Annotated in this window: 39 protein-coding genes and 3 pseudogenes; 20 read left to right on the top strand and 22 right to left on the bottom strand. The window is 61.9% G+C overall.

The genetic code is table 11. The annotated features are described in order from the left end of the window. Window positions 1-264 precede the first annotated feature (264 nt). The gene (gene dnaA, locus B7Y49_RS09975) at window positions 265-1,656 is read left to right on the top strand and encodes a chromosomal replication initiator protein DnaA (RefSeq protein WP_374127436.1); all 1,392 of its coding nucleotides are present in this window, start codon (window positions 265-267) and stop codon (window positions 1,654-1,656) included. Between the two features lie 80 nt (window positions 1,657-1,736). Here dnaA and B7Y49_RS09970 read toward each other — a convergent pair whose 3' ends face one another. From B7Y49_RS09970 to secB, 4 genes are all read right to left on the bottom strand, one after another. Then, on the bottom strand, window positions 1,737-2,399 hold the full coding sequence (locus tag B7Y49_RS09970) for a DUF4136 domain-containing protein (RefSeq protein WP_374127435.1): 663 nt from the start codon (window positions 2,397-2,399) through the stop codon (window positions 1,737-1,739). A 108-nt stretch (window positions 2,400-2,507) separates the two neighbouring features. Next, the gene (gene trpS, locus B7Y49_RS09965) at window positions 2,508-3,515 is read right to left on the bottom strand and encodes a tryptophan--tRNA ligase (protein ID WP_374127434.1); all 1,008 of its coding nucleotides are present in this window, start codon (window positions 3,513-3,515) and stop codon (window positions 2,508-2,510) included. After that, entirely contained in the window at window positions 3,515-5,110 is a 1,596-nt protein-coding gene (gene murJ / locus B7Y49_RS09960) for a murein biosynthesis integral membrane protein MurJ (RefSeq protein WP_374127433.1), read from the bottom strand. Before murJ ends, trpS begins: the two co-directional genes overlap by 1 nt. A gap of 48 nt (window positions 5,111-5,158) precedes the next feature. Next, window positions 5,159-5,662: a protein-export chaperone SecB gene (gene secB / locus B7Y49_RS09955; RefSeq protein ID WP_374127432.1), complete on the bottom strand. Its 504-nt coding sequence runs from the start codon at window positions 5,660-5,662 to the stop codon at window positions 5,159-5,161. Window positions 5,663-5,868: 206 nt separating this feature from the next. Between secB and B7Y49_RS09950 the strand changes: the two genes are divergently transcribed. From B7Y49_RS09950 to B7Y49_RS09935, 4 genes are all read left to right on the top strand, one after another. Beyond that, window positions 5,869-6,492 carry a Tim44/TimA family putative adaptor protein gene (locus B7Y49_RS09950; RefSeq protein ID WP_374127439.1) on the top strand — a complete coding sequence of 208 codons (624 nt, stop codon included), beginning with the start codon at window positions 5,869-5,871 and terminating at the stop codon, window positions 6,490-6,492. Window positions 6,493-6,499: 7 nt separating this feature from the next. Then, window positions 6,500-7,762 carry a murein transglycosylase A gene (locus tag B7Y49_RS09945; protein ID WP_374127431.1) on the top strand — a complete coding sequence of 421 codons (1,263 nt, stop codon included), beginning with the start codon at window positions 6,500-6,502 and terminating at the stop codon, window positions 7,760-7,762. Window positions 7,763-7,931: 169 nt separating this feature from the next. Further along, the gene (locus B7Y49_RS09940; protein WP_374127430.1) at window positions 7,932-8,315 is read left to right on the top strand and encodes a Smr/MutS family protein; all 384 of its coding nucleotides are present in this window, start codon (window positions 7,932-7,934) and stop codon (window positions 8,313-8,315) included. 69 nt (window positions 8,316-8,384) lie between these two features. Then, a complete protein-coding gene (locus B7Y49_RS09935) occupies window positions 8,385-10,073 on the top strand; it encodes a bifunctional diguanylate cyclase/phosphodiesterase (protein ID WP_374127429.1) in 1,689 nt (562 codons plus the stop codon). Here the strand turns inward: B7Y49_RS09935 and dapE are convergent. Genes dapE through B7Y49_RS09920 form a run of 3 tightly spaced genes read right to left on the bottom strand, consistent with a single transcriptional unit; the run spans window position 10,055 to window position 12,464 of the window. Next, a complete protein-coding gene (gene dapE, locus B7Y49_RS09930; RefSeq protein ID WP_374127428.1) occupies window positions 10,055-11,197 on the bottom strand; it encodes a succinyl-diaminopimelate desuccinylase in 1,143 nt (380 codons plus the stop codon). The genes B7Y49_RS09935 and dapE overlap by 19 nt on opposite strands. A gap of 9 nt (window positions 11,198-11,206) precedes the next feature. Next, window positions 11,207-11,875, bottom strand: a complete 669-nt coding sequence (locus B7Y49_RS09925) for a glutathione S-transferase family protein (protein WP_374127427.1) — start codon at window positions 11,873-11,875, stop codon at window positions 11,207-11,209. Between the two features lie 55 nt (window positions 11,876-11,930). Next, entirely contained in the window at window positions 11,931-12,464 is a 534-nt protein-coding gene (locus B7Y49_RS09920; RefSeq protein WP_374127426.1) for a TetR/AcrR family transcriptional regulator, read from the bottom strand. A gap of 382 nt (window positions 12,465-12,846) precedes the next feature. On the opposite strand from B7Y49_RS09920, the gene B7Y49_RS09915 reads away from it, so the two are divergent. Then, a complete protein-coding gene (locus B7Y49_RS09915; protein ID WP_374127425.1) occupies window positions 12,847-15,078 on the top strand; it encodes a TonB-dependent receptor in 2,232 nt (743 codons plus the stop codon). Between the two features lie 51 nt (window positions 15,079-15,129). Here B7Y49_RS09915 and B7Y49_RS09910 read toward each other — a convergent pair whose 3' ends face one another. The 7 genes from B7Y49_RS09910 to B7Y49_RS09880 form a co-directional block, all read right to left on the bottom strand. Next, a complete protein-coding gene (locus B7Y49_RS09910) occupies window positions 15,130-16,647 on the bottom strand; it encodes a phosphoesterase (protein WP_374127424.1) in 1,518 nt (505 codons plus the stop codon). A 94-nt stretch (window positions 16,648-16,741) separates the two neighbouring features. Next, window positions 16,742-17,380: a GTP-binding protein gene (yihA, locus tag B7Y49_RS09905; protein ID WP_374127423.1), complete on the bottom strand. Its 639-nt coding sequence runs from the start codon at window positions 17,378-17,380 to the stop codon at window positions 16,742-16,744. 6 nt (window positions 17,381-17,386) lie between these two features. Then, window positions 17,387-19,162 (bottom strand): membrane protein insertase YidC, encoded by a 1,776-nt coding sequence (gene yidC / locus B7Y49_RS09900; protein WP_374127422.1) that lies wholly within the window; start codon window positions 19,160-19,162, stop codon window positions 17,387-17,389. A gap of 33 nt (window positions 19,163-19,195) precedes the next feature. Further along, the gene (yidD, locus tag B7Y49_RS09895) at window positions 19,196-19,408 is read right to left on the bottom strand and encodes a membrane protein insertion efficiency factor (RefSeq protein WP_374127421.1); all 213 of its coding nucleotides are present in this window, start codon (window positions 19,406-19,408) and stop codon (window positions 19,196-19,198) included. After that, window positions 19,405-19,731, bottom strand: a complete 327-nt coding sequence (rnpA, locus tag B7Y49_RS09890; protein WP_374127438.1) for a ribonuclease P protein component — start codon at window positions 19,729-19,731, stop codon at window positions 19,405-19,407. Before rnpA ends, yidD begins: the two co-directional genes overlap by 4 nt. Beyond that, on the bottom strand, window positions 19,728-19,862 hold the full coding sequence (rpmH, locus tag B7Y49_RS09885) for a 50S ribosomal protein L34 (RefSeq protein ID WP_294101983.1): 135 nt from the start codon (window positions 19,860-19,862) through the stop codon (window positions 19,728-19,730). Before rpmH ends, rnpA begins: the two co-directional genes overlap by 4 nt. Window positions 19,863-19,966: 104 nt before the next feature. Continuing rightward, the gene (locus tag B7Y49_RS09880; protein ID WP_374127420.1) at window positions 19,967-20,332 is read right to left on the bottom strand and encodes a hypothetical protein; all 366 of its coding nucleotides are present in this window, start codon (window positions 20,330-20,332) and stop codon (window positions 19,967-19,969) included. 134 nt (window positions 20,333-20,466) lie between these two features. On the opposite strand from B7Y49_RS09880, the pseudogene B7Y49_RS09875 reads away from it, so the two are divergent. The 3 genes and pseudogenes from B7Y49_RS09875 to B7Y49_RS09865 form a co-directional block, all read left to right on the top strand. Further along, window positions 20,467-21,105, top strand: a pseudogene (locus B7Y49_RS09875) (magnesium chelatase domain-containing protein); the annotation flags it as partial. Window positions 21,106-21,444: 339 nt separating this feature from the next. Beyond that, a complete protein-coding gene (locus B7Y49_RS09870; protein ID WP_374127419.1) occupies window positions 21,445-22,350 on the top strand; it encodes a tyrosine-type recombinase/integrase in 906 nt (301 codons plus the stop codon). A gap of 6 nt (window positions 22,351-22,356) precedes the next feature. Further along, the gene (locus B7Y49_RS09865) at window positions 22,357-23,550 is read left to right on the top strand and encodes an IS91 family transposase (RefSeq protein WP_374127418.1); all 1,194 of its coding nucleotides are present in this window, start codon (window positions 22,357-22,359) and stop codon (window positions 23,548-23,550) included. A 355-nt stretch (window positions 23,551-23,905) separates the two neighbouring features. On the opposite strand, the gene B7Y49_RS09860 is transcribed toward B7Y49_RS09865, so the two are convergent. Next, window positions 23,906-26,263 carry a heavy metal translocating P-type ATPase gene (locus B7Y49_RS09860; protein ID WP_374127417.1) on the bottom strand — a complete coding sequence of 786 codons (2,358 nt, stop codon included), beginning with the start codon at window positions 26,261-26,263 and terminating at the stop codon, window positions 23,906-23,908. 167 nt (window positions 26,264-26,430) lie between these two features. On the opposite strand from B7Y49_RS09860, the gene B7Y49_RS09855 reads away from it, so the two are divergent. Then, entirely contained in the window at window positions 26,431-26,994 is a 564-nt protein-coding gene (locus B7Y49_RS09855) for a metal-sensitive transcriptional regulator (RefSeq protein WP_374127416.1), read from the top strand. Between the two features lie 151 nt (window positions 26,995-27,145). Here the strand turns inward: B7Y49_RS09855 and B7Y49_RS09850 are convergent, their stop codons facing one another. From B7Y49_RS09850 to B7Y49_RS09820, 7 genes are read right to left on the bottom strand one after another with little or no spacing between them, the layout of a single operon-like run. After that, complete coding sequence (locus B7Y49_RS09850) at window positions 27,146-27,724, bottom strand: RNA polymerase sigma factor (protein WP_374127415.1); 579 nt, start codon at window positions 27,722-27,724, stop codon at window positions 27,146-27,148. Continuing rightward, entirely contained in the window at window positions 27,721-28,167 is a 447-nt protein-coding gene (locus tag B7Y49_RS09845; RefSeq protein ID WP_374127414.1) for a periplasmic heavy metal sensor, read from the bottom strand. The genes B7Y49_RS09850 and B7Y49_RS09845 overlap by 4 nt, the downstream gene beginning before the upstream one ends. Beyond that, window positions 28,164-28,439, bottom strand: a complete 276-nt coding sequence (locus tag B7Y49_RS09840; protein WP_374127413.1) for a hypothetical protein — start codon at window positions 28,437-28,439, stop codon at window positions 28,164-28,166. The genes B7Y49_RS09845 and B7Y49_RS09840 overlap by 4 nt, the downstream gene beginning before the upstream one ends. A gap of 28 nt (window positions 28,440-28,467) precedes the next feature. Beyond that, window positions 28,468-29,340, bottom strand: a complete 873-nt coding sequence (locus tag B7Y49_RS09835; protein ID WP_374127412.1) for a hypothetical protein — start codon at window positions 29,338-29,340, stop codon at window positions 28,468-28,470. A gap of 25 nt (window positions 29,341-29,365) precedes the next feature. Further along, complete coding sequence (locus B7Y49_RS09830) at window positions 29,366-32,485, bottom strand: efflux RND transporter permease subunit (protein WP_374127411.1); 3,120 nt, start codon at window positions 32,483-32,485, stop codon at window positions 29,366-29,368. A gap of 3 nt (window positions 32,486-32,488) precedes the next feature. After that, complete coding sequence (locus tag B7Y49_RS09825; RefSeq protein ID WP_374127410.1) at window positions 32,489-34,126, bottom strand: efflux RND transporter periplasmic adaptor subunit; 1,638 nt, start codon at window positions 34,124-34,126, stop codon at window positions 32,489-32,491. Then, window positions 34,123-35,298 (bottom strand): TolC family protein, encoded by a 1,176-nt coding sequence (locus tag B7Y49_RS09820; RefSeq protein ID WP_374127409.1) that lies wholly within the window; start codon window positions 35,296-35,298, stop codon window positions 34,123-34,125. The genes B7Y49_RS09825 and B7Y49_RS09820 overlap by 4 nt, the downstream gene beginning before the upstream one ends. A gap of 148 nt (window positions 35,299-35,446) precedes the next feature. On the opposite strand from B7Y49_RS09820, the gene B7Y49_RS09815 reads away from it, so the two are divergent. The 10 genes and pseudogenes from B7Y49_RS09815 (at window position 35,447) to B7Y49_RS09770 (ending at window position 40,829) form a co-directional block, all read left to right on the top strand. After that, complete coding sequence (locus B7Y49_RS09815) at window positions 35,447-35,908, top strand: copper resistance protein CopC (RefSeq protein WP_374127408.1); 462 nt, start codon at window positions 35,447-35,449, stop codon at window positions 35,906-35,908. Between the two features lie 100 nt (window positions 35,909-36,008). Continuing rightward, on the top strand, window positions 36,009-36,392 hold the full coding sequence (locus B7Y49_RS09810; protein ID WP_374127407.1) for a DUF305 domain-containing protein: 384 nt from the start codon (window positions 36,009-36,011) through the stop codon (window positions 36,390-36,392). 69 nt (window positions 36,393-36,461) lie between these two features. Further along, window positions 36,462-36,902, top strand: a complete 441-nt coding sequence (locus B7Y49_RS09805; RefSeq protein WP_374127437.1) for a DUF305 domain-containing protein — start codon at window positions 36,462-36,464, stop codon at window positions 36,900-36,902. Window positions 36,903-37,036: 134 nt separating this feature from the next. Beyond that, window positions 37,037-37,786 (top strand): hypothetical protein, encoded by a 750-nt coding sequence (locus B7Y49_RS09800; protein WP_374127406.1) that lies wholly within the window; start codon window positions 37,037-37,039, stop codon window positions 37,784-37,786. A gap of 114 nt (window positions 37,787-37,900) precedes the next feature. After that, the gene (locus B7Y49_RS09795; RefSeq protein ID WP_374127405.1) at window positions 37,901-38,329 is read left to right on the top strand and encodes a DUF411 domain-containing protein; all 429 of its coding nucleotides are present in this window, start codon (window positions 37,901-37,903) and stop codon (window positions 38,327-38,329) included. A 68-nt stretch (window positions 38,330-38,397) separates the two neighbouring features. Continuing rightward, on the top strand, window positions 38,398-39,177 hold the full coding sequence (locus B7Y49_RS09790; RefSeq protein WP_374127404.1) for a DUF4198 domain-containing protein: 780 nt from the start codon (window positions 38,398-38,400) through the stop codon (window positions 39,175-39,177). A gap of 34 nt (window positions 39,178-39,211) precedes the next feature. Then, entirely contained in the window at window positions 39,212-39,856 is a 645-nt protein-coding gene (locus B7Y49_RS09785; protein ID WP_374127440.1) for a hypothetical protein, read from the top strand. After that, window positions 39,841-39,978 (top strand): annotated as a pseudogene (locus B7Y49_RS09780) (ATP-binding protein); the annotation flags it as partial. The gene B7Y49_RS09785 and the pseudogene B7Y49_RS09780, both read left to right, overlap by 16 nt. Window positions 39,979-40,083: 105 nt before the next feature. After that, a pseudogene (locus B7Y49_RS09775) lies at window positions 40,084-40,396 on the top strand (MerR family DNA-binding protein). Window positions 40,397-40,538: 142 nt separating this feature from the next. After that, window positions 40,539-40,829 (top strand): hypothetical protein, encoded by a 291-nt coding sequence (locus B7Y49_RS09770; protein ID WP_374127403.1) that lies wholly within the window; start codon window positions 40,539-40,541, stop codon window positions 40,827-40,829. The last annotated feature ends 748 nt before the right edge of the window (window positions 40,830-41,577 follow it).

Raw genomic sequence — 41,577 nt, 5'->3', positions numbered from 1 at the left:
TACAGTAAAACCAACTGGTAATTAGATTTTTGACGCGTTTGCGCTCCTGACAGCGAGTCAACGGATTTATTTCAGATTGTTGACATCAACGGCACTTGATCGACTCGGCTATGTCCTCATAATCAGTCCTCGCCGCCGTGATTACCTCACGCGGTCTCGCGAATAACTTCAACGCCAGGCGGATGCGATTCCGGCTGCGGGGGAAATTTATACTGAAAAAATGACGCGTCCGAGGGTTGTTCTCGGCCGGTGGGAGAGCTGCGTGTGACGAATGCCGGTGCATTGAGGGCGAACCCCACAAGCGATGTCGAGAGGGCATGGTTGCGGATTCGCGGTCATTTGCGTGAATCAGCCGGCACGCGGTTGTTTGATCAGTGGCTGAAGCCGTTGGCCCTTGGTGCGTGTGATGAGGCGGATACGGTCCGCCTGACGCTTCCGTCTGCCTTCATGACCAACTGGGTGCGCAACAATTATGCCGAGCGGCTGACGCAGGAATTTCGTGCGCTGCTGCCGCAGGTCACGACCGTGATCATTGAGACCGCGACAGTGAGTGCGCCGCTGCCCGTGCTGACGGCTGTCGATGTGCAACCCGTGGTGAATGAGCCGAGCCCGATCGCCGCCATTGGCGGCGCGCGTCCGGCCCTTGATTCGCGTTTCACCTTTGATCGATTCGTTGTCGATGCGTCGAACCGAGTCGCGCTAAACGCTGCACAGGCGCTTGCCGAACCCGGTCCACCGCGGTTCAGCCCTTTGTTCCTTCACAGCGGCACCGGCATGGGTAAAACGCACTTGATGCACGCCATCGGCACGGCGTTCTTAGCCGCCCAGCCTTCGGCCAACGTGATCTATATGTCCGCCGAACGCTTCATGTTCGAGTTCGTCCAGGCGATGCGGGCACGCGATACCTTTGCCTTCAAGGCGCGGCTGCGCTCGGTCGATCTGCTGATGATCGATGATCTCCAGTTCATCGCTGGCAAGGATGCGACCCAGGAGGAGTTTTTCTACACGATCAACGAGGTGGTGAGCGCTGGCAAACGGCTCGTCGTCAGCGCCGATCGTTGCCCGCAGGCGCTTGACGGTGTTGAGGCGCGAATCCTCTCGCGCCTGTCCGTCGGCTTTGTCGCTGATATCAAGCCTGCCGAGATCGAATTGCGGCGCGCCATCCTGGCGCGCAAGCTGGTCGACTTGCCAGAGGTTACTGTGCCCGCCGATGTTCTCGAACTGCTCTCGGTTCGGCTGACGTCAAGCATTCGCGAGCTGGAGGGCGCCCTCAACCGCCTGGTCGCCTATGCCCAGTTGACGGGTGAGTCGATCGATATGGACTTCACGCACGCAACACTGGGCGATGTGCTGCGTGGGGTGCAGAAGCGCGTGACGATCGATGAGATCCAGCGGGCTGTGTCAACGTATTTTGAACTCAAGCCGATCGAGCTGGTATCGGCACGGCGCGCCCGCGTCGTCGCCCGCCCCCGCCAGATTGCGATGTACCTCGCCAAGCGGCTGACGACGCGCTCGCTGCCCGAGATTGGCCGTAAATTCGGCGGGCGCGATCATTCGACAGTGATTCATGCTGTCCGCCGGATTGAGCAACTGCGCGACAGCGACGTCGATGTCGACAGTGCGGTGCGGGTGCTGCTGCGTGAGCTTGAGGGGTAGGATCAACCCCGTCTTGGTCGACCCACAAAAAGGGCCTCCGGTGCAGCACCGGAGGCCCATTTGGCATCAGCTCGATCGCGTTACTTCTTGCGCTTGGGGTCGGGCGCGATCGTGATCTTCACTGTTTCGCCGGAATTGCCCGGAAATCCCGTGAACATCGCTTCGACGAGATTGGGGACAATGCGCGGCAGATTATCGTCGGTCGATTGCGCCCGCGCGGTGCCCTCGAACAAGCGCTGGCCGTTATCGGCGCGTTCGATCTTGAGATCGAGTTCGCTGGTGTAAACAGTATAGCTGCTCACATCGTTAAAGCCAGGGCCGAACAGGAACGGATCGTTGAAACCGTAGATGAAGTTGCCGCGGCCAAAACCGCCATAGCCAAAGCGTCCGAAACGGCCAAAGCCGCCGCCAAACCCGCCGCCAAACCCGCCATAGCCAAATCCGGTCGACTGGACGCGTTCGCGGCCACGATCGACATCATAGTTCATCTTGACGATCAGCTGGGCCTGGCCGGGATTGGCTGCAGGCTGATAGCCCTGCTCGACCAGTCGTGCACTGACGAGGCGGGCATACTGGTTGAACTCGATCCCGCCCTGAAGATCAGGATTGCTAGCCTGAACAACAAAGGTCTGGCCTGCCGCCGGACCGGAAAGTGCCTGGAAACGCGAAACTTTCGCGCTGAATGGCGTCGCGCAGCTCGAAAGGACCAGCAATGCAGCGACGGCGAGGAATGATTTCTTCATGGGACCATCCTTCAAGCGACATAAAAAGTTACAAACAAACAATTACTTGGCGATCGTGGCATCCGCCAGATGAACGGTAGTTGAACGCATTACCCTACCGCTTTGTCGCTAGACCTGCAAACCAATCGCACGCTGTGTTGCCAACAACGTTGGTGCTGCGAGTGTGGTTGCGCGTGCTGCGCCGTCAATCAGCGCATCGGCCACAGCGGTTCGATCATCCAATAGCTGGGTCAGACGCTCGCGGATCGGGCCCAGCACGCTGATCGCAAGATCAGCGAGCGCAGGCTTGAAGCTGCCAAAACCCTGCCCGGCGAATTCGCTCAACACCGAATCGACGGATCGATCGGCCAGGGCGGCGTAGATCGTTACCAGATTTCGCGCCTCGGCGCGTTCGGCGAGCCCCGCTACCTGCTCTGGCAGGGGTTCAGCATCGGTCTTCGCCTTGCGAAATTTCTGGGCGATCAGCTCATCGGAATCGGTGAGGTTGATGCGCGACAGGTCCGATGGATCTGATTTCGACATCTTGGCCGATCCGTCGCGCAGACTCATGATCCGCGGTGCGGCCTTGCTGATCAGCGGTTCGGGAAGCGGGAACAGGTCGACCCCGAAATCAAGGTTGAACTTGGTCGCAATATCGCGCGCCAGCTCGAGATGCTGCTTCTGGTCCTCGCCCACCGGCACATGCGTAGCCTTGTACAGCAGCACATCGGCGGCCTGCAGCACGGGATAGCCGAAATAACCGACGCTCTGGCTGGAACCATCCTTGCCGGCCTTGTCCTTCCACTGCGTCATCCGGTTGAGCCAGCCCATCCGCGCGGTGCCGTTCAGAATCCATGCCAACTCACTATGGGCTGGAACGCGCGCCTGATTGAACAGGATCGACCGGGCGGGATCAATGCCACAGGCAATCAGCGCGGCGGCCATTTCGACCGTCGCATTGGCGAGCTCAGCCGGCACGACGGGCTGGGTCAGCGCGTGCAGATCGGCGAGGAAGAACAGGCAGTCCCCGCCGCCCGCCGCGACCTCATCCTGCATCGCGACCCATTGCCGGATCGCGCCCAGATAGTTGCCCAGGTGCAGATTGCCGGTGGGTTGAATGCCAGAAACGACGCGCATCAGGGGGCTTTCGGGGTTGGGTCAACAGGGTCGGTACGGCGGCGCCGCAGTACCGCCAGCAGATCAGAAGGCAGATAAGCGCGCAGCACGAGACAGGCGATCGCATAAACCAGCCCGCCCAGCCCGACCAGCACGATCATCGCCAGCCAGCGGGTCACGCCGGTGCCCAGCGTATAGGGCGCGAAACGATCGTTGAGGAAAAACATCACGCCCCCCATCGCGAGCGCGGCGAGGCCAAGCCGCCAGCAGCGCTTGCGGAGTTGTGCGTCGGGTAAAAAATGTTCGCGCTTCACCAACGTACGGTACAGCAGCGCAAGATTGACCAGGCTGGCAATCGCCGTGGCGAGCGGTGGCCCCATATGCTTCAGCGGGCCGATGAGCGCGAGGTTTAGTACAAGGTTGATCGCGATCGCGATCGTCGCATAGCGCACCGGCGTGGTGGTATCTGCGCGGGCATAGTAGCCCGGCGTCAACACCTTGATGAGGATGTAAGCTGGCAGGCCGAGGGAAAAAACGGCCAGCGCTTGCGATGTTGCGATAGTGTCATCGCGGGTGAAAACCCCGTGCTGGAACAGCGCAGCAACAATCGGCACGCCGCATACGACAAGCGCGACGGTGGCGGGCAGCGTGAAGAACAGAGCAAGTTCCACGCCGCGATTCTGCGTCATCATCGCCTGCTCTTCCTGCCCCGCGCCAAGCTGTCGCGCGATGGTAGGCAGCAAGACAGTGCCAAGTGCTATACCAACAAGGCCCAACGGCAGCTGAGTTAATCGATCAGCAAAGTAGATGTGCGTCACCGATCCGTCGGCAAGCAAACTGGCGGCTAATGCCGTAGAGATGACGAGGTTTATCTGCACCGCGCCAGCGCCGGCCGCCGCGGGACCGATCAGCGAGAGCAATTGCTTCACTTCAGGCGTAAGGCGCGGCAGCCGGGGGCGCAAATTCACACCATTGCGCAGGCACGCCAGCCATAACCACAACAGCTGGAGCACGCCCGACACCGTGACGGCAATCGCCTGGTTGCGTGCCGTTGCCAGTGGATCGGCGGTGTGGAAGCACAGCAATGCCGCGATCAGCGTGAGGTTCAGCAGGATCGGGGCGGCAGCATTGACCCAGAATTTCTGCATCGAATTAAGGATACCGCCCAGCAACGACACCAGTGAGATGAGCAACAGATAGGGCAGGGTGATCCGCGACAGCATCACGGCGAAGTTAAATTGTTCCGGCGTTACATCGCGGAAGCCAAATGACAGGACCCAAGTGATCGGCCAGGCGAAAATCTCCATAACGATGGTCATGACGATCAGAATGGGCAGCAGCACCGACAGCGCATCGCGCGCAAAGCTAAGCCCGGCCGCCAGGCTACCGCCTTCTTCCGATACCTTTTTGTTGAACATCGGAATGAAGGCCGCGCTGAACGCCCCTTCGGCGAACAGCGCGCGAAACATGTTGGGCAAGCGGAACGCGATCAGAAACGCATCGGACGCAAAACTCGCCCCAACGAAGCGCGCGAACAATGAATCGCGCACCAGCCCCAGGATGCGGCTGGCAAGCGTAAGCCCGCCGACCGAGCCCAGGGCGCGCACGAGGTTCATGCCGGTTGCTCTATCGATTTCATGGCCGTGTATCCTACAGCCGAAATTTTACGCGTGGCCGATATCCTCGATCGGCAGGTTCTCACCCGGCTGGGCCTGGACTTGCGACAGATACAAAGCGTGGAAATCGATCGGCTCAAGCAGCAGCGGCTGGAAACCGCCATCGCGCACCGTATCGGCAAGCACGCGGCGGGCGAACGGGAACAGCAGCCGCGGTGCCTCGCCGAGCAGGAAGGGCTGGACATGCTCTTCGGGGATGTTGCGCAAGCCGAACAGCCCAGCAAAGCTCAGGTCGACGACAAACGCCACACCGTCATCGGTTTCCGACCGGACATCCATTTTCAGGATCACTTCAAACACGTCTTCGGCGACCTGCTGGGTACCGATGTTGAACTGCACATCGATGCGCGGCATCGACTGGCTCTGATAAATCGCCGGTGCATTCGGGTTTTCGAACGACAGGTCTTTCACATATTGCGAGATCAGCCCGGCAACTGGCGTGGTATCTGCGCCGTTGGCCATGGGTTCGCCGCCATTATCCTGGTCGTCCATCAATCGGTCTTTCTACATAAGGGTCAGTGCGGCATGAGGGCATCGCCACCATGCCAATGCGCGTCGCGCCTAGCAGGGGGAGGGCGGCAGTTCAACGCTATGGGCGAAAGCCGGTAATTCCGCTATTTGAAACCCTGGGTTCATGCGCCTATGTTAAGCGTTCGCCAAACACCGGAGGCAGAGTGGTTTACGTCGTACTTCTAGCAATGATTGCCGGGTTCCTCGCGCTGCGCCTTTACATGGTGCTGGGCAAACGTACCGGCCATGAGCAGCCACTCCCCAAGCCGACCGAGGATCGCGTCGCGCTTGCCCCGGTGCCTGCCCGCACGATCGATGCGGCGCCCGAACGCGTCGATATCGTCAACCGTCATATCGAAACGCGCGCCGAACCCGGCATCCGGGCGATCATCTCGGCTGATTCGTCTTTCGATGTCGGCCAGTTCGTCGATGGGGCGAAATCTGCCTATCGCATGATCCTTGAGGCGTTCTGGAAGGGCGATGTCGATACACTCAACTGGCTGGTCGATGATGCGGTGCGCCAGAGCTTTGTCGAAGCGATCGAGGAACGCACGGCGGCAGGCCATGTGCTTGATAACCGGCTGATCAGCATCGAGCGCGCGGTGATTACCGATGCCAGCCTGGAAGGGCGCGATGCGCGGATCATGGTCAGGCTGGAGGCTGATATCGCCGCAATCACGCGTGATGCAGAGGGTAATCTGGTGTCGGGTTCTATGAGCGACGCTGTTGAAACCCGCGAAATCTGGACTTTTGCGCGCACGCTGAAAAGCAGCGATCCGAACTGGAAACTCGTCGAAACCGACGAGGCATAAGCGGGTGATGGTGCGGCGCTGGGGGCTGGTGGCGCTTGCCGTTGCCCTGTCGGCATGCAGTGCCCGCACCGTGCCGCTCTCTCAGGGTCCAGCGCCGCAAGCGGGTTCGCAAACACGGCCAACGCCCGCGCCGACGCAGTCTGCACCGGAAATCGTTACTGCGGTTGCGGCAGGGGTGGTGGCAGGGCCGCCGATCCGCGAATTACCACTTTCCCGCGATCAGGCAGTGCGCGCGCTCGCTGCCTTTCGCACATCCTGCCCCAGCCTGATCAAGCGCACCGATGCGACCGGCCTGACCCAGGGCAGTGATTGGCAAGCGGCATGCACCGCCGGTGCCACGACGGCCGATGATGACGCACGCAGCTTTTTCGATCGCTATTTTGAGACCGTGAAGGTCGGTGACGGCAGGGCATTTGCCACCGGCTATTATGAACCCGAGATCGCTGGATCGCGTGTCCGCCAGCCGGGCTATGAAGTGCCGATCTATGGTCGCCCGACCGATCTGATCGATGTCGATCTTGGACTGTTTTCCGAGACGTTGAAGGGTCGCAAGATCCGGGGCAGGGTGGAGGGAACGAATTTCGTCCCCTATCCTGATCGAGCTGCGATCGAGACAGGGGCGATCGAGCGTACCGCGCCGATCATCGCTTGGGCGGCCGACCCCATCGAGATATTTTTTCTGCAAATCCAGGGATCTGGCCGATTGCGTCTGCCCGATGGTGGAATCATGCAGATTGGTTATGAAAGCCAAAATGGGCGCGATTACACCGGCATCGGTGCATTGATGCGGCAGCGTGGGCTACTCCAGCCGGGCCAAACCTCGATGCAGGGCATTGTCGCCTGGCTGCGTGCCAACCCTGATGAAGGGCAGACGATTATGCGCGAGAATAAAAGCTTCGTGTTTTTTCGCGAGCAGCAAACCGCCGCCAAGGGGGCGATGGGCTATGTCGTCACGGGCGGCGTGAGCGCAGCGGTCGATCCAAAATTTGTGCCGCTGGGCGCGCCGATCCTGCTCGCCATGGATCGCCCCGAGGCATCGCGTCTATGGATCGCGCAAGATACCGGCGGCGCAATCCGGGGCGCCAACCGCGTCGATACGTTTTGGGGCGCGGGGCCAGAGGCGAGCGTGATTGCAGGCGGCATGTCTGCTCGCGGCAGTGCGTTTGTGTTCGTGCCACGCGGTACTCTTGCTCGCCTGTCGGCACCTCCACAATTGCCGGGGCCTTCTTCGTCGGGGAGCCCGAATGGCGGAGCGCCGCTTAACCGCTGACGAAGCGGCACTTTGGCGGCGCGTCATGGCTACCGTTCGACCAGCACGGCCGGCCTCGCCAAAACCTGCTCCTGTGGCGCCCGCGCCCGCTGCCGAAAAACCGTCACTTTCGAAGGCTGCGTCCAGGCCCCCGTCATCACCACCACGCGCGCGGCCAGCGTCTGCCGAAGTGTTGAAACCCCAGCCCAAGCTCGGCACGACGCTTGATGGCAGCTGGGATCGCAAGCTCGGCAGCGGCAGCGTGGTACCCGACAGTTCGATCGATCTGCACGGGCACACGCTGCAATCGGCGTATGGCGTGCTCGACGCCGGACTAGACCGCGCGATTGCGCGCGGTGATCGGATATTGCTGCTGATCACTGGCAAACCGCCCCGCCCCGAAAGCGAACGGCCCCATGCGCGCGGGCGGATTCGCGAGGCGGTGGGCGACTGGCTTGCAGCGTCGCGCCATGCCGCGAACATCGCCTCGGTCCGTGCCGCGCACCCCCGGCATGGCGGGGCGGGGGCGCTTTATATCGTGCTGCGCCGCCCCCCGAACGATCGAAAATATTAACCTTTTGCTGGCAATTTGCAGCTCTGTTCGGATGCACTGCATCTATCACGCAAGGGGTCATACGCCGCGATGGGAGGTGCTTCGCTCAAAAGTCGCGCCATCACCTTCGCGATGGCCACGGGTGCGGCGTCCTTCATCCTAGCGCTCGCGGCAACGTCGAACGGGCAGATCGACAGCGACAGCGTCGCACGTGCGCTAATCCCCGCCATTGTTTGCGCGGCAATGTCATGGGCATCGGCGGAGCGCGCGATTTCAGCCACCGCTGGCGCGATTGACGCGGCGATCGCCCGGCTCGCCCGTGCGGCGCACGGTGATCTTGAAGGTGAAATTCCGCCGGAAATCGCTGAAAAAGTGCCACAACTTGCACATGCGATGGAAGGGCTGTTCCAGCAGATTGCCGCCAATCTGGAGAGCGTGCATCGGCTGGCGATGTTTGATCCGGTGACCGGTTTGCCGAACCGCACACACTTCCGGCGCAGTTGCGAACGTATGCTTACCGAATTGCCGATGGGCACTGATGCCGCCCTGTTCTTCATCGATCTCGATCGATTCAAATCGGTCAACGATACGATGGGCCATGCGATGGGTGATATGCTGCTGGGCATGGTCGCCAATCGGCTGCGCGCGGTGGCGGATCGGGTCACCTCCGAAAGCGGCGGTGACGTGGCGCGACGGCAGCCCCTGATCGGTCGGCTTGCGGGTGACGAGTTTACGATGTTTTTCCCCGAGCTTCCCCATCCCGCCGATGCTGCGCGGATCAGCCGCGGCGTGCTGTTCGCGCTCGGTGAGCCGTTCGACCTGGGCGGGCATGATATCGAAATTGGCGCGTCGATCGGCATCGCGCTGCGTCCCGAACATGGCAGTACCCTCACAGAACTGATGCGCGCTGCGGATGCCGCAATGTATCACGCCAAGGCATCGGGGCGGGGGCGTGCCGAGCATTTCACCGAAACGCTGGCGGCGCAGATCGCCGATCGCGCGCAGTTGGAATGCGATCTGCGTGAAGCGATTTCGCTCAATCAGTTTGCGTTGGTTTTCCAGCCCCAAGTCAGCGTGCTTGACGGTCGGATCGTTGCTGCCGAAGCATTGCTGCGTTGGCGCCACCCGACGCTTGGCGTGAAACTGCCCGGCACGTTCATCAAGCGCGCCGAGGAAACCGGGCTGATCGTTGAAATCGGCGAATGGGTGATCGAGACCGTCGCCGATACGATTGCACGCTGGGGCGACAAGGGGATCGAGCAGCGGCTTGCGATCAACATCTCGCCGCGTCAGCTCGATCATGCGGGCTTCTTCCGCCGTTTGCGTGATGCGATGCACGCCGCCAATGCTCCCGCCCGGTTGCTCGAACTCGAAATTACCGAAACGCTCGCGATGCATTGCAGCGATGATGTGATCGAGGCGATTTCGGCGCTGCGGGCCGATGGCGCAACGATTGCGATCGACGATTTCGGTACCGGCTATTCAAACCTGGCGCGGTTGCGCGATCTGCCCGTCGATCGGGTCAAGCTCGATCGCAGCCTGATCGAACATATCGCGGTGAAGCCAGAAGCACGCACAATCGTTCAGGCCGTCATCGGGCTGATCCACGGGCTGGGCTGCGAAGCGGTCGCCGAGGGAATAGAAAACCAGGCGCAGGCCGATGTGCTGCGCGTTATCGGCTGCGACGTGATTCAGGGCTATGCGATCGCCCACCCAATGGACGAGGATGACTTCATCGCGTGGTCACGCACCGAACAGCGTCAGGCGCTGGCCGGCTGAAGCGCGGTGGTGACGATATCGGCATAGATATCGCTCAGCACGGCAAGATCATCGAGCGCGACGGCCTCATCGAGTTTATGCATCGTCGCGTTGACCAGCCCGAATTCGACTACGGGACAGATTTTCGACAGGAATCGCGCGTCGGATGTACCGCCAGTCGTGGACAGTGCTGGATGGTGCCCCGTGTGCCGGGCAATGGCATCGGCCACTAGGGACGAGAAGGAACCGGGCAGCGTCAAAAACGCTTCGCCCGATATCCGCGCGGTGACGGTGGCGCCAGGGGCATGCGCCTGAGCCAGCGTCGTAATCCGATCGACCAAAGCGTCACCACGTTGCTGATCGTTGAAACGAATGCTGAGCCGCGCGCTTGCCTTGGCGGGGATGACGTTGGTGGCCGGGTTGCCGACGGTGACGTCGGTCACTTCGATGTTGGAGGGCTGGAACCAATCGTTGCCGTGATCGAGCTCGATCGCGTTGATGTCGGCCAGCAGCGAAACCAAGCGGCGGATCGGATTATCGGCCAGATGTGGATAGGCGACATGCCCCTGTTTGCCAGGCACATCGATCCAGATGTTGACCGAGCCGCGCCGGCCGATCTTGATCATGTCGCCCAAGCGGTCGACCGAAGTCGGCTCGCCCACCAGGCAAAGATCGGGACGGAGGCCGCGCGCGGCCATGCGGTCGATCAGCGCGACGGTGCCATAGGTGGCCGGGCCTTCTTCGTCACCGGTGATGATCAGGCTGATCGTGCCTGCGTCAGCTGGAATACGCGCGACGGCAGCGACAAAGGCGGCGATCGCGCCCTTCATATCGACAGCGCCTCGACCGTACAGCAGATCTCCGCGAACTTCGGGGACGAACGGGTCGCCCCTCCATCCGCTGCCTGGCGGTACGACATCAAGATGCCCGGCAAAGGCGAAATGCGGCCCGGCTGTGCCGCGCACCGCGAGCAGATTTTCGACCGGTCCATCGGGCGCCTCGCCTGCTACAAACCGTTCGACCGCGAAGCCCAGCGGCACCAGCGCCTGTTCGAGCACGTCAAACACGGCGGTTGAGGCGGGGGTGACGCTCTCACAGGCGATCAGCGCCTTGGTGAGCGTGGTAACATCGATCGCGGCCAACATGACTTGCCCTTACGTGCCCATCGGCCGTTCATATTTATCGATCACCCATTCTTCTTCCTGGGCGGCGGCGATCCAGTCCTGCATCCAGCGATGGCCGATAACGGCATCGACATAGGCCTGCGCGAAGCGGGGCACAGGCAGGCCATAGGTGACGAGCCGCGTGCAGACGGGGGCAAACATGATGTCGACCGCGCCGAACGCGCCGAACAGCCAGGGTTCCTCGCCACCAAAGCGCGCGCGTGCCTGCGCCCAGAGTTCGAAGATGCGCGATAGCTCGGCCGCGACTTCTTCGTCGGGTGCTTCGGGCGTGAAGATCTGGCGGACGTTCATGCCGTGGCGGCTGCGCAGGGCGGTGTAACCCGCATGCATTTCCGCCGTCATCGATCGGGCCAGACCGCGTGCGGCCAGATCGGCTGGCCAGAAGCGGGTGCCGCCGGTCTGGCTATCGAGATAATCGATTATCGCCAGGCTGTCCCACACCACGGCATCGTCGTGCCACAGGGTGGGCACCTTGCCGCCCGAAGGAGCGAGATCAGCCGCGGCACGGCGTGCCTGCCAGTCGGCATCGAACATCGGAACCACGACTTCCTCAAAGGGAAGGCCCGATTGCTTGCACGCGAGCCAGCCGCGCAGCGACCAGGACGAATAGGCTTTGTTGCCGATGATGAGCTTTAGCATGGCGCCAGCGATAGCGTTGCGCAGGGGCCCTCGCAACCGAGCGTTGCCGTGGCGGCTAATCGCCCCGAAAGGCGTCGTCGACGATATCCTGAAGCCCAAGGCTGCGCAGCACCAGCGCGCCCTCGATCGAGATCATCAGACCTGCTGCATCGGCGGCGCGGGCCGCTGGCGTTGGGCTATCGAGCTGCGCGGCTCCCCAGGCGAGGAATCCGCGGCTGATCTGCGCGCCGACATCGCGGTAAACCGGATCACCCCTACCAGCGAGGCTAGCTACCTCAAGCCAGATCCGCATATAGGGCCACAGCGCTTCATCGAACACAGTGGTGAGTAAGGCCTTGCGCAGCGCAATGACGGGCAGAGGGGTGGGGGCCCGGTGCGCGTCGAGCATCGCCACCAGCCGTTGAGCGATGCGCTCGAGAATGGCGCCCATCACCTCGGCCTTGTCCTTGAAGTAATAGAGCAGCATCCGATCGCTGATTCCGGCCGATTTTGCCATTGGCCGCAGGCTGGATGCGGACAGACCCTCGGCCAACACATGATCCGCCAGCAAGTCGATCAACACATCGCGACGTTCGTCCGACTTTACCACGGCAAGGCTGTTCCTTGATGAGCGCCTTCGACTCAATCCGATCCTGCTCGCCAAAAGTCCAGCCCCGCCGACGTCGCAGCGATTGGATACCCTCGCGACCGCCATTGGCCATCGGTGCCAGTTTGGCCCTGATGAGTGCCGCAAAGTGCAGAACGCTCCAATGTTTCCAATACCATGATGCGCAGCTGCAACACTGTTGGACGATTGTAATTGATCCGAAACAATCTCGTTGCGGCGCTGTCATCGATGTCGATAGGATCGCGGGTTGGCGCCGTCCGGTGCCCCGGCTGTCGGGCCCAGCGCCCTTCGCCCAAGCTACCGGATAGGCAGCCCGAACAGGCCAGACGCCCGTGATCCTCGGGCTCGTTGCGGAGATGAAGAGATGACGTTTAGTATTGCCGATACCGACCGGTTTACCGCAATCGCGCGCCGCGCGCTCGGCCATTGGGGTAGCGCGTCGTTGATCGCGATTGCCGCCTTGTTGGCAGCCAGCCCCGCCGCCGCGCAAACTGCGCCGGCCAGTGACGGTGCTGCCAAGGCTGAAGTTGCCGAAACGAGCGATATCGATCTCGTCGTCACCGCGCGCAAGCGTGAAGAGAGCCTGCTCGACACCCCGATCGCGATCAGCGCCTTTGGGGGCGAGACGTTGAAGTCGCTCAACGCCCGCAACCTAGAAGATGTCGGCAAATACGTCCCCAACCTCACGATCAGCCGTTATGGCGTCGGCAACACCGCCCAGGCAGCGATTTTCATCCGCGCGATCGGCCTGCAGGATCACCTGATCACGACCGATCCTGGCGTCGGCGTTTATCTCGACGGCGTCTATCTCGGCCGCCAACTCGGCTCCAACTTGTCGCTCCAGAATATCGAGCGGGTCGAAGTGCTCCGCGGGCCGCAGGGCACGCTTTATGGCCGAAACACGCTGGGCGGTGCCGTCAACATTGTCACCCGCAAACCCGGCAGCGAGGAATCGGTCGAGGTTGACGCGCAGGTCGGCACGCGGGGTCGGATCAACGGCAGCTTCTACGCTGATACGCGGATCGCACCGACGCTCGCGATCTCGCTCAACGGCAGCTACCAAAGCCGTGACGGTGTAGGCGATGCCGTCAACATCGCCAATCCCAGCGCACGCATCGGCGAGCAAAATGATTTCAGCGGCCGCGCGGCTGCCTACTGGACGCCGAGCGACGATTTCTCGGTGTTGACCTCCGTCGATTTCGTGCGGTCGCGCGGCGGCCAGTCGCCGTACAAGGTCGATATCTATGATCCGATCGCCGCAGGCTTCACCCAGGCGACGCAGGTCCGTCCTGACGATTCGGGCACGGACGTCCCCGGGCTCGAAACGACATCGCTCGACCTGTTCGGCGCCTCGATTACGGTTGAAGAAAAAATCAGCGACGAGATTTCGACCAAGTTCATCACCAGCTATCGCCAGACGAAATACACCGGCGGCCTTTCCGATACCGACAATATTTCGCGCCAGTCGGTGTTCCCTGAGTCCGGCGAAGCCGAACAGGTGTCAACCGAACTGCAGCTGAATGGTGAGTTCGGTTCGTTCAACTTCGTCACCGGTCTCTACTATTTCTACGAAAATGGCAGCAACGATTCGTCTCCGGCGTTTTTCTTCGGCGGTGATAGCAGTTTTACGCTTCAGCAGACCACCAATAGCTATGCGGCCTATGCCAATGGCAGTTACAACATTACCGACAAGCTCTCGATCGGTGCCGGTGTGCGCTATTCGAAGGATGACAAGCGAGCGACGGCGCAGTTCACCAGCTTCCCTGGCCCCATTACCCGCACCGCCAGCTATGATGAAGTCACCGCGCAGGGCAATATCACGTACAAGTTCACCGACGACGTGTCGGTCTACGGCACGATCCAGCTCGGCTATCAGCCGGGCAGTTTCACGCCGCGCCCGTTCGGTGGCCCGGCATCGTTCAATGCTTCACCAGAGACAACGGCGACCAACTATGAAATCGGCTTGAAGGGCCGCATCACCCCCAATTGGGTGGTGCTGCTGTCGGCCTTCACCACGACCTATGATGATCGCGGTTTGCCCTATTCGTTCATCAACGCGAACGGTTTCAATACGGTGATCATCGCGGCCGATGCGCGCGCGCGCGGCATCGAGGCGGAAACAACCGTCACGTTTGGTGGATTCCGGCTGAAGGGCTCGCTGGGCTATCTCGACAGCAAGATCACCAGCGTGAACTCGCTGCCACCGGCTTTCTTCCCAACGGGCGGTACGCCGGTCGCGGGCGCGCCGACGGCACTAAGCCCCGAATTTACCGGGGCGGTCACCGCGAGCTACACCTATGGACTGTCGAACGGTGGCGCGATTACGGCACAGGCCGATTATTCCTATCGCGGCGAACAGTTCGGCCAGCCCGTCGCCCGCGCCACCGAACTGATCGACGCGCGCAGCCTGGTGGGCTTCAACCTGAAGTATGAAAATGAAGCCCGCGATCTGGCGTTCAGCATCTATGGCAGCAACATCTTCAACAAGGTCTACGATCAGGGTCGTCTTGACCAGGGCGGCTTTGTCGGCGTCGTGGTCAGCAATGATCGCAGCGAGTTCGGCGTTCGGCTGACCAAGAAGTTCCGCCAGCGTTGACCTTTTGATCGGACCGGCGCGGCATTTGCGGCGCCGGTCCGATGCAACGATTTAGCGCAGCGTGATGAACACTGGGTTCGAATAAAACCACAGATCGCTCCAGGGATCCTCGCCGAGTGGATCGGGGGTGGGCTCAAGCTCTGTCGTGCTGGTGCCGCGAACGCGGATATAGCTGTCGCTTGCTAGGCCGGTCAGCCGGTGGGTCATCGTCAGCACTTCGCCATTCGCCGTCCAGTCGGCGGCGGTGAAGCGGCGAACGATTCGCGTCGTCGGGTTCGTATCGCCGTCACGGTCGGGACGCTTGCCGGTAACATCGCCGATGATCAGATCCACGCGCACCACGCCAGGCGTCCGGCCTGCGCTATTTGGGGTTGCTGGATCACGCAGCCGAATCGTGACGGTGACATCGTTGCCCTGCGCGATAACCGAGCCGCCAATACCGGCGCGACGCCTGCCTGCTGATACAGTGACATCAAGTTCGGAGACGAGATCGCCGGTCGTGACAAAAACCCGCCCTTGGCGCAATCCATCCAGGATGTCGGCATGTGAAGGGCGCGCGTGAACATAGGTTTTGGAATATTCGCCCGGCCAGAAATCGCTGCCGCCCTCGCTGTAATGGCGATGTGAGTCCGACGTCGAGGTGACCCACCAGCGGCGCCCCTCTCCCAGCATCGAATCCCAGAAGCCGCCGAGACGCGCGGTCATCTGATCAAACCCGCCAAGCGTGGGTGAGCGGCGATAGCTGCCGCGTGCACCTGTGGCGTCATTGCTGCCGTCGCGGTTAAGTGCACTCGCCTGATGCCCGGGTGCCCCCTCCATGCCGATCGCGACGCGAGGGGCAGTGTCGTTCCAGTCACGGAATTCAGCAGAGCGATATTGGCCATACGCACCAATCGCCGTCGCCGAGCGTGACGGGTGATTGGCGATAACAACGGGCGCAGAAGCGATGTCGCGCATAAAGCGCAGCGCATCAATCATCCGGGGTTCCGCGTCGCGCGCCGGGTCAAGCGGCCAGGCATCGCGTTCGGAAAAGCGCGATTCGATCTGGCGCAACGTTTCGCGTTCCGCTGGGGTGCCGGGTATGATGAGACTGCTGTGATCGCCGCCCGGCGTATCGAACTCCATGCCATAAAACTGAACGATTTCGGGCACGTCGCGGCGCGCCTGGATCAGTTCGGGATAGGCCTGCTCGGCGTTGAGCTTCGAATGATTGGGGCCACCATGATCGGTGGCGACCATCCATGACAAGCCGAACTTACGCCCCATCTGCGCGTTGCGGGGGATGGGGTAGACGCCGTCGGCGCCAAGGATCGGCTGTGGGGGTGTGGCAGGATTGGCGGGATCGGGCTTATAGTCCGCGCTGAAGCGGCTGTGGACGTGATGGTCGCCTGCCATCCATTTGCGGCCGCGGCGATCGGCTGCAGTCGGCTGCGCCGGAACGGTGGCAGGCGTAAAGGCTGGCTTGGCATGGCCATGGCCTTCATGGGCGTGGCTTTCGGCTGCGGCAAAAAGAAGGGTAAGCGCGGAGATGCTGGCCATCGTGCCGCCGAGCATTGGCAAAAAACGCATGGAAACCCCCTGAGGACGATCCGATCGACGCCGGAGCCTCCACTCGGCTAAGCACCGACTGTTACATTCGTAATCAAGCCGTTCGATCTAATGCTTATCCGATCGCTTCGATCACCGCCGCGCGCAGTTCCGCAATGCCGAACCCGACCTCGCTTGATGTCGCCATGATATCCGGATGCGCGGCGGGGCGTTTGCGGGCTTCCGCCGCCGTCGCGTCAGTTACCTTCAGCAGCTCGGTCGGCTTGATCTTGTCGGCCTTGGTCAGGATCAGCCGATAGCTGACGGCTGCCTTGTCGAGCATTTCCATGATTTCATGGTCGACATCCTTCAGCCCATGGCGTGAATCGACCAGCACCAGCACGCGCTTCAGCACTTGCCGCCCGCGCAGGAAATCATTGATCAGGAACCGCCATTTCTTGACCATGTCCTTGGGCGCCTTGGCAAAGCCATAGCCGGGCATATCGACCAGCCGCAGTTTCAGGGGATCACCCACATCGAAGAAATTCAGTTCCTGCGTTCGCCCCGGCGTGTTCGAGGTGCGCGCGAGTGCATTGCGCCCGGTGAGCGCATTCAGCAGCGACGATTTGCCCACGTTCGATCGGCCGGCAAACGCAATCTCGGGCACATCCGGTTCGGGCAGGAATTCCAGCGTCGGGGCGGATTTCAGGAAGCTGATCGGCCCGGCAAAGGTCACCCGTGCCGCCTCGATCATGTCCGCGTCGAATTCAGCCATTCAGGGTCATTTCTTCGCTGGCGCTGGCACGAGCATCTCGGGGTGCCGGGCGTACAGCATCCGTTGCTGTAGGATGGTGAGGACGTTCGAGGTGATCCAGTAAAGCTGCAGGCCGACGGCGAACGGCGCCATCACGAACATCAGCATCCACGGCATGATCGCGAACACCTGTTTCTGCGCCTCGTCCATCGGGGCGGGGTTCAGTTTGAACTGGAAGTACATCGATACGCCCAGCAGGATCGGGATGATGCCGATCGCGATGAACACCGGCGGGGTGAAGGGCAGCAGGCCGAACAGGTTGATCGGCGTCAGCGGATCGGGCGCGGCGAGATCGCGGATCCACAGGACAAACGGCTGGTGGCGCATTTCGGTCGATAGCAGCAGCACCTTGTACAGCGCGTACATGATCGGGATCTGCAACAGCGTTGGGCCGCAGCCGCCGAGCGGGTTGACGCCTTCGGTCTTGTACAGCGCCATGATTTCCTGCTGCTGGCGGGGCTTGTCGTCCTTGTAGCGTTCCTGAATCGCCTTTTGCTTGGGCTGGATCGCCTTCATCTTGGCCATCGATGCAAACTGGCGTTGCGCGATCGGGAACAACAGACCGCGGATCGTTAGCGTCAGCAGGATGATCGCGACGCCGAAATTGGTCGTCAGGCGGAACAGGATATCGAGATAATAGAAGATCGGCTTTTCAATGATCTGAAACCAACCCCAATCGATCGCCTTGTCGAAGTTCACGATGCCGCCATCGTCCTGATATTTGTCGATCAGCCGCACTTCCTTGGCGCCCGCAAAAAAGCGCGATGACGTGCGCGCGATCTTGCCCGGCGCGATCTTGACTGGGGTGCTAGCGTAATCGGCCTGGAACACATCCCCCGCAGCGCGGAAGCCCGCATGGACCTGCGCATTCTGGTCAGGAACGAGGGCGGCGAGCCAATAGAGATCGCCAAAGCCGAGCCAGCCGCCCTTGGCATCGAAATAATTGGCGCCTGCCTTAACAGAGGTGCCGAAGGGCGCGTCGAAAAAGCCGGGCTCGACGCCCTTCAGGTCGGGATAGCCGATATCGTAATTGGCGCCGACGCCGAATACGCCGATCGGGCCGACATGGTTGACCCAGGTGTCGACATCCTTCGATGCGCCGGTGCGGGAGATCAGGCCGTAGGGGCGCAGGGTGACCGGGGCGGCGGTCGCATTGGCGGCCGCTTGTTCGATCGTGAAGAGATAGCCGTCATCAACCGCGATCTTGATCTGGAAGCGTAGACCCTGTGGGTTCGCCCAGCTGAGCGTCACTGGCTTGCCGGGGGTAAGGACGGCCGAGTCGGCGGTCCAGACTGTGTTCTTGTCGGGCAGTGCGACCCCGTCGCCCGCCCAGCCGAACCCGGCGAAATAACTGTCCGCCGCGCCCGATGGCGACAGCAGGCGCACTGGCGGGGCGTTCTTCTTGATCGTTTCCTTGTGGCGCAGCAGCACCAGATCGTCGAGCCGAGCGCCCTTCAGGTTGATCGAACCCTTTACCGCGGGCGTCGTGATCGCCACGCGCGGCGTTTCCGCCAGCACGACAGCGCGATCGCGCTTCACCTTGGTTGCATCGACAGCAGGGGCGGTCGCATTCGAGGTGGCGGTGCCTGCAGGGGGCGTGGCGGTCGGGGTACCCGGCTGAGTGCGTGCCACTGGCGGGCGCTTGGGCTGGGGAAACAGGCTCTGCGACACAATCGGCCAGCCGACCAGGATCAGCGCGGCGATCGCCAGGAACAGCACCATGTTGCGATTGTCTTGATTCACTTGGAACAGCCCCGATCGTGCAGTCTTGGAATATCAGGGGACGGGATCATAGCCTGATCCGCCCCAGGGATGGCAGCGCGCGATCCTTTTGGCCGCGAGCCACCCGCCTTTCAGCGCGCCATAGCGGCGAAGGGCAGTGATTGCATAGGCCGAACACGACGGCGCAAAGCGACAGGACGGCGGCAGGATCAAAGAAGGGCCGAGTTGCCAGCCCCGCGCGACCAAAATCAGCAGCTTGGCGATCACCTCGCGACCTTCGCCAGCGCGCGGGTTAAATCAGCCTCCAGCACCGCGAAACCGCGGCTCAAGCCATCAGCGCGACCGATCAACACATGATCATGACCCGGCAATCCGGCGACCGGCAGCACCGCGCGCGCGAGCGCCCGCAACCGCCGTTTCAGGCGATTGCGTACCACGGCATTGCCGATTTTCTTGGTAACGGTGAAACCGATCCGCATTTCGGGGGCGCCATCCGCTCGGTCGCGCGCCAGCAGCACGAAACCCGGCATCGGCGCGCGCCTGCCCGCATTCGCCGCCAAAAAATCGCGGCGTGCGGTAAGCGTTGTTATGCCGACAGCTTCTTGCGACCGCGGGCGCGACGGGCGCGCAGGACGTTGCGACCGCCCACCGTCGCCATCCGCGCGCGGAAGCCGTGGCGGCGTGCACGCACCAGATTGCTCGGCTGAAAGGTCCGCTTCATCACTCATTCCCTGATCTACAGAATGGAAAAGGCCGCCAATAACGGCGGCCGGTTGATCAGAGCCCTTAAGCGAGGGCAACGCGCAAGTCAACGATCGCGCGCCATTACACGCGGCGTCCGCTGATCATGTTGCGCGCCATTCGCCAAAACTGGCTCAACCGCGACAGTTTTTTGCCATCCTTGCCCAGCGGACGATCACGCTCGAACCGGCGCAGCGCGCTCGCCCGCCGCAGGCCGAGATCGGCGACATTGCCCAGCTGCGGCCAGCGACGCTTAAGCCGCACGAACACCCGCTTGGCCAACCCTGAGTTCTGCAACATCAGCGCCAGGCCAGCCGCGAACACGAAAACACCGCCCGGCCCCGGGATAACACCGACAACTGGCGAAATCACGATGACTAACGCGCCTAACATCGTGAGCCCGGTGCGAACGGCGGCGCTGCGCGGGCGAAGGACGTGGGTCTTGCTCACCTTGTGGGATGTGGGGTGGGTGTGTTGTTTTTGCAAGACAGTCCTTCGTGTGCTTTCCTCATTTAAGAAAGCGTTTATGAACAGGTGATTAGCCGCGCGGGCGAACTGCGCCGGGATTAGCGGGGCCGGAGGCGATGGTCGCAATCGTATCGACAGTGGCGTATCTGGGTCTGGAAGCGCGCGGGGTGGAGGTGCAGGTGCAGGTCGCGCCCGGCGTCCCTGCCTTCAATGTCGTGGGGCTTGCCGACAAGGCCGTTGCCGAAAGCCGCGAGCGAGTTCGCGCCGCCATCGCCGCACTTGGCCTGGCGCTGCCGCCCAAGCGGATTACCGTGAACCTGTCGCCCGCCGATCTGCCCAAGGAAGGATCGCATTACGATTTGCCGATCGCGCTCGGCGTGTTGGGGGCGATGGGCGTAGTCGATGCAGAGACGCTTGCCGATTATATCGTCGTTGGGGAGCTTGGCCTTGATGCGCGGATCGCGACATCGCCAGGCGTACTGCTCGCCGCGCTCCACGCCTCGGCTGAATCGAAAGGGCTGGTCTGCCCCGCCGCGCAAGGGTCCGAAGCCGCATGGGCAGGCACGATCGAGGTGATCGCGGCGCCTGACCTGCTGTCGCTGCTCAATCACTTCAAGGGCCACGGCCTGCTCGCTGCCCCGCAGCCGGGCGAGGCAGAGCTAGCCGATCAAGGCCCCGATTTGCGCCAGGTAAAGGGCCAGGAAACCGCCAAGCGCGCGCTCGAGATTGCAGCGGCTGGCGGGCACAATCTGTTAAGGTCGTGTCAAGCTACACTTTCATAAGCCAAGGCCTTTGTAGCGACTTGCCGCATTCGCTGGTTCGCAAGGCGGCTAATTGCGAGCACAATAGCACAGCGCAGCGTTATTAACATCCGCGTCCGCCATGTCGCCGTGTGGACGCCTCAAAAATAGGCGTCAAATCTCTCCTTATGACGGCGCCGTGAGGTCGGAAGCGACAATAAGGGTGGGTGCACGAACCCGCTGCGCGGGAGGGTGCGTGGGTCGCGGTTGAGGTAAAGGAACGGGCGTTGCGCGCCGGTTGAGCGCTGCGGGCAGCAGGCAGAGCATCGGGGTTCCACCAGAAGGAGCCCTGCCATGAACATCATCATACCCGTTGCTGCTGTCAGCCCGCTACGCCAGCGTCTCATCGACGAGATGGAGATGCGGCGTTTCTGTCGCGAGACTCAGCGCAACTACATCCGCGACGTCGGCCGGTTCGCCACGTTCCTCGGGCGCTCACCCGACACCGCGACGGCGGAGGATGTGCGACGCTTTCAGGTCGAGCAGTCCGATCAGGGAGTGCCGGTGCCGACCATGAACAGCATCGTATCGGCGTTGCGGTTCTTCTTCCTGCACACGCTCGACCGGCCAGACCTGGCGCGCAAGCTGGTCCGCATGAAGCGGATCCGCAAGCTGCCTGTCGTGCTGAGCCCCGACGAGGTGGCGCGACTGCTCGGCGCGACCAGGTGTCTCAAGCACCAGGCGGCGCTGTCGGTCGCCTATGGCGCGGGCCTGCGCGCGGCCGAGGTCGCCGCCCTCAAGGTGCGCGATGTCGACAGCGAGCGCATGCTGCTCCGGGTCGAGCGCGGCAAGGGCGGACAGTATCGCAACGCCATGCTCCCGGCCGGCTTGCTCGCGCTGCTGCGGGAGTGGTGGAAGGTTGGGCGGCAGGAAGGGGTGATGCACCCCGACGGGTGGCTGTTCCCGGGCCAGCACTATCTCAAGCCGCTGAGCACGCGGCAGCTACACCGTATTGTCGTCGAGGCAGGCATTGCGGCGGGGATCGACAAGCGGATCGGCCCCCACACGCTGCGGCACTGCTTTGCGACCCACCTGCTCGAGGACGGGATCGACGTGCGGATCATCCAGGCGCTGCTTGGTCACGCGAAGCTGGACACCACCGCATACTATACCAAGGTCGCGACCCGCACGATGCGCAACGTGACCAGTCCGCTCGACAAGCTGACAGCAGTAACCAGGGGAGGAGCAACGGGCGGCTGAGGTCGCGTGCGCGCCTCACTCGAGGTCGCCGACATCTTCCGCGCCGCAGGGGCAGCCTATCGGGCGGGCCATGCCGGACGCTTGAGCCTGGACAAGCTGAAGGTGATGTCGGCGATCGAGCATTGCCGTACCGCCGTGATGGGCGGCCATGTCGATTCCTGTGAGGACTGCGGCCACTGGCGCGTGTCCTATAACAGCTGTCGGAACCGGCACTGTCCTCGGTGCCAGGGTGCCGCGGCGCGCACCTGGCTGGCCGAGCGCGAGGCCGACCTGCTGCCGGTCGGCTACTTTCACGTCGTGTTTACGCTGCCGGCCGAGGTCGCCGATATCGCGCTTCAGAACAAGGCGGCGGTCTATGGCCTGCTGTTCCAGGCGGCGTCGGAGACGATGACGACCATCGCCGCCGATCCGAAGCACCTTGGTGCCCGCATCGGCATCACCGCCGTGCTGCACACATGGGGATCGGCGATGACCCACCACCCGCACATCCACATGATCGTGCCGGGTGGCGGGCTGTCACCGGATGGGGGTCGCTGGATATCGTCGCGCCCGGCGTTCCTGCTACCAGTCCGGGTGCTGGGCAAGCTGTTCCGCCGCCTGTTCCTTACCCGACTGATGGCGCTGCACGCAGCGGGGCGGCTCGCGTTCTTCGGTGGTCTCGCGCACCTCGCCGACCGGCGCGCGTTCCTGCGCCACCTGTCACCGGTTCGCAAGAAGCGCTGGGTCGTCTACGCCAAGCCACCGTTCGCTGGGCCCGAGACGGTGCTCGCCTATCTGTCGCGCTACACCCACCGCGTGGCGATCTCGAACAGTCGGCTCATCCGCTTCGACGCGAGCGGGGTCACGTTCCGCTACAAGGATTATCGCCAGAGCGGTGCCAACCGGCAACAGGTCATGACGATCTCCACTGACGAGTTCATCCGCCGCTTCCTGCTCCACGTCCTGCCCATGGGCTTCCACCGCATCCGCCATTACGGCCTGCTCGCCGGTGCGACCCGCAAGGCTCATCTCGACCACGTCCGTCAGCTGCTTGGCGTCGCGCTACCCGCGACTGCCGATGCGCCGATCGAGCCGGACGACGTGCGGCCACCATGCCCGTGCTGCGGCGGCCACATGGTCGTCATCGAGACGTTCGAACGCCAGCACCAACCCCGCGCGCCGCCCGTGCCGATGGCACCATCCGGAGTCCAGGCGCTGTGACCCGGCACGGCCCGATATCGATCGCCCCCGCAGCGCCACCGCTTCGGAGAACGGAAGGACGCGCGCGTAGCAGCGTCAACGGCATCGTCGCGCCCGGCAAGGTCCGCCGACCGCCTCCTGGAATCCCGTTATCCGCTCTCTCATCTGGCCGGCGCGCGGCGACGGACGACGATAAACACAGCCGGTTAGCCATCACCCCAACCTGCTCAAATCCGAAATCCCCATAGGTCACCGCTTGCGGCCCACGGGTTCGGGCCTCCCAGACTTTCGTACGCCTGCCGGCGCCCGAAACTCTTCAGGGTTGCGGACTGACCGCTTCTATAGCAAGAACGCGGAACGCGGACGCTGCCGACACCTAGAGTTTGACGCGGCCTAATCGCAGGGCATTCACCACCACCGTGAATGAAGACATTGCCATCGCCGCACCAGCGAACATTGGGGACATGAGCAGACCAGTCACGGGATAAAGAACACCTGCTGCTATCGGCACCCCGATCCCGTTGAACACGAAGGAGAAGAACAGGTTTTGACGGATATTCGCCATCGTCGCTTTAGCAAGCGTACGGGCGCGGACGACGGCGGCTAGATCGCCCTTGGTCAACGTTATCCCTGCGCTTTCGATGGCGACATCGGTGCCGGTGCCCATGGCCAGCCCCACATCCGCAGCCGCAAGTGCGGGCGCATCGTTGATGCCATCGCCTGCCATCGCGACGTTTGCCCCCTTGGCCTTCAGTTCGCCGACAATGCGCGCTTTATCTTCGGGCTTCAGTTCGGCGTGAACCTCGTCGAGGCCGCCGACCGCATCGGCGACGATTTGCGCCGTCGTCGGATTGTCGCCGGTGAGCATGATGACGCGCAGCCCCTGTTTGCGGAGCGCGGAAATCGAGTCCCTGGCATTCGCCCTGATCGGGTCAGCAACCGCGATGAACCCGGCAAGCGCGCCATCGACAGCGACCAGCATAATGCCCGCGCCTTCGCGACGCTTGGCCTCAGATGCCTCGAAGAGCGGCTGTGCATCGACACCAATACGCTGCATTTGCGCGGCGTTGCCGACCACGACGACGTGCCCGCCCACTTTGGCACTTATGCCAGCACCGACCTGAACCTCGAAGCCGTCGGGTTCGGAGAGCGACAGATTGCGCTCCTTGGCGGCCGTCACGATCGCATGGGCAAGCGGATGCTCGGAGCGGGCCTCGACCGAAGCGACGAACCGCAGCAGATCGTCTTGAGCAAGTTCGCCGACCGTCTCTATTCCCACGAGCTTCGGCTTGCCCTCTGTGAGCGTCCCGGTCTTGTCGATCAGCAGGGTGTCGACTTGTTCGAAGCCCTGGAGCGCTTCGGCACTTTTGACGAGCACACCCGCCTGCGCGCCGCGCCCTGTGCCGACCATGATCGACATCGGCGTGGCGAGCCCAAGCGCACAGGGGCAAGCAATGATCAGCACCGCAATCGCATTGAGCAGCGCATGGCCGATACGGGGTTCGGGGCCCACAAGGCTCCAGACGATGAACGTGACGACCGCAATCGCGATCACCAACGGCACGAACCAGCCCGAAATACGGTCAGCGACGGCCTGGATTGGCGCACGGCTGCGCTGCGCCTCGGCAACCATCTTGACGATGCGCGCGAGCATTGTGTCGCTGCCAACTGCCTGCGCTTCCATGACGAGGCTGCCGGTGCCGTTGACCGTCCCGCCGGTGAGCGCGCTCGCTGATTCCTTTGCAACGGGGAGCGGTTCGCCGGTCAGCATCGACTCATCGACCGATGATTTGCCGTCAACAACGATGCCATCGACCGGCACGGCCTCTCCAGGACGGACCCGGAGACGGTCGCCTGCGACGATTTCGGCGAGTGGTACTTCGGTTTCGGTCCCGTCAGGTGCAATCCGCCGTGCGGTCTTTGGCGCAAGGTTCAGGAGCGCGCGGATGGCCTTGCCGGTCGAGGCACGCGCGCGAAGCTCAAGCACCTGGCCGAGCAAAACCAGCGCAACGACGACGCCCGCCGCTTCATAATAGACCGGCACCATCCCTTGCATCTTGAACGTATCGGGAAAAATGCCCGGCACGAGTGTCGCGACAAGGCTGTAAAGGAACGCGGCACCGACACCGATCGCAATCAGCGTGAACATGTTGAGGTGGCGCGTCTTGAGCGAATTCCAGCCACGAACGAAAAACGGAGCGCCTGCCCACAGGACGATCGGCGCGGCCAAGGCAAGTTGGAGCCACGGCGAAATCGCCGCGCTGACGAGATGAAGCCCAAGCAAATCGGTTCCCATCGTGAGCACCAGCAATGGCACCGACAGCGCCGCCGAAACCCACCAACGCCGGGTAAAATCGACCAGCTCGGGGATCGGCGCATCGTCTAGCGAAGGCGCTTCGGGCTCGAGCGCCATCCCGCAGATCGGACAGGAACCGGGACCATCGCGACGAATCTCGGGGTGCATCGGACAGGTCCAGATTGCACCCGCGACGGCGACCGGCTCGATACGTGGACGATCATCAAGGTATCTGGCGGGATCGGCAGAAAACTTTGAAAGGCATCCTGCCGAACAGAAATAATAAGGATGGCCATCATGCGTCGTCGTCAGCGTCGACGCTGAAGGTGTGACGATCATCCCGCAGACAGGGTCTTTTATGAGGACGCCCGTATCTTCTTGGGGAGAGCCCGAACAGCAGTCCTTCACGGCATCGGTCGGGATGGCTGTTTCGGTCATCTGAAATTCCCATCATGGGTAATGATGTCCGGCGGGCCGTAACGCCCGCCAGACATCAGTATCAGTTTGGTTGGGCGAGGATTTTGACACATCGGTCGTGGCTCAGGTTCATCGAGTTCAGTCCTCTGCCCTTCATTTCGCCATGATCGTGAGGACTGCCGAGCCCCATGTTCTTTTCCATTTTTTCGCAAGCTGAACGCTCTGCGCTTGTCGCGGTGCGGTCGCCGGTGGTGGCACAGCCGGCTAACAACATGGCCGGTAAGATCCATATCGAGGTCATCCGAGGCATCGCTTGTTTCCCTTATCGTTGCATTTCGGCCCAAATCGACATTGGCGATTCCAATGTGCTCGCCCATGCACCAAGCCGAGGGTTGCGGTCGCCGCCCCCAACATTATATAATACCCCTCAGGGGTATATGCAACCCGGACCTGGATCAGAGGAACACATGCGAGGATACAGCGGTAACAAGGATGCTTTGGGAAAGCGGCTGGGGCGCATCGAGGGACAAGTCAGGGGGATTGCCGCGATGATCGGCAACGACCGTTACTGTATCGACGTCGTGACACAGGTGCAGGCGGCACGGGCCGCATTGTCCAAAGTCGAGGCCGAACTCTTGCGCGGTCACGTTAGCCATTGTCTCGACGAAGCTGCCGCCAGTGGCGATGCCGAAACGAGGGCGATCAAGCTTGAAGAATTGATGCGCGTATTTCCGCGCATGGCTCAAGACTGACGCTCCACTAGTATTATGTGGCGGGCTTGGTTAGGGCCAATCGATGCCCCCGCATGAAGTCGCTCCTTTTGAACTGTGATCGTTTAGGGTCTGGGTCTGTATCATTTTCCAGGGAGAACGGACTCGAGTGTGGAAAGTCGCGATCGCCTCGTTATCCGTTCGGCGCTGGCAGCAGTGCTCGCAGCCGTTGCCGCGCTCGGCTGATCCGTGTCTCGACCGCTTTTTCGCTGATCCCGAGGAAATCGCCGATCGCCGCCTGCGGCCAACCATCGAACGCGCTCAAAATCAGCGGCTCCTTCAGGTTGGTCGGCAAGGAAGCGAGGGCAGCCATCGTGAAGTTGAGGGCGGCTCGATCTGTCAGGAGTGTTTCGGCCCCAGGTGCGTCGTCCGCGATTGAAGCCGCTATGTCGGGTGTCAATGGCAGTGCCATCGAGAAGAACTGACGCACCGTGCGCCGTCGCCGCCAATCGCGTGCCTTGTTGATCGCGACCCGGGCGAGCCAGGGGCGCATCGGCCGTGTCAGATCGAGCTGGCCGAGGCTCGCAAAAGCCGCGACGAAACAGTCCTGAAGAACATCGACGGACTCGTCATTGGCGCCGGTATGCGCGCGGATCAGGCGAAGCAGCGGTTCACGGTGACGCCGCATGATCTCGCCATAGGCAGCTTGACGTCCTGCCAGCGCGAGACTCGCCAGCTCTCCATCAGAAGCGGTAGCGAGATCAATCGTCACCGACGCTCTTCGGTCAGCGCCCGAACGACCGCCGCATCGAAGCGCACTGCCTGTGCCGGTCGCAGGATTTTGCGCATGGCAAAGACGTGCGCAAGTGTATCTTTTTGCAGTTCGCCCATCGCGACATGCGCCTGATTCACCGCGGCGGCGACCTTCGGCCCGGCATCATGCTCCTCGGCGATTGCTTCGGCCAGCCGGGCATTGTCACGTCGCAATTCCAGCTCGCGCGCGCGTCGGCGGGCGGCAAAGCGGAGTTCAAGCTGTTCGAGTGCCGAGCGTTGATCGGCGTCGAGATCAAGACCCTCATGGACGAATTGGTGGAAATCGATGGTAGCAGGAGCGGCTGTTGGCAGAAGTGCGCGCCCGATCACAACACCAGCGATGCCGGCAAGCAGGGCAATCCCGGCGATGGCCAGCCACTGGCGAAACCGTAAGGAGATCATGCGCCGAACAGGGTGGACAGGGCATAGGGCGGCTCACCGAACAGCCCTGCCACGTCCTGTCGTGCTACCTCGCGACGAGGTAGGTCTGCCCCCATCGTTACGCCGAGGATAAGGGCGAATACTGCCGCGCCGCCGCCTGCCATCATCAGCGACGGGCCACGCGTGCTGCCGATCGCGCCAATGCGCGCCAGCACACGGTCCTCAAGGCCATCGAGCGATGCCGGGATTGGCGCGTGTGCCAGCCTGGCCAGTGCCATGTCGAGGTCGTCCATCTTCATTCTCCTCGTTCGACTGCGACCGTCAGGGTGCAACATTTGCCGTAAACGGGACGATCGTCTCCCGTCCATTGGCTCGGACTTGCGCAAACAATTTAAGAGTGCCCGATTGCTCGGGCTGGATGTGGAAGTTGATCGCCGGGCCACTCCGCTCGGCTTCCGACTTCGGCTCTTCTCCGAGCGGGTGGACATGCTCGATCGAGTTCCAGTTGCCCGCAAACGCTACGATATGGCCGAATGCGCCCATGATCGGTTGCAGTGCGGCGAAGGGCTTTCCGGTTTTTGTATCGATCACCTCGATGCGACCCTGTGCGGCCTGCCCGGACTTCAGCGGCTTTGAGAAGGACAGCTTGAATTTGAGACCATCCTTTTCAGCCGTCATGGCAGGTGTGCTGCTGGGGGGAGGGGCCTTTTCGGCGCCGGCCACAAGCTCTGCACCGACATATTCCTGCGCGCCATCGGGCAGCGTCGCGTCCGCCCAGACCTTGTACGTGCGCCCTAATAGAGGCGTGAAATCGAAGCGCCACTGGCCGGATTTTGCCGGATCGACCACAGGATGGATATGCTGGTAGTCGGTCAAGCTGCTATCGACGATCAGCAAATGGAGACGCTTGGTATGCGCGAGCGCAAGGTCGCTCGGTCCGAGCGGCTTGCCGCTGGCGATATTGGTCAAGGTGAGCGTTACGCCTTGCGCACGCCCTGGTGCCAACGGGCCATTGGGCGACAGCGCAAGCTTCATCGTCGGCGCGTGAGTTTCATCGTCGTGGCCACCCATCGCCATGCCTGCATGCTTATCAGCGACGCTGGTGGCGGTTTTAGCGGTGTCGACCTTGGTCGCCGGGCCGCACCCGACGAGCGCCAGCGAGAGCGCGGCGGCGGTGAGAAGAGATGTTTTCATGCGGGCTCCTTTGGGATTGGTCATGTCAAAAGGCTTCGGTCGAACCGGTTGCGCGGGCATCGGCAACGAGACGGTCGAGGGGTTTGCGGCCATAGAGCCGGAACAGGATCGGCGTGACGAGCGCATCGAGCAGCGTCGCCGAGAGCAAGCCGCCGAAGATCGTGACCGCGACCGGGTGAAGGATTTCCTTGCCGGGTTCGTCGGCACCGATCAGCAACGGCGTAAGTGCCAGACCTGCGCCCAGCGCAGTCATCAGCACGGGCGTCAGGCGTTCGAGCGTGCCGCGCACGATCATGGCATCGCCCCAAGTCTCGCCTTCATGGAGCACAAGGTTGATGTAATGGCTGACCTTGAGGATTCCGTTGCGCGCGGCGATTCCGGTCAGCGTCACGAACCCGATCAGGCTGGCGACCGACAGTGGCAACCCGAACAACCACAGCGCCAGCACCGACCCGACCAGCGCCATCGGCACGCCTGCCATGATGATCAGCGCCAGCCGCACCGAACGATAGCGCGTAAAGAGCAGTGCGAAGATCATCGCGAACGAGATTAGTGATAGCCCGCCGATCGTCAGCGTCGCTTCCTGTTGTGCCTGAAATTGTCCCTCGACGCGCACGAACCCGCCTGCTGGCAGTTTGAGTTTGGCAACCTCGGCGTTGATGACAGCGATGATGTTGCCGAGATTGGCACCCGGAGCAGCGTTGGCGGACAGCACGATCCGGCGACGACCGTCCTCGCGCAGAATCTGGTTCGGCCCCTCGGTTTCCTTTACGTCGGCCAGGTTGCGCAGCGGCACCGGCCCTTGCGGGGTTTCGATTAATAGATCGGCGAGGCCCGTCGTCGAACGCTCCTGATCGGGCAATCGCAGGACGACGTCATAGCGCTTGAGACCATCGACGATGGTGCTGACGATCTTGCCGTTCGATAGCGTCTCGACTGCTTCGGCTACTGCGGCAGGGGCCACGCCGTAGGAAGCGGTGCGCTCGTAATCGATGTTGAGATCGAGTTGCGGCACGCGCACTTGCCGCTCGACGCGAAGATCAACGATGCCGGGCGCTTTGGCGATCCGGGACTGAAGCGTCTCGGCGGTCGTACGCAGCGCGTCGAGATCCTCGGCGAAGATTTTGACGACGATCTGTGCCGTCACGCCCGACAGCAGATGGTCGATCCGGTGACCGATCGGTGCGCCCACCGTCACCGAACCGGGCAGGATTGCGAGGCGTTCGCGGATGGCGCGCGCCACGATTTCGCGGTTGGCAGTGTCGGGTTTCAGCGCAACGTCGATCTCGCTTGAATGGACGCCTTCGGCGTGCTCATCGAGCTCGGCGCGCCCGGTGCGGCGGCTCACGCTGGCGACGTCCGGGATTTGCAGCAGCAGTTTTTCGGCGGTGCTGCCCAGCTTGCTCGATTGCTCGAGCGAAATCCCCGGCTGAAAGGCAAGGCTGACGACGAAACTGCCTTCGTTGAAGGTCGGCAGGAATGCCTTGGGCAGGTTCGCCGCACCAAAGAGCGCGATTGCGGTGGCGATACCGCCTGCGATCAGAATGGCCTTTGCATAGCGGAACCCCCAGCCGAGCAGACGACTGTTACCGTTTTTGAGCCTTCGGACGAGCCCCGATTCCGCCGCTTCGCCGCGCGTCGCCGCCAGTTTGGGTAGCAGATAATAACAGAGCACCGGCGTCAGCGTAATCGACGTGACCAGGCTGGCGAGAATCGATATGACATAGGCGACCCCGAGCGGCTGGAACAGGCGCCCCTCGACCCCGCCGAGGAAGAACAGCGGCAGAAAGACAAGAATGATGATCGCGGTCGCATAGATGATTCCCGACCGGACCTCGCCGGTGGCGTGTGCGATCACCGCGAGCGCTGGTTTGGGTTCGGTTTCTTGGCTGTTCTCGCGCAGGCGGCGATAGACATTCTCGACGCCGACCACCGCATCATCGACCAGTTCGCCGATCGCAATCGCGAGGCCACCTAGCGTCATCGTGTTGATCGACAGCCCGAAAATCTCGAACACGACTGCGGTGATGAGTATCGATACCGGCAGCGCGACCAGCGAGATTGCGGTAGTGCGCCAGTTGAGCAGGAACACGAACAACACGATCGAGACGACGATCCCGGCCTCGATGAGCGCGCGTTGCAGCGTGCCGATCGAGGTCTGGATGAAATTGGCCTGACGGAACTGCACGCGATCGGCGCGCAGCCCGTCGGGCAGCGTGGCGGTAATTTCCTTGAGCGCCTTTTCGACCTCGTCGGTCACGGCGACGGTCGCGGCGTCGGGCTGCTTCTGGATCGCGATGACTACGGCGGGCTGGCCGTCATAACCCGCATCGCCACGCCGGAATGCCGCCGCAAAGTCGACTTTGGCGATCTGCGACAAACGGACTGGACCATTGGCATTGCTGGCGACAACGAGCTGCTGAAGATCCTGAATCCGCGTGGTCCGAGCGACATTGCGGATCAGAAACTCACGTTCATATTGATCGACGAAGCCGCCGCCGGTGTTGGTCCCAAAGGCACGAAGCGCGTCCTCCACGTCCTTCAGTTTGACGCCGACGGCATTCATCGTCGCGAGATCGGGCGAGACGCGATATTGCCGCACCTCTCCGCCGATCGGAATGACCTGCGCGACGCCGGGGATCGCGAGCAGGCGCGGCCGTATCTGGAAATCGGCAATCTCGCGCGCCTGCATCGGACTTGCCCGGCCATAGGGGATCGCGACCAGCATGATCTCGCCCATGATCGAGGTGACTGGCCCCATTTGCGGGACGACGGCGGGCGGTATCTGTTCGCGCACCAGCGTTAGGCGTTCGGCGACCTGCTGGCGCGCGCGGTAGACATCTTCCTTCCAGCCGAACTCGACATAGACGATCGACAGACCGATGCCCGACACCGACCGGACACGTTCGACCCCGGGGACGCCGCTCATCGATGTCTCGATCGGGCGCGTCACCAGCGTTTCGACTTCGGGCGGTGCAAGGCCCGGTGATTCGGTCAGGATCGTGACGACCGGGCGATTGAGATTGGGCAGCACATCGACCGGCAACCGGGTCACTGACAGTCCCCCGAATGCCATCAGCGCGAACGCAAGGAACAGCGTAAGGACACGGTTACGGAGTGAAAAGGCGACGAGCCGGTCAAACATCGCCTAGCGCACCTGGCCGAGCAGTTCGGCCCCCGCCGTCACGACGTGCTCGCCGGGCTTCACGTTCGAGAGGAGCGCAACGCGACTTGCATCTACGGGAGAGGATTTCACGCTGCGCTGCTCGAACAGCTCGGCGTGGGTTTTGACGAACACCGAGGGGGTGCCGTTGGCGCTCGACAATAGGGCGGCGCGGGGCACGATGACGCCCGCGACCGTGCCGCCAAGCGGTGCCTCGATCGTGATCGGTTCACCAATCCGCAAATTGGCGGGCACACCCACTACGCGGAACAACGCCGGTGCCGCACGTCCGCGGTCGATGAGCCCGGCCCCCTCGAAAACCAGGTCGAAGGTCGTGCCGTCAGCCGTCTTGCCAACCGCCTTCGCGCCCGCCGCCAGTGCGCGACGATCGAACAGATTGGCTTCGACATAAAGGCGCGAGCGATCGACGATTTCGAACAGCGTCGTCTCCGCGCTCACGACCTGCCCGACGCGGACGTTAGACAACCCGATCACCCCGTCGATCGGCGACACCAGCACTTCACGTGCGCTACGCGCTTGGGCAAGCGCGGCGCGACGGCGCTGGAGACCTGCAAGCGTGATGCCAGCCTCTTCGATCTGGCGCCTTGGCACGACGCCTTCGAGCCGACGCAGCCGCGCCGAGCTGTTCGCAGCGAGCGCGATCTGCTGGTCAAGGTCGCTCGACTCGCGTGCTAAGGTGGCGCGGTCGATCGCCTGCAGCGGCGGCTCCACAAAGGCGAGCACTTGCCCCGCGCGAACCGCCTGCCCAATGATCGGTAACCTCGAGGCAGGGGCAGTGACCCGGCCGCCCGTGGCGCTCTGGATCAATCCGCCACGCTTCGGATCGGCGACGATCTTGCCGGTCAGGCTCGTGTTTGGCTGCGCCTCACCCGCTGCGGCAAGCACTGTCCGCACCCCGATGATCCGCTGGACCGACTTGGGGCCAAATAGCTTACCATCTGCGGTCTTGACTGCCGCTTCGCCCGATCCCGTAGGTGCGCCAGGCGATGCACCATGATCTTCGTCGCCGTGTGCTGCGACCGGAGCAGGGCCCACAGGGATGCCGAAAAACAACAGTGCGCCGATCAAGACCGCCAGACCTGCTGCTCCTAATCGCCGCGCTCGCCAGTGCCACGCCCCGGCCAGCACAAGCGCCACCAACGCTGCAATCAACAGCCAACGCCAAATCGGCATCGCCGCCGTCGTGTCCGCTGCGGCTTTTGGAACTGTCAAAGTGCCGGACAGCGATTCAAACGCCCCGTCATTGCTCACCAGAAACGACAGTTCGTGCGGACCCGGATTTTCTAGACCGCCGTCCGAGTAGGTATAAAAGCCATTCGCGGCCTTGGCCGGACCGGTCTTGCCATCGACCGTGACGCTGACGGTTGCCCCGGTGACGGGCACGTTGTCAGCAAAACCATCGATCCAGATCGTCAGGTCATCCGCCTTGGCGGCCGCGACCAGTTCGAGCGTCTCGGTCGCAGCTTCCATGCGCGGCGCGACCGATAGCCCGACAGGAGTCGCTGCTGCGCCATGGTCCTCGTCGCCATGAGCGATCGCCAGCGATGCACTTGCCACCATTGCCAGCGCAGCCAGCGTCATCGTCAGTCGTGGTCGGATCATGGCAAAACGCCCATCGCTTGGTTGAAGGAAGAAATAGCGGCGAACCGGGCGACCCTCGCTGCAGCCAAATCACGTTCGGCTTCCGAAAGCGTTTGCCGCGCTCGCAGCGCTTCGATGAACCCGATCTCACCCTCGGTGCGGCCACGCTCAGTGAGTGCCAGCGCCTCGGCGAGCGCTGCACGGCGCGCCTGTGCCTGTTCGAGGGAACGCTCCGCGGCATCGAGGCGGGCTTGCGCCGCGCGCTGCTCTGCGACCAGCCGAATGCGCAGGCGGTTTGCCTCGGCACCAGCGCCGAGCGCTGTGGACCGCGCCGACGCCGCATCGGCCACCGCCGACTGATTGCGCCCGAGCGGCACCCGGACACCGAGAAGCAGGGCATTACGAAATGGCTCTGGCGACAAAGTCGAATCGCCGACGCCGCCACGTTCGCGCCTGATCCCGACCGTCCCTTCAAGGCGCAGACGCGCGCCATAGGTCAGGCTGGTTGCGCGCGCATCGGCGAGCGCTGCGCGATCAAGGGCGGCGCGCAGGGCTGGGCTATTTTCCGGATCGGTGACGTTGGCTTGGCTTTCCGGCGGTAACTCGGCGGGCGGCGGCCCGGCAAGCGCTGCATAAGCTGCCTCGGCCCGCGCCAGTTCGGCTTGCGCTTGCGACAGCCGCGATTCCGCTGCCGATGCCTCGGCCTGGGCGAGCAACAGATCGCGCCGCGCCTGCTCGCCGGCACCCACCAGCCGTGCTACCTGGCTGGCGGTGGTCGCGGCGATGCCGACCTGATCGCGATCGACCGCGACCGCCGCGCGCGCCGCCGCCAGCGACCACCAAGCGTCGCGCACGTCGCCCGCGATTCGCAGGCGAGCCGCCTCGATGCCCGATTGTGCGGAGTCGCCTGCGCGACCGGCATAGCTGCGGATGGCTTTGCCTTCTCCGGGCCAGCGAATACCCGCCGAGACCGACGTCTCTTCCTCGATGATACCTTGAGACCGGGTCAACAGATCTACGGACAGGACCGGCGGCCCAACGAACGGCCCGCGCCCGCTTCGGCGCAGTGCTTCGGCCTGCGCGCGAAGCGCCGGTAGGCTGGCGGCCTCGGACGATTGCTGAACGGCCACCTCGACCGCATCGTGCAAAGTCCTCACCGCAATCGGGGCCGCCGCTTCCTGAGCGTCGGCCATCGTGGACGCTGACATTACTGCCATAACCAATATCGCAGCCGCCCGAAGGCTAGTGTGGTACATTGAGGGTGATCTTCCACGTGTCTAAAACGATTACGCAGCCTGACGACCCAGCCCTCAATATTTTTTTGCAAAAATGCGAATCGCGATGCGCAATGAGGTGAGGGGTAGGCCGTTGCGCTGCGTATTGCGTTATAGAGCAACTCTTCAAAGGATCTCCGAAATGCGGCTTTTCAAGGCATCGCTCCTAGTCACGGCAATTGCGGGAGGGTTGCTGTCCGCAGCGTCCGCAAATGCCCACGCCAAACTGACGGCCTCAAATCCTGCCGCCAATGCGACCGTCGCAGGGCCGACCAAGCTCCAGCTTCGGTTCGACGAGAAGCTGGTCGCGAAGGGATCGTCGATTCAGTTGTTCATAACCGCCCGGTCCGGCCCCAAGCTCGCAGCGCCGATGCCTGTAAGTGTTGCTGCAGCCCTTGGACCGGACGGGCAAACGCTGATCGCGCCGCTCAAGCGACCGCTGACGACGGGTTCGTATCTCATCGCATGGCACGCTACGACCAGCGACGGCGAACGCAAAGACGGTACATTTAATTTCAAAGTCCGATAACGGGCTGGTTTTTGAGATTGCCTGATCGAGCGTGCTGCAACCGAGCCGCGCTCACTGGGTTTCCGACAGGCGGGGGCCAACGCAGCTAAGGACCGAACCGATGATAATGAAGACGACACTCGCCACGACGATGGCGCTCACGCTCGTTGTTCCCGCACTCGCGCACGAACATAAGCCGACGAAGCCAGGCGTGGCAGGCATGGATCACTGCATGATGATGAACGATCCGTCGAACCCTTACGGCAAGGCGGAGATGGACATGCACATGAAGATGATGGGCGCCAAGGCTGGCGACGCATCGGAAAAATGGACGCGCAAGATGATCGAGCATCACCGCGGTGCGATCGCAATGTCGCGCGTCGCGCTCGCGCAGGCACAGGATGCCGAGACGAAGCGTATGGCGCAGGTGACCATCGACATGCAGGAGAAGGACATCGGCGAGCTGCAAGGCTGGCTGCGCAGCCACGGCAAGCCAGCGCAATAACCAGGAACTTTTGAACGCCTGTCGCGCCCCTGCGCGACGGGCGTCCCTGTCGGGAGATTACCCATGAACATGAACGGTTCCTACCGAAGCCTCGCTATCCAGACCGCGATCGGCGGTGTGATCATGTATATGGTGATGTTCGTCATGATCGACCGGTTGTCGAGCTTCTACAACAATCTGAACATGGTCTACATGACGCTGATGATGGTCGCGCCGATGGTCGTGTTGATGATCGTTTTCATGCCTGGCATGTTCAAATCCAAAACGGTGAACGCCGTTCTGATTGGTGGCTCGCTCGTGACGTTCTTCGGATGTTTTGCCCTGATCCGCACGCAGACGACGATCGGCGACAGCGCATTCTTGCGATCGATGATCCCGCACCATTCGGGCGCAATCTTGATGTGCGAGCAGGCAAAGCTGCGCGATCCCAAGGTGGCGGCGCTATGCACCAACATCGTCAAATCGCAGCGCGAGGAGATTGCGCAGATGGAGGCAATGCTAGCGCGATGACCCCCTTGCCTTCCGAGCACGCCAGAGCGTCAATTATGCCCCGTCCGACACTTGCGATACGATCGACGGCCGCAATCCTCGCCGTCGCGGCTTTCCGCTGTAGCGCAGGCGGCAAGACTTGGGGGCAATGCTGAATGACAAAGGCAGGGCGATCTGTTTCAATTGTAAGGCGCACACGACGCGCATGGAGAAGACTTGGGGCGGTCGGCTTTGTCACCTTGGTCGGCAAGAATCTGCGACTCTATCTCTCGGGTGATGCCAAGGATCACGCTTACGTTTACAATGCGCAGTTTGATCGCGATTTTGACGTCGATACCCTCGGCGTCGTTGAAATCGATGAAATGGCCGTCTCAGACGAAGCCGCGATTGGCGCAGCGCGATATGAACCAATCCAGCCCGAGTTTTTCGCCCACTTGGTGGAACGTCTACCTGCCATCGAGCCGTCCGACTTCACTTTTGTCGACGTTGGATCGGGCAAGGGTCGGGCGCTGATCCTGGCCGCAGTAGCGGGTTTCCGGACGGTGATCGGTGTCGAGTTTGATGGCGGATTGCACCGCGCCGCACTGACAAACATCGACCGGGTACGTGACCAATTTCCCGACGTGTCGTTCGAGTTGCGTCATCAAGATGCCCGAAACTTCACGCCTCCGGAAGGATCGATCATTCTAATGGTCAACAATCCGTTCGACCAATCGGTGCTCATTCCTTTACTGGAGCGCTTTGAACAGGTTGGCTCAAAGCAGGGCCAACCATGTTATCTAATTTACGGCCATTCCCTCCACGTCGACCAGGTGATGGAGCGTCGTTGTTGGAAAATACTCGAACGCTCACATTTCCAGACCAAACGGCATCCGTATGCGATCTTCGAAATGGACGTCCAATAGCTCGTCCGATGAGCGACCCCGAACCCATCGCGCTGTGTGGCCAGATCATCAAATCACAGCGCGAGAAAATCGACCAGTTGAAGACTATGCTCGCATGCAGATGAGGAGAATTCGATGAAAAATACTGTCCTGGCCATCCTGCTTGCCGCATCCGCCACCGCCGCAAGCGCCGAAATCGTGATGCATCGCGACCCTGGCTGCGGTTGCTGCATGAACTGGGCTGCGCAGGTTAAAGCGGCGTTCGGCGATCGGGTCCGCGTCATCGACGATACCGCACGGCCCGCGTTCCAGCGCAGGGTCGGCGTGCCGCCGCAGCTGGGCAGTTGCCACACGGCTATTATCGGAGCCTATGCATTCGAGGGGCATGTCCCCATTGCCGACATTAAGCGATTGATCGCCAGCAAACCCAAGGGCGTAAAGGGGCTTGCGGTTGTGGGTATGCCGATGGGGTCGCCCGGAATGGAAGTGCCGAACGGTACAAAAGAACGGTATGACGTAATCGCATTCGGAGCCGACAAACCTTATGTTTTTTCGCGGCACTAAGGCAGACTCTGGGTGCGCTATAATTGAGCGATCGCACGGTAACCATAACAATGGGGCAGGATTAAATGATGAGCATGGCGAAACGTGCAACGGGCGTGGCACTCTCCATATGTGCGACGTTGCTGTCGGCGCAGAGCGCGAAAGCGCACGACTTCTTTCTCCTTCCTGATAAAACCATTGCGCCGGCGGCAGAGCTCAGGATCAAGGCCACGATTGGATCGCAGTTCCCCAAAGCTGAGATCGCGATAACTTCTGACAGGACGGAAAATCTGGTCGTGCGTGGTCAAGGGTCGCCCAAACTGAGCGTGGTTAGCGCCGACGCTGACGGCCTGATATTGCGCGTTGATGGCGCAGCGGCCGGCACAGTTGTCGCGGCCGTCAGCATGAAGGCGCGCGACGTGGACTATGGCGAGGATCGTATCCCGCTGATCCTCGAAGAATATCGGATCGCACCGGCCGCGGTCGCGTCGATCGAGCGTGGGCGCAAACCGAGAACCTTGCGGGTGGTCTCCAGGCGGATGGCGAAGACGATTGTCTGCGCCGTGACGTGCGATGGCATGAAGATAGCCGTAGCGCCGATGGGCGAGGGTTTCGAGTTCGTTGCCGCCGACGCGACCGGAAAGCGATATCGGCTGATGATGAACGGGCGACCGCTGGGTAACTATCCTGTCGATCTGGCCGACTCCTCCGGCAAGCGCATCAAAGTTGTGACGGATGCCAATGGCGAGGTCGCGGCTCCACCGGCCGGTGCCGGACTTCACATGTTGTTTGCGGCCCATATGACCCTGCCAAAGGATCAAGAGCGATACGGTCTTGATCTGACGTCGCTGACGGTCGAGCGACGGTAGGAAAAGCTCCGTTGATCCGTTCGTATGCGCTTTTATGAGTTGGAACGGGGAATTTGTATTCGGAGAAGGCGCTGCGGCTTATCGTGGTCCGTCGGCGGACAACACGTTCCATGCACACGTCGCGATCCAACTGGTCCTCGCGGAAACGGGACTGGCAACTGTCGTCGCAGCGGACGGTATGGAGTTCATAGGCGCTGCGATCTTGATACGCCCGCTGGTCGAGCATGCCCTGTCATCGCGTGGTGAAGTGACGCTCTTGTATGCCGAGCCCCAGTCGTTCCTCGCGTCGCGCCTCGTCAAGCTGGCCCCAGCAGCAGACATTTCCGTCATTGAGGCGGGCATTGTGCCCGAGCGTTTGTCTTCAGAACCGCTGGACCATTGGCTCGAGCGTGTCGCGGGTTCAATTCCACAGGAAAGAACGATCGATACTCGATTGGAAAGTGCGCTGGCTTATCTGTCGCACGAGCCGGGAAATTCTTCGATCCGGGAAGCTGCAATGCGATGCGGCCTGTCTGAATCCCGGCTCCGTGTCTTGGCGCGGGCGCAATTGGGCCTGCCCCTTTCGATATGGCTGGTATGGCGGAAGCTCGAGCGCGCCGCGCGGGCGATCAGCGATGGCGAACCGCTCTCGATGGCTGCGGTCGCTGGAGGCTTTGCCGACCAGGCGCAGCCAAGATGACCACCGCGCTGCTCGATCGGCTCACGCACCATTGCCACATCTTGGAAACCGGCAATGACAGCTTCCGGTTCAGGGCCAGCGCCGCAGCACCCAAAACACGAAAGGAAAAAGCCACCACTTGACCCACCCCCGCACTGCGGGACACTATAACCACCCGGGTCACTTCTCGATGAAAATCCCGGGTCAACTCTCAGTGGAAATCAACACGCTATTACCAGCGACGCGGACTGCTGGACGAACCGCCGCGCGCTGACGGTGTTCGACGGTACGGCAGCGACGACGCCCGCCGCCTGCGCTTCATCCGGTCGGCGCAGTCGGCAGGGTTCACGCTCGACGAGATTGGCGAATTGCTCGCGCTCGATGCGACCAACGATCGTGCCCGCGCTCGCGAACTGGCTGCAAACCGGATTGGCAAACTCGATGACGAGATTGCGCGGTTGAAGGCGGCCCGGCAGGCGCTGACCAAGCTGGCGTCGGATTGTGAAGAGGGGGGATGCCGGACCATGCCCGATTATTTCTGCGTTCGAGCCGGAAGGTTGAACGCCGCCGACCCAGAGATACGGAACATAGCGGTGGGCTCATTGATTAAACGTTTTGCGCCAAGACACCGTCGGTGAATTCTGTCTGATTATATGTTTGCCGGAGCTGCGGCACTTCCCTTGGCAACCTCAGGAGAATGAAAATGACGAAATATGCCCTTGCTGTCGCCGCTATTGCTCTTTCGTTGGCGGCAGCCTCTTCCGCGTCCGCGCATATGACCAAATCGCACGCTGCAACGATGAAACGCTGCCATGCGATGTCACATTCGGCGATGATGAAAAACCGTAGCTGTGTGGCAATGATGAAGATGCATGGGTCATCAATGGGATCGCATCCCATGATGAAGCATGGTGCAATGAAGAGCAATATGACGGACAAAGGTTCCATGTCCAGCGAAATGATGGGTAACAGCAGCATGCCCAAGAATAACTGATCAGAGGTTTGCACCCGGGACCGCAAAGGTCCCGGGGCAGCGTGACACAATGATTAGCATTTGAACTAAGACGGTGCTGCAGCGGCAGTTATTAAGGTGGCGAGTATGCGCTGAATGAAATTGTGTCTACCTGGGCAAGCTTGAACGACGAGATTCTGTCACTATCCAATCTGGTTCAGACAACCCGACAAAGATCTGCTTCTGCCGCCCACGATCCCGAAAGCCGCCGGTCAGTCATTCACTAATTGGGTCGTTCTGCTTCCGGCGAGTTCCGGTCATTTCTGCTTCGATCTCGAAACTGCTACTAGTGACAGAAGCCGCCGTTCACATTTCCGCGACTCTTTCAGCGGAGCTACGCCAAATCATTGCGGTTCCGACGACCAATTTTGATGAAAATGGCGATCACGGTCGACCTTTAGTGCGGGCCTAGCTGAAAACGCTCCACGGAAAACATGCTGCAAATCGCAATAGCGTCACCAAGACCAACGCGACCCCGATTAACGAGGTTGCGATTACCGCCATTGTCCGTCTCGCCAGGCAAAGTTTGTCGGCGATGCTTGACTCCTTCTGTTGCTGAGCGACATGCCCGACTAGGGGGTGCGTCACGTCGCTTTATGCTCTTGGTCCATCTTGAACTGTGGTCGTTGGTGCCTTCGACCGCGCCACCGGGACGCCCACGCCGTGATCGCCGGCAGCACCAGCAGCGTCAGCGCGGTTGAGGTAATCAGCCCACCGATCACCACCGTCG

The organism is Sphingomonas sp. 28-62-11 (assembly GCF_002278865.1).
Lineage (GTDB): Bacteria > Pseudomonadota > Alphaproteobacteria > Sphingomonadales > Sphingomonadaceae > Sphingomonas.
This window is presented reverse-complemented; position numbering and strand designations above follow the sequence as displayed.

Coding starts and splice junctions, on each gene's coding strand:
- B7Y49_RS09970 (WP_374127435.1), bottom strand. CDS start 2,399: ATGAAGAAATCATTCCTCGCCGTCGCTGCATTGCTGGTCCTTTCGAGC.
- trpS (WP_374127434.1), bottom strand. CDS start 3,515: ATGCGCGTCGTTTCTGGCATTCAACCCACCGGCAATCTGCACCTGGGC.
- murJ (WP_374127433.1), bottom strand. CDS start 5,110: ATGAACCTCGTGCGCGCCCTGGGCTCGGTCGGCGGGCTTACGCTTGCC.
- secB (WP_374127432.1), bottom strand. CDS start 5,662: ATGGACGACCAGGATAATGGCGGCGAACCCATGGCCAACGGCGCAGAT.
- B7Y49_RS09950 (WP_374127439.1), top strand. CDS start 5,869: ATGATTGCCGGGTTCCTCGCGCTGCGCCTTTACATGGTGCTGGGCAAA.
- B7Y49_RS09945 (WP_374127431.1), top strand. CDS start 6,500: ATGGTGCGGCGCTGGGGGCTGGTGGCGCTTGCCGTTGCCCTGTCGGCA.
- B7Y49_RS09935 (WP_374127429.1), top strand. CDS start 8,385: ATGGGAGGTGCTTCGCTCAAAAGTCGCGCCATCACCTTCGCGATGGCC.
- dapE (WP_374127428.1), bottom strand. CDS start 11,197: ATGTTGGCCGCGATCGATGTTACCACGCTCACCAAGGCGCTGATCGCC.
- B7Y49_RS09925 (WP_374127427.1), bottom strand. CDS start 11,875: ATGCTAAAGCTCATCATCGGCAACAAAGCCTATTCGTCCTGGTCGCTG.
- B7Y49_RS09915 (WP_374127425.1), top strand. CDS start 12,847: ATGACGTTTAGTATTGCCGATACCGACCGGTTTACCGCAATCGCGCGC.
- B7Y49_RS09910 (WP_374127424.1), bottom strand. CDS start 16,647: ATGCGTTTTTTGCCAATGCTCGGCGGCACGATGGCCAGCATCTCCGCG.
- yihA (WP_374127423.1), bottom strand. CDS start 17,380: ATGGCTGAATTCGACGCGGACATGATCGAGGCGGCACGGGTGACCTTT.
- rpmH (WP_294101983.1), bottom strand. CDS start 19,862: ATGAAGCGGACCTTTCAGCCGAGCAATCTGGTGCGTGCACGCCGCCAC.
- B7Y49_RS09870 (WP_374127419.1), top strand. CDS start 21,445: ATGAACATCATCATACCCGTTGCTGCTGTCAGCCCGCTACGCCAGCGT.
- B7Y49_RS09860 (WP_374127417.1), bottom strand. CDS start 26,263: ATGACCGAAACAGCCATCCCGACCGATGCCGTGAAGGACTGCTGTTCG.
- B7Y49_RS09855 (WP_374127416.1), top strand. CDS start 26,431: ATGTTCTTTTCCATTTTTTCGCAAGCTGAACGCTCTGCGCTTGTCGCG.
- B7Y49_RS09845 (WP_374127414.1), bottom strand. CDS start 28,167: ATGATCTCCTTACGGTTTCGCCAGTGGCTGGCCATCGCCGGGATTGCC.
- B7Y49_RS09840 (WP_374127413.1), bottom strand. CDS start 28,439: ATGGACGACCTCGACATGGCACTGGCCAGGCTGGCACACGCGCCAATC.
- B7Y49_RS09835 (WP_374127412.1), bottom strand. CDS start 29,340: ATGAAAACATCTCTTCTCACCGCCGCCGCGCTCTCGCTGGCGCTCGTC.
- B7Y49_RS09830 (WP_374127411.1), bottom strand. CDS start 32,485: ATGTTTGACCGGCTCGTCGCCTTTTCACTCCGTAACCGTGTCCTTACG.
- B7Y49_RS09825 (WP_374127410.1), bottom strand. CDS start 34,126: ATGATCCGACCACGACTGACGATGACGCTGGCTGCGCTGGCAATGGTG.
- B7Y49_RS09820 (WP_374127409.1), bottom strand. CDS start 35,298: ATGGCCGACGCTCAGGAAGCGGCGGCCCCGATTGCGGTGAGGACTTTG.
- B7Y49_RS09815 (WP_374127408.1), top strand. CDS start 35,447: ATGCGCAATGAGGTGAGGGGTAGGCCGTTGCGCTGCGTATTGCGTTAT.
- B7Y49_RS09810 (WP_374127407.1), top strand. CDS start 36,009: ATGATAATGAAGACGACACTCGCCACGACGATGGCGCTCACGCTCGTT.
- B7Y49_RS09805 (WP_374127437.1), top strand. CDS start 36,462: ATGAACGGTTCCTACCGAAGCCTCGCTATCCAGACCGCGATCGGCGGT.
- B7Y49_RS09800 (WP_374127406.1), top strand. CDS start 37,037: ATGACAAAGGCAGGGCGATCTGTTTCAATTGTAAGGCGCACACGACGC.
- B7Y49_RS09795 (WP_374127405.1), top strand. CDS start 37,901: ATGAAAAATACTGTCCTGGCCATCCTGCTTGCCGCATCCGCCACCGCC.
- B7Y49_RS09790 (WP_374127404.1), top strand. CDS start 38,398: ATGAGCATGGCGAAACGTGCAACGGGCGTGGCACTCTCCATATGTGCG.
- B7Y49_RS09785 (WP_374127440.1), top strand. CDS start 39,212: ATGAGTTGGAACGGGGAATTTGTATTCGGAGAAGGCGCTGCGGCTTAT.
- B7Y49_RS09770 (WP_374127403.1), top strand. CDS start 40,539: ATGACGAAATATGCCCTTGCTGTCGCCGCTATTGCTCTTTCGTTGGCG.